The sequence below is a fragment of the Lactiplantibacillus pingfangensis genome, assembly GCF_005404945.1.
GTDB lineage: Bacteria > Bacillota > Bacilli > Lactobacillales > Lactobacillaceae > Lactiplantibacillus > Lactiplantibacillus pingfangensis.
In genome coordinates this window covers 1-57,671 of sequence record NZ_BJDG01000022.1, presented here as the reverse complement: position 1 = coordinate 57,671, position 57,671 = coordinate 1, and the positions used below count along the sequence as shown (strand labels likewise).

Sequence of the window (57,671 nt, the reverse complement as noted above, 5' to 3'; positions counted from 1 at the left end):
CTGGTGCTAAGAATGGCCGCAAATTCGTGACCCGACTCCGAACGGACTTGATGCCTTTAGAAGCAATTTTGTCGGTTGGCACCGTCAATGCATTTGGAACGACATTCAGGTCCACATTTAACATCAAAGTCCCATGTGAAAATGTCTTGCCGTTGCGTGAATACATCGCATTGCCAGAAAACTTCTTGCCATCAACGAGTAAATCATTACGACCACTGACATTGGCTGTCGTGGCACCCATTTCATGCAACACATCAATAATCGGTTGTGTAAATGTCTTAAAGTCGCCAAATTCTTGGCTGTCACTATCGACAACGAAGCTAAAGCATAAGTTACCAAGGTCCTGATAAACCGCACCACCACCGGATAAACGGCGTGTCACGGTAATGTTATGTTCACGCACATAGTCCGCATTGATTTCTTCCAATGTGTTTTGATTGCGTCCAACAATAATGCAAGGTTCCTCATAATAAAATAGGACTAATGGTTCATCAAATTCAACATTGTTCATCAAATATTGTTCAGTTGCTAAATTACGACCAATTTCATGGTCTTTCATTGAAACATAGTACATTTAATATCAGCTCCTCAGCTTTAGGTTACCTTAATCATACTATACGAAATAAAAAAGAGCCCAACATGTGAGCCCTGTTTTGGAAGAATCATAAAATTGAGTGTGGAATTCTTCATCCCTCAAACATCATTGCGTCACAATCCACATCCTTGAGCACTCTGATTGGCGGCTACATGCTCTCCATGGATATTTCGTGCCATCAATAGATGGAAGTTGGTCAGCTGGTTATCCGAAATTAGCGGAAACGCTGCATACTGCACTAGCTATCACTTGACGGGTTTGTTACAACAATTGGGTAACGATATGACTGACCTGAGATTCTTCCGATGAATTCAGTATAGCAGACAATGTAAGCGATTGCAATAAGGTAAAAAAGCAAGTAACTGCTCAGTTTTCTCTACAGGCATGTTAGGTCTTTCATTCAAATTCCAGCTCGTCAATTGATTGATTAGCGAATAGTGGAAAGTTTCCGCCTACCGGGGGCTTCGTTTGGGGCTGGAACGCCATGAACCATTTTTGAGCCAAAGGGCGGTCTCAAAAGCTGGTTTTTGGCTAACCGTGGATAAACCACCACGCTAAGTCAAACGCCACGGCTGAGCCCCAAACGAAGCCCCCTCACGGCTAAAAATGTGCATTATTTTTAATGATCAGTCAGCCAAAAATCTTGACTAGTGCCAACCGAACTAATCGACATTTAAAAGTAATCGTCCTTCAATAGACCATTCATAGTGCTTGAACACCTACTAATTGTTGATACTGGTGTCGATCTAGACGGGCTAATAACGCTGTAATTACCAGGCTGAACAGGATACTTAACATCTTGACTAGCGCTGTAATAAAGTTGTTTGCACTTTTAGCTTTCCTTCAAAATCTACCAAGCCTTGTTCTATGAAAAATTGTTCCTCGCTATTTGATGTGTGGTAACTCAATTAGAGATAAGCGGTCTTCTATGCCAACTAATCTTCCTACTGAGAGAAATTTTACACCAACAAAAACAACCCGGTCAGCTGAGTTGCCAACCAGGTTGCCCTGTCATCATAATAATAGTTGTGGAACTTAAAACGTGTTAGCGTGGCACGTAACGTGTCGCACCAGAATAACTCTTATACTTCAGCCAAGTCCGACCATCCGCCTTAACGGTACCATTATAGTAAACCGTCTCTCCTGAGTTATAGCGCCCGACAACACTGGCACTCATACTTGGGGCATTGCGAATTTCAGTTGTGGCGGTGAAACGAAAGGCGCCTTGCTCGTTAGTGACACTGCTCGTACCAGCATTAGCAGTTCCACTAATGGCCACATAGTGGGTTGCCCCAGAATAGGCTTGGTATTTCAGCCAAGTCTGACCATTTGCAACCACCTTGCCGTTGTAGTGAACTGTCTCACCAGCATTGTAGGTACCAACTGTACTGGCACTCGCATTAGGTGAACTCTTGATGGCCGTTGTCGTTGTAAACCGATAACTACCTTGTGCTGCAATATTTTGATCTGGTGCTGGACTGCTAACATTACCACCAATGGCAACATAGTGTGCGACACCGGAATATGATTGATAACGGAGCCAAGTTTGACCATTAACCGTGACCTTACCGTTGTAATAAACGGTATTACCCGCATAGTAAGTACCAACAGTTTGGGCATTGTTATCGGGCGCACTCTTGATGGCTGTCGTTGCTGTAAACTGATATGACCCGCTGTCAGGAACAACTACGACCGGCTTGGAATCCTGATTATTATTGTTGCTGTCATTAATGGCGACATAGTGCACCGCACCAGAATAGGATTGGTAGCGAAGCCAAGTTTGGCCTTCCGCTGAAACCTTCCCATTGTAATAAACAGTTTCCCCTGCCCGATAAGTCCCGACAGTTTGGGCATTAGTTTGTGGTGCCGTCTTAATCGCAGTATCATAATTAAACCGATATGAACCTGACGTGGCGACAACGTTGCCGTCATTTGGCGTTTCAACCGCATCTCCAGTAGTTGCAACGTAATGTATTGCCCCAGAGTAAGCGACATACTTCAGCCAAGTTAAGCCCTCAGCCGTGACCTTGCCAGTATAATGGACACTTTCACCGGCATTATAAGTTCCGACTGCTTGTGCCGACTTGCTGGCCGCATTACGGATGGTCGTCTTAGCGGTAAACTTAAAATTACCACTTTCATTGGTAGCGTTCGTTTGACCACCATTGTTATTATTGTTGTTGTTGTTTTGATTGCCATTACCGCTAATCGCAACATAATGGGTCTTACCAGAATAAGCTTGGTACTTCAGCCAAGTGTAACCATTGGCTTCAACCTTCGCTGAATAATAAACGCTTTCGCCGGCTCCGTATGACCCGACCACTGCCGAAGATGGATCCGCTTCGGCATGAATGTCAGTTTTTTCTTTAAAGACATAACGACCGGAATTATTATCTGTCGTATTACCATTGTTATTATTGTTGCTATTATCACCTGGAACTGGATCTTTGCCAGGGATGATATTGGCAACTTCTTGATCCCAGCTTTGCAACCCATAGCTGTTAACCATGTTGATCAGCGCAGTCGCATAATTCGGATCCGTCGCATAGCCATCTTGTTGAAGTAGCCGTGCAACCTTTTGATAGTCACGTTCACCAAGCAAGTTACTGTAACGGGAATTTTCATCCAAGAAACGGCCATGATCTTCAACGCTTGCCGACCAATTAGGATACTTTCGAAAGGCAGCGTTAACCGTATAGTAGCCGTTGGGACCCCATTCTTGTGTTGGGAACCAGATTGACTGACCATTGTAGCTCCCTTTAATTCCGAACAAGTTATTACCTTGCGTCGATAACTCTGAACGTCCCCAGCCACTTTCTAGGATTGCTTGTGCCGCAGTAATAGATGGTAAAACGCCATACTTTTGCCAACCTGAAATAGCGCCAGCTTTGATTTCATCGAAGAATTTATCTTGATAACCATATAACGCAGCACTCATCATGACACTATCGTCATAATGGCCTGGACCCATCGCACTATTTGCCTGGACACTAACCTGCTCTGACTCTGTGACCGCCTTTGCTTGGCTTGTCGCTTGTGAGCTCTCACTAGTTGCGGCGCTTGCAGGCGCTTGTGAGCTTTGACTCGTTGCCGAGCTAGCAGGTGTCTGGGAAGTTTGACTAGCTTGTGACGCCTGGCTTGTCACCGCACTAGAACTGGATTGCGCGTCTTGACTCGTTGGCGCACTAAAACGTGCTTTTGGCTCCTGCGCAACGGTTGAACTAGCGTTAGCTTCACTGGTTGCTGAGTTCGCAGTTTTTTGACTGGCTTGACTCACCGCTGACTGCGCTTTCTCTTGAGAATTTTGACTCGCTGCAGCGTCGGAAGCAGCTTGTGAGCCTTGACTTGTGGCCGAGTTCGCGCCACTCACAATCGGTGTCACGGTTGCGGCACTATTTGCGACAACTGTCTTAGTGACCTCATTAACGACGGGATCTTCCCGTAATTGTGACGACCCTCCGGCTACAGCATTTGGGTCAACTTGAGTTTCACTGGCCTGTACATACGTATTCTGCTGATTACTCGTTGCAGTCGTGTCACCGTCTTGTGATTGGCCCGTTTTGGCCGTAGATGGCTTCGTTCCGGTCGTTGCTGAATCTGCCTTACTGACAACTACTGGTAAAAGTGCAGTGCTAAGCATTAGCGAGGCAATTACTTTTGTCATTCCAAGTTTCAATTGAGATTCCCCAAATCTTTCGTTGATTTTTTTGACTTCCCGTTCATTACAAAACTAACTTAATTTACTGAGCTTTGCTGTTACTGCAATAATAGTAGCATCTAGCCGTGTGACATTCAATTCGGATACTGTAATATAAATAATTTAATCTCCTTGGAACCGAGAAGTCCTTGCATTATCTTATGAATAATTTGTTACTTTTATCTTCTGTGTATTGCTGCCTTTTTAAAATAAAAAATCTGACAAGTGTCACGATAGCCTGAAATATAAAGCGATTACTTTTTCGTATTACTATAATTTATCTGATTAACCAAGTTTTTTCAACTAAAAACAAATCTTAATCAAAAATTATCTAAGTTGGAAAATTAGCCACTCTGTCCCCAATAAAAAATTTCAAAATTTGGTAATAATTACGATTTCGATAGAAAATTTTACAATTTGTAACAAAGTCATTTCTCGCACGCAAAGTTCTGGACTTAATGGCTTACAGTTATGAAAATTAATGCTAAAATAAACATATTAATCACGATAGACAAACGGGGGTAACTATTATGTTACAACAATATCAAAACATCTTGGTACCAGTTGACGGGTCCAAGGTCACAGAAGAAGTTCTCAAACGTGGGATTGAAGTCGCCAAGCGTAATCAAACTCACTTAGACATTTTAAATGTTTTGGAAGTTAATCAGTTCAGTGATACGTACGGCGGTGCGGTCAGTGGCGATGTCATTTACAAATTATCTGAAGATGTCCAAAAACGGTTAGAAGAACTCAAACAACAAGCCATTGATGCCGGCGTGACGGACGTTGAGATGCATGTGCGTTTTGGCAATCCTAAAACCGTTATTGCCCGAGAATTTCCAGCGGATCATCATAATGAATTGATCATGATTGGCTCTACTGGGCTATCGGCCGTTGAACGTTTGATGGTTGGTTCCGTCACCACTTATGTGAGCCGCAATGCCATTTGCGACGTTTTAATCGTCAAACCTGACAAATAACAATTATTGACTGAGCGGACGACAAAAGACGCGGTGCTAACAATGCCTAGAAGTACGACTGATTGGCAGTTTCAATTAGTCGCGTTTCTCAGCGTTGTTGTCGCCGCACTTTTTTTGTCCAAAAACAACGATTCGGAAAAACTAAAAATATCATGAAAGTTAGGTAGTTACTCGTGCAATGGACTTATAATTTAACAATTCCACTAATACTTGATAATAAAACCGTTCGTGATTGTTTAAAACACTGGTTAATTCCAAAAAGAATTCAAGGACAATTACGTCAGGGACGCCGTTTGTGGGTCAACACCGTCCCAGCATCCGTTGCCACAACAGTTTACACTGGCGATCAGTTAACCTTGCAATTTCTACCTGCTGATTTTCGTACCCCGCAGTCAAACTATTTACCAGACAAGCATGAATCGGTCGTTATTTTGTATCAGGATCATGAGTTGCTAGTCGTGAATAAACCGGCCGGGATCAAGTCTCATCCCAATCAACCCGGCGAAACTGGCTCAATTCTCAATTATTTGGCCGCTTACCTTGCCCCAACCAAGCAAGCACCTTATATGGTTCATCGACTAGACCAGATGACCTCTGGCGCAATGTTAGTTGCGTTAAATCCCGTTGTCGTGCCTATTTTAGACCGCCTCATTAGCACGAAGCAGATTCACCGCAGCTACTACGCGTGGGTTCGTGGTCACTTTGAACAAGCACAAGGTCAGTTCAACGACGCGATTGGCCGTCACTCAACTGATAAACGCAAGCGTTGGATCAACGTTCCTGATGCTCAGGCGGCCTTAACTGATTATCAAGTCATTCAGACAACGCCGCACCAGAGCCTCGTTAAACTAGCGTTACACACTGGTCGTACGCATCAACTACGCGTCCATTTGGCTGCTAATGGCCATCCGATTATTGGTGATCCTTTGTATGACGAACAGGCTAGCCACGCACCCCGGCTGCTGTTACATGCTAGTCAGTTACATATCCAACGTCCTTTCAGCGCCCAAACCATTGACGTTCAGGCGCCTTTACCAACCATTTTTGAAAACGCGGCGCTTATCGAAACTTTCTAAAAAATAGCCCCCAACTAGCCAAATCAGGCCAGTTGGAGGCTATTCTTATTTCAGAACCATTGTCAGGTAGTCATAACCAATTTTCACCTGACAATTTTTTGCCTCTTTTTAGAATTCAGCATTTCCTGGTGTCCGTGGATAAGGGATCACATCGCGAATGTTTTCCATCCCAGTCACATACATCAAGAGACGTTCGAAACCAATTCCGAAGCCGGAATGGACCGTTTCACCGTACTTCCGCAATTCCAAGTACCATGCATATTCTTCTGGTGGCAACTTGTAATCTTTAATCTTTTGCGCCAGTTGTGCTTGACGTTCTTCACGTTGGCTCCCACCAACCAGTTCCCCAATCTCAGGAACTAGCATATCAACGGCCGCAACCGTCTTGCCATCACCATTATCCCGCATGTAAAATGCTTTGATTTCTTTAGGATAGTCCGTAATGAATGTGGGCCGTTTATAAACTTGTTCGCACAAGTAACGTTCATGTTCAGCTTGTAAATCCAAGCCCCAATAAACAGGAACATCAAATTTAACGGGGGCCTTTTTCAATTCTTCAATCGCTTCAGTATAAGTGATTTGTGCGAATTTTTCGTCAACCGTTTGGTGTAAACGTTCGAGTAAATGTTCATCAACCGCACTGTTCAAGAATTCCAGTTCGTCCTTCGCATGTTTAAGCAAGTAGTTGACGACCGACTTCAATAAGGCTTCTGACGTCACAATAATATCTTGTAAGTCAGCAAAGGCCATTTCAGGTTCGATCATCCAAAATTCAGACGCATGCCGTTGTGTATGCGAATCTTCCGCCCGGAAAGTTGGCCCAAAAGTGTAAACATTCCGTAATGCCAGTGCAAAGGATTCGACTGGCAATTGACCACTAACGGTTAAATTAGTTTCCTTTTTAAAGAAATCTTCATGGTCATCAACCTTACCATCGGCAGTCTTAGGCAAGTTGTTCAAATCCAATGTTGTGACGCGGAACATTTCGCCGGCGCCTTCACTATCGCTACTCGTGATAATCGGGGTGTTCACATACGTGAAGTCGTTTTCTTGTAAATACTGATGAATGGCAAATGCTGCCAGTGAACGAATCCGGAAAACAGCATAGAATGTATCTGTCCGTGGCCGTAAATGTGCAATTGTCCGCAAATATTCATACGTGTGCTTTTTCTTTTGTAAAGGATAGTCATTATCTGACGCACCTTCAACTTCGATTGCAGTGGCATGAATTTCTAACGGTTGCTTGGCCGTTGGCGTATAGACAACTGTCCCTGTAACCTTGATCGTCGTGCTTAATGGTAACTTTTTAAACTCCTCGAAGCCTTCCAAATCACTAGCCATGACAATTTGTGCATGCTTAATCGTTGAGCCATCGCTTAATTCAATAAATCCAACTCGCTTAGACCCACGCGCAGTTTTTACCCAACCGTGCAAGACAACAGTTTCATCTTCAGCAAACTGTTGATCACTAAATAAATCTTTAACTAAAACTTCCGTCATCTTAAATCTCCTCCTATGACAACTAAAAAAAGAGCCATCATCCCTAATCACAAGGGACGAAAACTCTTTCCGCGGTACCACCCAAATTGTTTTTTTAATTCAAAACCAACTTTAATAAACGTCCATATAGACGTTCCGCTTGATAACGTGTCGGTTACGGCTAAGCCTACTCTTAATATTTCAGCCAGCAACAAAAACGGGGTTAACCAAATCGGGCCGTTGACTAAGCTCTCACTATCCTTAGCTCGCTGCGCACTGTTACCGACCTGGCATTGACCGTTTCAATTCTTTTTAGTCTTATTTAACTTTTGTCAGCGTATCACAAAAAGCGGCCAAATACAACTCGCACCCGATTAGTGTCAAGCTTTTCTAACTAGTAAACTAGTTAATAGCCGCCTTCCGGGGTGGTCGTTTGGGGCTGGAACGCCATGAACCATTTTTGAGCCAAAAGGCGGTCTCAAAAGCTGGTTTTTGACTAACCGCGGACAACCACCGCGCTAAGTCAAATGCCACGGCTGAGCCCCAAACGACCACCCCTCACGGCTAGACTAGTCCACTATTTAAAGTTGATTCTGATTACCATTTTACTATGCATCAACGAATCGATGTCTCACATCTGGTCCGACTTTTCCCAAGACTTTCTTGGGCGCTTGAGACAATACATATTGCGTCTGCGTTCACCTGTTCAGCTTTCAATTCACAACCTGAATAGCTAAAAGTTTCATGCACAGTGCGGTTTAAGACATCACAGCGGTGGCGCCGGACATCACTTTAGCTGCAGGTTGCTGTTGATAACATCGGTCGTGATGGTGGCGTTGAATCGGCGTTCCTTGCCGATTTTACACCACGGACGGTTCGGGACACTTGCGATTTTTGCAAGGGTTCCGAGCGAGGTTCAAGACGTTCCTCAGGCTTGGACCGGTCCCACGACCGCATGTTATCAGCAGCAACCGGCTCACAACGAAAACTGCGATTAACTAACAAGTCAGGCTTGTTAGCCAATCGCAGTTTTATTAAGCTCATTTAAGAATCATGTCGCCTATTTCAGGCCTTTCCATTGCCAATCATTAACTTCTGGCAAGTCAGTCCCAGCGTCACGAATGTAAGCATTGTGCTTAGCCAACATGTTATCCATGTCTTGAACAAAGGCTGCACCGGTATCTTCCATTGCTGGTTGCGCCGCAATCGCAGCTTTAGCCAAATCGAAACGATCCATTTGGTTCATGACCCGGACATCGAATGGTGTTGTAATATCACCATTTTCACGGTAACCATGCACGTGCAGATTGTGATTGTGACGATCAAAGAAGATGTCGCGAACCAAGTCTTCATAACCATGGAAGGCAAAGACGACTGGCTTGTTCTTCGTAAAGTAATGGTCAAATTCTTCATCTGATAAGCCACGTGGGTCCTTCTTTGGACTGCGTAACTTCAACAGATCAACCACGTTAATAAACCGAATCTTCATGTCAGGGAAGTTGTCATGCAACAACTGAATCGCAGCTAAAGCTTCCAATGTTGGTTCCGTCCCGGCAGCGGCGAAGACAATATCAGGTTCACTACCTTGGTCAGTACTTGCCCAATCAACAATGCCTAAGCCATTGTCAACTAATTGCTTAGCTTCTTCAATGCTGAACCATTGTTGACGTGGATGCTTCGACGTTACGACATAGTTAATCTTTTCTTGACTCCGGAAAATCACATCACCGACTGCTAACAAGGAGTTGGCGTCAGCTGGTAAATATTCACGAATATATTCTGGTTTCTTTTCAGCCAAATGAGTCAACGCACCAGGATCTTGGTGGGTGTAACCATTATGGTCTTGTTGGAACACAGTGGAAGCCGCAATAATATTCAATGATGGGTACTTTTGACGCCAATCGAGTTCGTTGGCTTTCCGTAACCACTTGAAATGTTGGGTCAACATTGAATCCACGACGCGTAAGAACGCTTCATAACTTGCAAATAAGCCATGACGACCAGTTAGAACGTAGCCTTCAAGCCAGCCTTCAGCCTGATGTTCAGATAACTGAGCATCCAATACTCGGCCAGCTGGCGCTTCAAATTGATCACTGTCTGGATGAATGTCTTCCAACCATTGACGGTTAGTTGCTTCAAAAATGCCATAGAGCCGGTTTGACATCGTTTCATCAGGACCAAACAACCGGAAATTATCTGGGTTCTTCTTGATGACATCGCGAAGATAGTCAGACCAAACAATCATATCTTGCTTAACATCTGCGCCACGTTTAGTCGTATCAACAGCGTAGTCACGGAAGTTAGGCAGGTTCAACGCCTTAGGATCAACCCCACCATTGGTAATTGGGTTGGCGGCCATTCGGCTTTGTCCAGTCGGAATGATTGCCTTAATATCATCTTTCAAGCTACCATCAGCATTGAATAATTCTTCTGGCTTGTATGATTCCAACCAGTCAACCAATGCATCTGAATGTTCCATGTCCAATTGATCGACAGGAATTGGAATTTGATGGGCCCGGAATGAGCCTTCAATCTTATCGCCATCCCAAGTCTTAGGACCGGTCCACCCTTTAGGTGCGCGGAAGACAATCATTGGCCAAGTTGGCAAACTAGGATCATTGTTTTCACGAGCATTCTTTTGAATAGCCTTGATTTTTTCAATGGCTTCATCCATTGCTTTAGCTAATAATGGATGAACCTTTTCAGGATCGTCGCCAGTCACAAAGATTGGTTCCCAATTCATACTTTCAAAGTATTTCGCAAGCTTTTCATCGGAAGTCCGACCAAAGATTGTTGGGTTAGAAATCTTAAACCCGTTCAAGTTTAAGATTGGTAAAACAGCCCCGTCATTGATTGGGTTAATAAACTTGGTTGATTGCCACGACGTTGCTAATGGGCCAGTTTCTGACTCCCCATCACCGACAACGACTGCAGCAATTTCATCAGGATTATCTAAAATTGCACCGGTACCATGCGAGATTGAATAGCCAAGTTCGCCACCTTCGTGGATAGAACCTGGTGTTTCAGGTGCAGCATGTGAAGCCACCCCACCTGGGAATGAGAATTGTTTAAATAACTTCTGCATCCCTTCCTTGTCCTGGGTAATTTCAGGATAAATATCGGTGTAAGTCCCGTCTAAGTACGAGTTTGAAACCATCACTTGACCACCATGACCGGGACCTTCAACGTAGAACATCTTCAAGTTGTATTTATTAATCACCCGGTTTAAATGGGCATAAATAAAGTTTTGACCAGCAATCGTGCCCCAATGGCCGATTGGATGGACTTTAACGTCACTTGCTTTTAATGGTTGTTGTAATAATGGATTAGCTTTTAAATAAAGTTGACCAACTGATAAGTAATTAGCAGCACGCCAATACTTGTCAACTTCTTGCAAATATGCTGGCGATGAGTAATCTGTAGTCATAGTCAAAACACTCCTTAATTTGCTTTTAAATTATTGTCTGTCTGTAACTGACATCGTTTACAATTACTATCTTAACAGCTTAATTTTAAAAATCAACCTTTTTGTTAATTGGAACGGTCCAATTAACAAAAAGAGCTGTATTGACACAAATAAAAACCAGTATCAGCCCTGACGCGATACTGGTTTTACTAGTTTTTCAAAATACGTAAAGATTGAAACCGAAAAAAATCGTCAGCACTGTCATGTGATTAATAGCTACACTCTGTTCGTCAGAATCGTTGTGCATCGCGGGACAATCCCAGCCAAGGGAAGGTCGGGGCCTTCGACACAACGGTTTTGCCTGTCTCCACTTAGTTAGCTGTTGATCAGCTGGAGGCTGTCACCGACAACATCAGTCATGATGGTGGCGTTAATCGGCTGACTTTGCCGATTTTACGCCATGGACGGACCGGGACACTTGCGATTTTTGCAAGGGTTCCGGGCGAAAACCAAGACGTGCCTGGCTTGGTCCGGTCCCACGACCGCATGTTGTCGGTGACAACCGGAAGCGGCAGCTACTAGCCAATGTGACCAGAATTTATCCCAGCGGCTCGGGTGTCTAACGGCAACCAATTCAAAGCGCGCAATAAATAACGATCCCAAAAGTCCCACTCATGATTCCCCGGTCCCGTTTCATAAACATGCTTGATTTGATGTTGTGTCAAAAAAGCATCAAACTCGTCATTAACGCCTTTTAACCCATCATCATTCCCGATGGCCATGTAAATTGCCGGTAACTCGACCTGTTCGGCCAATAACCGCTGCAATAAAACTTGCGGATTTAATTCCGATTGACGCACGGCAGCTAAATCAGGACCATACACGTGCTTTAAGTATGCTGGTGTTTCAGCAAACCAAGCCGGCTTAGTAGCCTTGTCCAACGCTGTTGCCGTCATCAATGCAGCGGATAACATAATAATTGCGCCAAAGGTTTCATGAAAGCGTAAGCCGTTAATTAAGGCGCCGTAACCACCCATGGATAACCCACCGATAAAAGTGTCACGCCGTTTCGTCGACAACGGAAAGCTCCGTCTCGTAAACGCTACCAATTCTTGTCCGATAAATTGACTATATAAGTCGGTTGACCAAGGATGATCCGTGTAGAACCCATTTTCACCGGCTGGCATGACCACCGCAAGATTACGTTCATCAGACCAACGTTGAATTCGCGTGCCAGAGACCCAGTCCACTTCACTACCAAGTAACCCATGTAACAAATATAACGTTTTAAATGGCCCAGTCGGCGTTTGACCAGCTGAATCAACTTTATCGGTTGGCAAACAGACCATTAGCGGGACTGTTCGATGTAGTGATTGCGCCATAAAATTAACCCGAATTAAAGCCATGATTTTAACTTCTTTCTACATCAACCTATTGTTCTGTCGAAACAAAGGTCGTATATTTCATATACTTATAATGCAATCGCATGTTGGAAACTTCAAATGGCGTCCCGTCGTCAAGGAAAAAGATCCCCCCCATCACACCAACGGGTTCCGTTGCTTTTAATGTCAGTAATTTTTGATCCGTGGCGGTCGAGACATCCGCAGAAATGGATAAGAAAGATTTAGTTACCGCTGCCTTCAACGTCTTTTGCACATACGAAAAAATTGACCCACTGACAATTTGTCGATTCAACTCGGGTACCAATTTAATTGGAATATAACCCGTTTCAATCATAAATGGTTGTTCATCTAATAATCGAAGTCGCTTAATTTCATAAACAAATTCATCGGGCGCTAAAAATAAATCCTGTTGCAACTCTTGACTTGCAGGAATGACCTGAAAGTCTAATAATTGAATACTAGGTTGGGCACCTTCTGTATTTAAACTATCGGTAATTCCCAAATTTGTGCCTTCATATTTAAATGAAGATTGATTTTTAAGATATAATGGGTTAATAAACGTTCCAGAACCGCGCTTCTTGAAAATAAGCCCTTGATTGGCTAACACGTTCAAAGCGCGCTTAATAGAGCTGCGGCTCACGTGGTACTGTTCACTGAGGCTCCGTTCATCTGGTAATTTTTTATCAATAAATTCATTGGCCATAATACGTTTATTAAGGTCAGTGATGACTTGTTGATAAACTAAATCTGCCATCATGATTCCTCCTCGTCTTTAATTTGCTACTTAGAGTATAGCAGAAATTTAAGGGCTTGCGTGAATTGCACCGGTCCATTTAAAAAATTGGAACGACTATCTTATATTTGTGAGGATGAAAAACATGTCAAAGAAACGTAAGAACAAAGATGGCTTGGGCAAAACGCTCGTTGAAAAGATTTTGGACAAGGCCAATATCAGTTATCAACAATATGAATTTCCAACGAAAACCGAGGGTGACGTCGAACAATTACAAGTCGATCATCTCGGGGTTGACGAACATCATATTTATAAAACCTTAGCACTAATTGGCAATAAGACCGGCCCGTTGGTTGGCGTCTTGCCGATTGATGAACATTTAAGCTATAAAAAATTAGCTAAATTGTCTGGTAATAAAAAGGTCGGGATGATTCCATTAAAAGACTTGGAACGCACCACTGGTTACGAACATGGCGCCAACACACCAGTAGGCATTTGGGAGACTAAGAAATTTCCAATCTTTCTAAATGACAGTGCCAAAAAACAAGGCCAAATTTTAGTCTCGTCGGGTAAAATCGGCCGCTCAATCGAAATTAACGCTGATGATTTACGCAAACTTGTCCATGGGACCTTTGGTGAAATAACGGAGTGATGATTTGGCACAATTTATTGAGAACCTACTTTTAGTCCTTTTCAGCCTATTAGGACTACCGGCATTATTAGCCTGGCTACTGACCATCGTCAATCGTCATACCAAAGCTAATTTGGTCAATCGCTACGGCATCAACAGCCAAGTTTACCTCGGTTGCTTAGGCATTATCATCCACGAGTTAAGCCATTTGATTTTAGCCGTCTTGTTTCACCACAGTATTCAATCCGTGCGGCTCTTAAAATTGCCCCATTTGAATCAAGATAACGGTGCTGATGAAGATCTGGCGCTCGGCTATGTGAACCATACCTGGCGTCAATCCAGCCTTTATCAAACCGTTGGTAACTTATTCATCGGGGTCGCACCGATCTTTGGGTGTACCGCTAGCTTATTAGGGTTGGATGCCTTACTCTATCCCGGTTTATCGCAAGCTATTTTTCGACTCGCAGATCATCCGTTCAACCCTGATTGGGCTGGCAGTTGGACTGCACTAACGACCAATGTCAGCAGTTGGTGGCAACTGCTATTGTTGCTTTTCCTAACAATTCTAATCGTCATCGGTGGCTTTGACCTCAGCCCAGCTGATTATCAAAATAGTTCATTGGGCTTATCCACAATGTTGATTTTCTTAACGGTTGCCACGATCATTTTTTCAATTTTTGATCAACAGTCAACGGTAATTTTAAAGGCAATCACGTCATTTGGGTTCACCTTAGCCATGATTTTAGGCTACTCGCTGTTAGTCTCACTAGTTGTAATGCTGATTACGCGTCTATTACCACAACGACGCTAAAAATGGTCCGGGAAAAATTTCCCGAACCATTTTTTAGTTGACAACTAGCTTTAGACTCTTAATTTAACTTATCATCTGCAGCCCACTCTGCTTTGAATTGGGCCACAAACTCACGCATGACTTGGGTTCGTTGATGCGCTAATTGTTTGGCCGTTGCCGTATTCATCAAGTCTTCTAGCTTAAAAAGCTTTTCATAAAAATGATTAATGGCCGTTCCAGGTTCCTCACGATATTGTGCCTTAGTCATATTCTCGCGCGGTGCAATTGCTGGGTCATAGATTTTTTCACCCACATGCCCAGAATAATACAGCGCACGGGCAATCCCAATCGCGCCGATTGCATCTAAGCGGTCCGCATCTTGCACGATTTGCCCCGCTAATGACAAGGTCTGCGTGCCAGCTAAGGACTTGCTGAATGACATGTGGTCAATAATATCGAAAATTTCAGTCTGGTCGGCAGGTGTCACGTGTAAGTCTGTCAACTGATCCGCCAAAGCTTGGTGCGCCTTAATGGGGTCCGCCATCAACTTATCATCAATCACATCGTGAAGCCACGCTGCCGCAACGGTTAACGCCAAGTCCGCATGCTCAGCTTGGGCCAGCCGCGTTGCTAATTGCACGACGCGTTGTAAATGGTCACTCCCATGACCACTATGATCTTGAGCCAATCGTTGCAGCGCGTATGCTTTAATGGCCGCTAATTGCGTTTCTGTTACCATCTAATCATCCTATTCCTGAGTTTGATAATACGCCCGTAATTTTTTGATTGTGCCACGGCTAAAGGCTAACCGATCGCCATTAGTCATCGTAATCGCGCCCTTACTAAAGTCAATGGTCACAATTTTATTCAAATTGAGTGCGTAGCTCTGGAAATCGTTGAAAAAGTGCCCAACGCCAAGTTGTGCTTTGATCGTACTTAAATTTTTATGCACTAAATAAGCCTGATTTTCCGTCACAATTCGCGCCGTCCGTAAACCATGCACTTTTTCACAATACACGATATCCTTCAATTTCAATTTTAATAGTAATGTCCCACTGTGTAAATTTAAAGTTGGTTCTGGCGCATCATTCAAAGTTAACAAACGCTTCTTGATGACCTTTAAGACTGCCCGCACCCGAGGGGTAAATTTTTCTTTATCGAATAAATCCATTTTTGAAATAAAGCCCGTTGGGGTAGTCATCGCGCTCAACGTTTCGACCATCATATCATCGCGCACTGACACATAGACAATAAATCCATCCGGATCATAATCGCGAATTTTAGTCGCGAGTTCAATCCCATCGGTCGCTTGTTTCAAAACAATATCCAAAAAATAAATATTCGGTCCGCTAGTCTCTTTCACCGCATGGAGCACGTCATCAGGTTGCCATACCGGTGCCAACTCATAGTTAAAGTTCAACTCATCAAGCTGGCCCGTAATGATGTCGGTTAACCAGAGACGGTGCTCTTGCTGATCGTCACTGATAAACACCTTCATAATCAATCACTCTTTCTCATGGTAAACAAACCTCACTAACATTTAGTGAGGGAACTAAATTACCTGTCTTCTGATTCAATTGTTTGCAATCGACTGTAACACCCTTTAATCATACTAAATCCAAATCATTCCGGCAACAAAAAAAAGACTTTTACCTAAAATTTAGTTATCAGGTAATAAGTCTCTTAGACTGTCATTATTTTTCAATTTGGGTTGGTTGCGTGTGGGCCTGATTCAAGCGCATCAATTCATCCGTTCTTAGCTTATCCACAATTAATTGTGCTGCCGCAGTCGTTAAGCTCCCACTTAAATCCTGATCTGACACGCGAGTAGGCTCATCTAAATGATGTAACCGGTCGACTAACGCTTCAATAAAACTGTCATAGGCCCGCTTCGGATACCCGGTCGCAGTCACTTGATCAATCCCTTGACGAATCATGTCTAACGGATAACTGGGTTTTAGCAAACTAATCACAATAATATCGGCCAGTTGCATAATCTGATATTTTTTCTTTACCGGCGATAAAATCACCTTATGCTTCACATAATTATTAATCATCGCCGCAGTCACTGGATCAGCGCCTAACGGTTGTAAGGTCTCGTTGATGAGCAACAAGACTTGATCCATATACAAATCAAAATTAGGTAATTCCGTCCACTTCGGTAAGATGACTCTGTTCATCCGGTGCCGCCAATCTTCATACGTTTCTGTCGTCGTTGCCATGGGTAATCCCTCCTCAACTCGTTAACATCATTATATACAGATTAACTAGTCATGTAAACTAGATTTCCTTGTAAATAGCATTAATAACGGAATATGTTATTATTTAAAGGTCGATTTAAATTTAAAAGAAAAAGTGGTGCCTGAATAATGTATGAAATGACTAAGAAACACCGTACTGGTGACGACGTCAAGGAATTGATCCCCCAACCAGTTATTGACGGTTTATGGGACCGCCTTAACCAAATGCGCAAAGAAAAATTACTAATTGACGCCTCAATGGCCGTTATGTTTAGTGACGACTTCGAAGATCACAAAATCTTCTTCATGACTTTGCAAAAAGAAGGCGCATTTGCTAATGAATATGAACTCGCCTATGACGGGCCAAAGGATTTTCTTGGCAAAGGAACGATCGTGATCTTTAAAGATCGTCCCAAGACGATTCAAATGAGTATTTCAGCGGCTAACAAAGCAACTACTGACGATTCTGAAAAATAACGTTTCATCAAAAAAGCGACACCATCTGATTTGGTCTTAACCAAAATCAGACGGTGTCGTTTTTACAATCCAAAATGCTTAGTGCCGACGACGACTAACGAAAGCCCCGAGTATCCCGACTAAACTCACACCCAGCCAAACTAACTTCGACTGAGATTGTTCATTAGTTTGTGGCAAACGGGTCGGTGCTGCTTTTGCTGCCGCCAGGGTCAACCCAGCCTTAGCTGACTGCTGATTAGTCCCAGTTATCGGCATAGCCGTCAGTGGTTGCCCACCACCGGTCACATTGGGCTGCCAAGCCAGTTGATTGGTCGTTTCAGTGTTAAGGCTGTCATCTTGAACCTGATTTTCAACGTTGGGCTGAACCCGATAAACCCAGCTAATTGCCGTATCTTGACCAAATGTTCCCACAGTTGCACGTTGTCCTAAGACGTCATAACCTTGAATCGCCGGTGCAGTCGCGGCAAAGTTACTACCATAATCCCCCGTCAGAACCGTGTCCGGCATAATTTTTTGACCGTGTTCATCAACGTGCTGAATCACAACTTTCGAGCTTGTCACTTGATAAGTTACCGGCACCGTCCAGTCCGTCATCTCACCGGTAACCGCGACTGCGGCGACTTGCTGTTGATTAGCGGTATAGCCAACCAGTGTTGGGGTGTCCACCGCCGTAAATTGTGTCTGACCATCAGCCACGACGCGCCAATCGCCATAAGTCACTGCACCCGTCACTTGATCCACTGCCTTTGACCGTTCAAAAGTCACCTGCTGCGTGACTGCCTGCCCCGCTTGACGGCCATCGGCAAATTGATAAGTAATCGTCCGTTTAACCGTCTTAGTGTCAGTGCTCGTCACAACCGCTGGCTTCACTTGAATCATGAAATGGCTCGCCAGTCCCAGCGTTTCACCTTCACTATCATCTGAAACAATCTGGTAACCGGCAGCTCGCAAGCTAGCTTTCAAGCTGCTCGTATCTGCTGAACTGCCGTATTCTCCAGTCAAGTCACTAGTCTGAATCGTCTTGCCAGTACTCTGATCGACGACAGTCACCGTGGCTTGAACTTTGGCAGGGACATAGGTCACCGTCATATCCTCAATCTGACCAGCCGTAATCGTGACTGCCGGCACTGTACTTGTCGAGACATAGCCGGGCACATCCGGTAGTTGATAACTTGGCATTTCCGTCGCCGTGTAGGTTACAGCCCCCGTCACTAGGTCCGTATCTGTCGGGACCTGAACCGTTTGAACGACTGGCGCTAAATCGACACCATTAAAATTGATTTTACGTTGAACGGCCTGAGTCCCAGCAACATGTTTATGTCGTAAAATTACCGTGTAAGTCCCACCACTGCTACCAAATGTGGCGGGCAAATCACTACTACTGAGTTCATAATTATTTGGGACTGTCGGGGCAACGAGTTCACCACCAGTTACCCCGGTTACTTGCTTACTTGTGACCAAGCTATTTTGATTGTCCCCATCCAAATAATTAATGGTGGCGGTTTGCGGATCAGCCGTATAAGTCACATTGCCAACAATATCGTCCAGCGATGTCGCGGTCGTTAAGGTCCCAGCATTGGCATCTTGAGTGGCCGAATAACCAGCAACCGCAGGAATATCATAATCGTCAAACGTCAGCTGATAAGTGGTGACACCAGTCACTAGATCCTTAGTACCTTTTGCCATGATTGACTGTTTAATATCGGGAATTGCCTGTGGCGCACCGTTAAAATGAATTTCTCGGGTAATTGGTTGCGCCGCCACACTATCCTTCCCGTGGTAGAGCGTCCAAGAGATTTGCATGTCCCCATCACCTGCAACAACCTTCTGCGGACCATCATAACCAAACGTGGTGTAGCCTGGTTTCATATGATTAGATTGCCATATTAACGTGCCAATCACGGCACCAATGGCCATCTCCTCAGAAGTCACACTGATGACTTTATTATTATCATCACCATCCAAAACCGTGGTCGTCACGATTCGAGTAGTCGCGACATCGTCCCGCAGCAACGGCGTTGCCGTCGCAGGCGTCCCACTATTTTGCACCGCACTGGTATCGGTTTGGGTTGTCGCTGAGACATTATCAGCCTGTCCCCGAACCACTTGGCTGAACGTCGCTAATGAGAATGCCGCCCCTGTCATGACCATCACATTGACTAACTTTCTACCATCTTTGTACAATTTATAAGATTGGGTTGCGTGCCGCTTAGTTAACTGCTGGTTTTGCCAGTGCATCCTCATCACGTTCCTTTATATTGAATTTATTCTGTAATTACCTTTAACAAAAAAATATGATACACTAGTTTGTTGATTTTGATAAACATACTGAATCATTAAATATGTTTTTGGCAATTTGTTAACTTCACAATAATTATTGAAGCTCACAAAAAATACCACCACGACAATCGTCGTAAGTGGTATTTTAGTGGGTCTATTAGAATTTAAAGACTACTGAATCGTAATCTTGCCGGCATCATCCGCAACCTTTTTCGGCAAAGTCACGGTGAGTAAACCATCATTATAGTGTGCCTGAATCTGATCTTTGAGCACGTTTTTGAAACTAAACCGGCGTGTCAAATCCGCTGCCGGTCGTTCCCGATGCAACATCCGACCGTCGTCACCACGATTGGCGCCGTCAGTCGGTTGCGCGGCCCGAATCGTCAAGCACTCGTCAGCATAGCGTACCGTAATCGCGTCTTTATCATAACCGGGTAATTCAGCGGTCACCGTATAATCATCATCATGTTCAACCACATCAGTCTTCATAACTAAGTGGGCGTTCAAAACAGTCGTCACTTCACGCTGAAACTGTTTGAACATTGCAACTGGAACTAAGTCGTCGAGACGACCAAATAAGTGCTGGCGCATGTCCAAGCCCCCTATAACAAATTAGTTTTAGTAAGCCTCTTGGTGGATTGCAGCTGCCAATAATTCCAAGGCGTGATCACGTGTGCCAACTTGATCCATATTAAAGATAATGGAATCAATGTCGCCACCCTTAAAATCAAACTGTTCGAAATAGATGTATGGATCTTCACCTTCGACCTTCAAGAAAGCGGCTTCAATTTTTTGATCAAACCCTTCGGCCCAATCTTCATCAGCCATCTGCTTAAAGTCTGCGCTCGTCACGTAGCCGTTACTACGGATTAAATCCATCGCCTTTTTGACATCGCTGTCCTGATAAACCAATTTCTTCGAATCCTCATGAATCTTAGTTTTCGTTTCTACTGGCATCACAAAAGATCTCCCTTAACTTGAGTTAACTCTAGTTTAGCACCATTCCATGAAAACGTTAAACATCTTTATCTGATTGCAAATTATGGTGACAATCCTTATAATAATAGCTACTCAGCGTTATACTTTAAGTAACTAATTATATGAAATGAGGAATGTTTCTTTGGACAGTGGCCAGATAATATTAAATTTAGTCATTATTGTCATTACGTTCTGCGTTGCCGCTTTCTTTGTGGCCTGTGAATTTGCCTTAGTTCAGACCCGACCAAGCGCCCTCGAAGAAGAACAAAAAAAGCGTGATAAGCCTTCCAAGCGGATCGCCACTTCACTGCACATGGTACAAAATCTCAATGAATACCTTTCAACGACTCAAGTTGGGGTTTCGTTAGCGGGAATTATTTTAGGTTGGATTGGTGAACAAACGACGGAACACTTCGTCCTCCAATTGTTGGCAGTTTTCAACCTCTCAATCAGCACGTCAATTCTCCGCGGGATTAGTATTGTGCTCGGGGTGTTCATCTTAACTTACTTAGAAGTCGTTTTAACTGAAATCGTGCCGAAGAATATTGCGATTGATATGCCGCTCAAAGTCATGGCGGTCATTACGACACCACTGCGGTGGTTCCACGTTATCTTCTACCCCTTTGTGTGGTTGCTCAATACTTCTTCAACCGGTGTTGTCAAAATGCTTGGGATTCCAGTTGCGAATGAAGATAATGATGTTTACTCACAAGCCGAAATTTTGAACTTATCACGTAATGCCGTTTCCGGCGGTCAGTTAGACCGTGACGATTATTTGTATATGGAACGGGCTTTCGAATTTAACGATAAAATCGCTAAAGATATTATGATTGACCGGACTCAGTTGGTCGTCATTGATATTAACGATACCGTCAAACAAGCCATTCGGGTCTATTTACAAAAACGGTTCAGCCGTCTTCCCGTCGTGGCAAATAATGATAAAGATAAGATTCTAGGTTATGTTTACAATTATGACTTGATTCGTCAAGGCGAAGTTGATGACGAGATTCGTGTTAACAAAGTGTTACGCAATATCATCACGATTCCGGAAACCACGCCAATTCAAGCAATCTTGCAAAAGATGATTGATAAGCAAACACCAATCGTCGTCGTTGTTGACGAGTATGGTGGGACCAGTGGTATTGTGACCGATAAAGATATTTATGAAGAACTCTTCGGAACCGTTAACGATGAAATCGACAATGTTTCCACTGAGTACATCGAAAAACAAGCCAATGGGAACTTTCGGATTAGCGGTAAGATGACCTTGTATGATTTCGAACGCTTCTTCAAGACAGATTTGCAGGAGTTTGAAGATTCCGACGTGGTCACCTTAACCGGCTACATTTTGGATAACTTTCCAAAGATTCAAGCTGGAGATACTGTCCAGATTGCGGACTTCGACTTTAAAGCCTTAGACTTTGAAAATGCGTACATCAATTGGTTCGAAGTAAGTCGCCGAGAAACACCGGTACTTGCTGAAACCGATGATGATCCCGAAGCTTCCGAAAAATAACGATTTAAATTGAGTGCTGGTCATCATTGACTGACACTCAATTTTTATTTAGCCAATAACTTGGACTTATTCAGAGCGCTTACTAATAATTAAAAATATTTGTGAATCGTTTGCAAAACGCCTAGTCACAGCGTAAACTTAACGTACAAGTTAAGACAGAAATGAGGAACCAGTTGTGAGCGAAACCAACATCAATATTATTTATATTTCGATTGAAGGTAACACCCGCTCCTTTGTCACTGGCATGCAAGATTATGCCAAGACACAGCACGCAGCGGATGAAACCAATCCCCTAATCACTTTAAAAGAAATTACGGAACAATCCGACTTTGAAATTGAAACAAAACCCTATTTTGCCTTTGTCCCCACCTATTTAAACGGTGGTAACGGCATTGATAATGGTGTCACCGAGTTGATGACCAATGTGCTTGGCGAATATTTAAATTACGATCAAAACCCCGACTACTGTTTAGGTGTTGTTGGGAGTGGCAATCGGAACTTTAACGACCAATACTGTTTAACGGCGCGTCGTTATGCCGAACAATTAGACACGGACTTCATTGCCGATTACGAATTACGCGGCACTTCCGTTGACACAGAACGAATCTACAACGTCATGAAAGAACGGTTAGCGGCACTAACAGACTAACTCAGCAAGCGAGCGCTTATCGCTCGTTTTTTTTGCCCAATTTTTGAAGTATTGACAGCCTTCAAGCTTTAAATTCAGACAAAAAACGTTTCGAAATTGCCACAATCAACAATCTCAAAACGTTTTTTTAGGCATTTAACTTAAAATCACAAACAGAATCTTAAGTACTATTATGTCAATACCAGCCCATACAGATTAATTAACAGCAGCTACTTCCGGGCGAGCCAAATTAGGCTTAGTGAAGACAGGCAGAACCGTTGTGCCGTGTCAGTAAGATTAGCCGGTGTTCTTGGCCGCCTAATCTTACCGGGCGATTCTAAGACGTGGGTTATCGGCTTGGAATCGAAGTCGCAGACCGTCCTTTGGCTGCGGCTGCCCCGCATGGCACAACGATTCTGACTGACGGAGCGCTCACCACGAGCTTAGTTTCGGAATGACTGTTACTAGTTCTGCTCACGCCTCTTTTTAGTCTTGCAACTTTTAGCCATTTAATAATTTTTCATGCCGCGCACGAATCAACACAATTCCTAACGTGACTAACATCATCACCGTCACGACAATGAATAGCACTGAATAAGAGAACTGCGCAACCATCATCCCACCAAATAGTGGTCCAACCGCGCGCCCCATCGCAAGTGCCATGTTAAAACGCCCTTGGTACTTGCCCCGTTGTTCTGGCGCTGCCATATCATCAACCCACGCTGGCACAATTGGCAGGCCGATAACCTCCCCAATCGTTAAGACCACCATGATAATAATAAAATCAATATACTGACGCGCAAAGACTAGTCCTAAGAACGACAAAGCAAACAAGGTAATTCCGAAGGCCACTTGGGAGCCAATTTTAAATCGCTCGTTGAATAACGTGACCACTGGTTGACTCAAAATAATTAATAAGCCATTAATCGTCCAAACTTCGCTATACCGCCGGAATGGAATACCCAAATTTGTCATATGAACAGATAATAAGCTTTCCCATAAGGCATAACTCAAATAAATGGTAAAAATCATCAAACAAATGAGCCAAATTAATTGGCGCTTTCGCTTTGAAGTCGTGTCAGTCACAACCGTACCAGTGGTTTTTTCTGCCGGCTGACTGCTGGCAAGCCCAACATTGAAAGTGGTCAGGACAATGGCCAATAGTCCAATGTAACAAGCTGTTGTCACCATAAAGACGACACTGATGCCTAAATCAAGCAGATACCCCACCAACAAAGTCCCAATCACGACCCCAACGTTCAAGGCGAGATAAAGCATATTAAAGACATACCGGTTGGATTTGGTAGTCACGGTGGCGGCATAAGCATTAACGACTGTCATACTGATTCCATCACCAAAGCCAACAATGATTAGCCCAGCGGCATATGGGATCAAGCTGTGCCAAAAAATCAGTGCGGCTAAGGTGATCGTTGATATCATCACACCTAAAATAGCGGTCCAATACGGCTGCCAATGATCAAACAACCGGCCACCGACATAATTACCGAGAATCATCGCCAGCGACATACAAAATAAAACAATCCCCGAAAATGTCAAAGTTTGCTTCAAATAATTGTGCATGTAGACCGTTGTTAACGGCCACATAAATGCTGCGCCGGCATTATTGAGCAAATTTGCTAACAATAGCCACCGCAGCCGAACTTCCTTTTGCATTCATTTCACCTAAATTTTTCTAGTCTTGCCGTTCAATGTTCGTCATCTTTAACGGGTCAACCCAATGATCAAAATCAGTCGCAGTCACATAACCACTCTTGAGTGCGGCGACGCGTAACGTGCTCTCATCTTTTTCAGCCAATTGTGCAATTTCAGCCGCATGATGGTAGCCAATATGCGGTGATAGCGCCGTGACCGTCATCAACGATTGATCCACCAGCTCACGCATCCGCGTTTTATTGACCGTCAAGCCAGCCACTAACTTGGTTGACAAACCAGCCACAGTTCCGCTCAACAGCGTGGTTGATTCCAAGAAAGCGTCAATGATAACCGGCTTATAGACATTCATTTCAAAGTTTCCTTGACTAGCGGCAAAACCAATCGTGGTGTCATTTCCCAGCACCCGTGCCGCTGCCATCGTCAAAGCTTCAATCTGGGTTGGATTCACTTTGCCGGGCATAATCGAGGAACCTGGTTCATTCGCCGGAATCGTTAACTCGCCGTAACCGGCACGCGGACCGCTGGCTAAAAATCGAATATCATTCCCAATTTTAACTAAATCCATCGCCAAGGTTTTCAGTGCGCCATGCACGACAGTCAAACCTGAGTGTGCTGCTAAGCCAGCAAAGTTATTTGGGGTTGGCACAAAGTCAAGCTGATAAGTTCCGGCTAACAGTGCAATCGCCTTGTTAGCAAAGTCTGGTTGCGTATTCAAGCCAGTCCCAACTGCCGTCCCACCAAGCGGTAATTCCAGTAAGGTGGGCGCTAATTGCATTAAGTAATCACAGTCATGCTGCAACATGCTGATCCAGCCACTCACCTCTTGGCCAAATGTCAACGGCGTGGCGTCTTGCAAATGAGTGCGCCCAATTTTGACCGTCCGCCAATACTTCTTTTCCTTCACCGTTAACGCGGCGATTAACGCCTGCGTTTCGGTGATCACGGGTTTTAGTGCCAGTGACGCCGCAATCGCCATCGCCGTTGGAAAAGTGTCATTGGAACTTTGCGATTGATTAATATCATCATTCGGCAAGACCGGCGTTTCTGGGGAAATTTTAGCCGCAACATGCGCTAAGACTTCATTAACGTTCATATTTGTTTGCGTCCCCGAACCAGTCTGATAAACATGCAATGGAAAATCAGCCATCAAGTGTTCATCATCCAATGCTAATAATTGCCGAACTGCCTGGCTAATCACAATCGACTTCGCCGGCGACAAGGTTTCAAGCTCTTGATTCACTTCTGCCGCAGCTTGTTTAATTTGCAATAGCGCCCGAATGACCGCCACCGGCATTAAGGGACCGTTGGGAAAATTGTGCCGACTGCGTTCTGTCTGGGCACCCCAGAGCGCCGTTGCTGGAATTTGCACAGCGCCTAATGTATCTGTTTCTTCACGAAATGTTGTCATTATCAAGTTTCTCCCCTTATGGCTTATTTTTTAAGCTAATCTGGTAAACATTATTTCTTAGTATACTCCGACCATCCGCGCCGGCCTAGTAAAGCGGCCAAAATAATACCGACTGATTCATTTCGATTCCCGGTTAAATTAATTAGTAACTGAAGGAAAGCAATTAAAAAATTATCATTTTCATAAACCTAATGTCGACATGCTCGTGTGATGATTGCTATAATAATTTTAAGCGCTGTCAGGCAGTGCTAATTTAATGAATGGCGAGGTGCGCAATGGCAACAACTAGTTTTGGTTTAGCGCCAGGCTTTTTAGTCATTTTGCTGATCTGGATCTTTCAACGGGTTCGGATGCCCAAAATGCGCTCATTAGCCGGCTACATGTCACGGCGAGCAATCAAAAATGATGAAACTTGGCAATACGCCCAACATGTTTATACGCTGTTTGGGATCGAATTGTTCACGATTTTATTAGTTGGCGCTGTTTGGGGTGGCCTGTTCAACGTTCACTGGCTTCAAAGTATCAATTTACAAGCGATGGGATTGGCGGTCGCCCTGATCTTACAAAACGTCGCCACCGAGCGAGAACTCAGACGCCAATTTCCAACGGACAAACCTGCCAAGCATTAAGAGTGCGTTATAATTGACCGCTGTTTGAAATTGCTTAATATTAGTAATAGTAGCTTTTACAATTTTGACTTAAATTCTAACTAAACACCGTATTTTATATTCTAGTAAAGAAGTGAAATTGATGAGTAAAGAAAAAATTGCCTTGTTCACCATTTTTGGTGGTACTGGGGATCTAGCCCAACGTAAGCTCTACCCTTCGTTATTTAAACTTTATCAAAAAGGGTACTTGCAAGATCATTTTGCGGTCATTGGCACTGCAAGACGGCCTTGGACCGATGAACATTATCACGAAATCATTGCGGATTCACTGGCAAGTTTAAAGGCTGATGCCGCAACTGTTAAAGCGTTCGCGAGTCATTTTTATTATCAATCACATGACGTCACGGATGCCCAACACTATGTCACCTTAAAGCGTTTATCAGAAACGCTGGATGCCCAATATGGCTTACAAGGGAATCGGATTTTCTATCTCGCAATGGCGCCAAACTTTTTTGGCACGATTGCTCAACATTTGAAATCAGAAAACATCTTGACCGACAACGGCTTCAATCGCGTCATCATCGAAAAACCTTTTGGTCACGATTACGAAAGTGCCAAGGTACTTAATGATGAGCTTACGGCGACCTTTGATGAAAACCAAGTTTATCGGATTGATCATTATCTGGGCAAAGAAATGATTCAAAATATTTCTGCAATTCGTTTTGGCAATAATATCTGGGAATCGCTGTGGAATAACCGCTATATTTCAAACGTTCAGATTACGCTCAGTGAAAAACTTGGTGTTGAAGAACGCGCGGTTTATTATGACAACAGCGGTGCGTTACGTGATATGGTCCAAAATCACATCTTACAAATTCTCAGCCTATTGACGATGGATCAACCGGTTGAATTTACTGAAAATGATATTAACATCGAAAAGGTGAAAGCTTTACGGAGCTTACGTCCTTACACCCCAGCAGAAGTTGCAGATAATTTTGTTCGTGGCCAATATGCCGCTGATGGTGATGTTAAAGACTACCGTTCAGAAGATAAAATCTCCCCTGAATCCACAACGGATACCTTCGTGGCTGGTAAAGTCATGATTGATAATTTCCGCTGGTCTGGTGTGCCATTTTATGTTCGAACTGGGAAACGTTTAGCCGACAAGTTCACTCGCATTGACGTTGTGTTCAAACGGCCGATCGTAAACATTTTCAATCATGATAACAATGCCTCAGATTCAACCAACGAATTAGCCCCAAATGTTTTAACGATTAACGTTGAACCGACAGAAGGCTTTGAGTTACGCATGAATGCGAAATGCATTGGCCAAGGCTTCGCGACTACGCCAATTCAATTGGATTATGACCACGATTCTGAAGCAACCGCAAATAGTCCGGAAGCCTACGAACGTCTCTTGCACGATGCGTTGAATGGTGATGCCACTAACTTCACACATTGGCAAGAAGTGGCCTACTCATGGAAGTTTGTTGACGTCATCCAGAAGTACTGGGATGAACATACGCCGGACTTCCCTAACTATCGTCCCGGAACAATGGGACCTGCCGCTTCAGACGAGTTATTGAAGCGCGATGGCAATGAATGGGTTTATAAAGATAACTAATCAAGTTAACTAAATGAGCGTGTGCCAAAAGGCGGTTTGCTACCAAGCAAAAACCTTTTGGCACACGCTTTTTGTGGATCTTCTAAAAAGTAAAACAAAAATCGTGGTAGGCGCTCCGTCAGGCTTAATAGCTGATCATATATTATTCAATCCTAACCGGAAGCGACAGCCATTAACTAATCTATAAGGACTGATCATTAACATAGTGAAGCTTGCTCGCAAATTTCAGCTTTCAACTTTTAGCCGCTTTCTAAAAATACAGTTCAAGCAACGTGTCGATGTTGTTTGAACTGTATTCTAATTTATCTGCTAAAGGTTGCAAGTACAAAAAGACTCGTGAACAGGCCTACATCAGCAATAGTCCGGCTTAAACTAGTTCGTTATACGATGCCCAGCCAAACGGTCTACGACTTCGGCACAACACAATGATTCCATCTCCGCTAAGCTTAATCAGCTGAAGGTTGGGACTGATAACATCGGTCGTGATGGTGGCGTAACATCGGCTGGTTTTGGCCGACGTTACGCCACGGACGGACCGGCACACTTGCGCTTTTTTGCAAGGGTTCCGGGCGAGGTCCAAGACGTGCTTGGCTTGGACCGGTCCCACGACCGCATGTTATTAGTCCCAACCGGAAGTGACAGCCAATTGAAAAAGATTCACTAATTATTTTTTTCAATTTGTGCAACAAGTTGTTCACAGGTGGTCACTAACATCGGAATGGCAACCTTCAACGCGGCCAAACTTAACGCTGTAAATCCCAACAAATAGTAATCAGGCGTGGGCATATTTTCCCAGTTGGAGTCTAATGGATAAATCCGAATTGATTGCTGTTGCAACGCCGCCATCAGATCAGCCTGCGGAATTTTCGGGATTCGGATAACTAAATGCAGGCCAGCACCAGTCAAAATCGGTTGAATCGCCGTCGTCTTCGACAATAATTTTGATAATAACTGATACTTCTGGCGATTCAGCGACCGACTACGACTTAAGTGTCGATAATAGGCCCCACTTTCAAAATAATTGACCATCGCTTGCTGAACAAGCCCAGCGACCATGGCCGAACGATATTGGTAGCGTTGATGATAGCGCGCTAATAACTGTTCCGGTAAAACCACATACCCCATTCGTGAGGTTGGATCAATCCCCTTGGCGAAAGTTCCTAAGTAGGCCACCTGGTCTGCGGTCGCCAATGACTGCAACGCCGGCAACGGATGGGCATCATAGCGATACTCACTATCGTAATCATCCTCAATAATGAGGCAGCGTTTTTCGGCGGCCCATTGTAACAAATCTAAGCGCTGTGCGATGGGCAGACCGTAGCCTAATGGGAATTGATGCGCCGGTGTCGTGTAAACCGCTTGCGGCCGTTCTCGCTTTAGCACGGCCAAATCCAAACCGACAGTTGTCACTGGAATCCGAACCGTCTGCTGATCATACCCCGCGGCTAAGGCGGTTAGTCCGCGGTAACCAGGATTCTCAATACCAACCGTCCCTGCCGGTAATAAACTCAATAATAATTCTAAGCCTGATTTGGGCCCATTTGTAATCACAATTTGGTCCGCTCGACACTGTACCCCACGGGTCTGACGCAAAAACGTGACTAGTTGTTGTCGCAATTTGAGCAAGCCTTGCGCATTTGGGTACAACGCGGCTGGCTGTTCCTCCGTTTGGCGCAAAGCTGCCCGCACCGACTTTTTCCAGCCATTCCAACTTGGCGTCAAAAGTTCAGTGACACCATAACGAAAATCATATTTGACTGGTAACACGGGTGATGCCGCAATCATCGCTGGCTTTGCGCGTTGCGGGGACGTTGGCCAATGCTGCAGCTCATTAAAATAATAGCCACTACCGGGAATCGTATAAACATAGCCTTCTGCAATTAGCTGGTCATAAGCTTGTTCCACCGTTGTTTTTGAAACATGCAGATTCTGCGCCTGTTTTCGAATCGACCATAATTTTTGATTAGCAGACTTTTGCGGGTCATAGCTCGCTTTCAAAAGCTGGTACAACTGTAAATAGAGTGGCGTAGTCGCCTGACGATCCAAAGGCACGCTCAACTGTCCTTTCATTTTTGACGAAACTGTCACTTTTAATCAAGTCAATTATTGATTATTATAACTATTAATCATGATGAAAGGAAGTTTTAACATGACTGATACCAATCAAATTATTAAAAAAATTCAAGTTTCCGGGATTCGGCGTTTCGATGAAGCCATCAGCGATATTCCGAATATTATCAAATTAACGGTCGGCGAACCCGATTTACCGACACCGGAACACATCAAAAAGGCTGGTATTCAGGCGATTCAACATGATTTCAGTCATTATTCACCCTTAATGGGCTTTCAAAAACTACAAGTTGCGGCCAGCCAGTACTTCAATCAAAAATACGGCCTAACCTACGCGCCAAGTGAGATTATCGCCACAGTTGGTGCAACCGAGGCTGTGGCAACCGCGTTACTCACACTTTTAAATCCAGGTGACAGCGTCTTATTACCGACACCTAGTTACACCAGCTATGCACCGGTCGTGGCGATGGCCCACGCAACCATTATTCCGATTGACACGACTACCAGTGGTTATAAATTAACGCCAGCGATTTTGCTGGCGACCATTCAAGCGAACGCTGGTCAACGGTTAAAAGCCATCATTTTAAATTATCCAACCAATCCAACTGGTGTCACTTACTCCAAAGCAGAGCTGATGGCGCTAGTGGCCGTCATTCGCCAAGCTGGTTTAATCGTAATCAGTGATGAAATTTACAGTGAAATTACTTATGACCAGCCTCACACCGCACTAGGAACCTTATACCCTGAAAAGACCATCACCATCAATGGCTTTTCAAAATCACATGCGATGACTGGCTGGCGTCTGGGTCTCATTATGGCCCCACAAGAATTGATCAATGAAATGAAAAAGACGCATCAATATCTGGTGACCTCAACGAGTTCAATTAGCCAAGTTGCTGGCATTGAAGCCTTAACTAATGGTTTCGACGATGGCCCCCATATGCGCGCCATTTATCAAAAGCGTCGAGACTATTTAGTCGCCCGCCTGAGTGAAATTGGCATTAATTACGTCTACCCTAGTGGTGCCTTTTATTTATTCGCCCAAGTTCCCGCAAGATTTCAAGGGACGAGCTGGGATTTCGCCACGCAATTAGCCCAAGAGGCTCAAGTTGCCGTCATTCCCGGTTCGGCGTTCGGCTCAACTGGCGAAGGCTGGTTTCGAATCAGTTATGCGGCCAGCCAAACCGCGCTACGCGAAAGTATGAATCGGCTCGCAACTTGGCTCACTGACTTTGAAGAAGCGTAATTTGGAGGTTATTAACATGAAATTTACACAGGCAACAATTATGACGGCAATGGTTACCCCATTTGATAATCAGGGTAACGTCGATAACGACCGTTTGGCAAACTTGATTGATTATTTGCTCGCTCACCATACCGAAGGACTCTTGGTCGGTGGAACCACGGGTGAAGGTCCAACACTGACCGATGATGAAAAAATCGCCTTATTTCAAAAGACCGCCACGTTAGTCAACGGTCGCGTCCCCATCATGGCAAATACGGGCACTAATAATACCGCCGCAACCATCGCCTTCACGCGCCGTGTCAGTCAAATTGTCGGCATCGACGCCGCTTTGATCGTGGTGCCACCTTACAATAAACCCGACCAGACCGGCATGATTGCCCACTTCACCGCAATTGCAAAAAAAGGTGGCCTCCCAATCATGATTTATAACATTCCTGGTCGCGTCGTCGTTAAGATGACTGTGGAGACAGTGTTAACCTTAGCCAAACAGCCAAATATTATCGGCGTGAAGCAATGTACGACCTTGGAAGAATTGGCCGCAATCGTTGAACACGCACCTGCTGACTTCAACGTTTATACCGGCGAAGATTCACAAGCCTTAACGGCCAAAGTGCTAGGTGCCCAAGGCGTGATTTCCGTCGCAAGTCATGTTTTAGGTGACGAGCTTGCCGACATGTATGCCAACCTTGACCACGGTGATTGGCAGACTGCCGGCCAGTTACAACGCCAATTAATGCCAAAGATGGCGGCCTTGTTCAGCGCCCCTTCACCGGCACCAGTAAAAGCTGCCTTGAACCAAAAACAAATTTTAGTTGGCTCACCGCGTTTACCAATCTTGCCATTAACGGCAACACAACAATCACAGCTCATGGCACAACTTGGCTAAATAAAATAACCGTCATAGAACAGCCCCACGACATTGCGTCGTGGGGCTGTTGTTTGCTTTCATAACCGTGGTTGCCAAAAACTGTTAAAATGAACTTAACTTGTTTTTTAGATAAAAAGTAAAATATTTATGTTGATATATTTTACTTTTGGATTATAATCGAGGATATAAATATGACAACTAAGCGTGAATTAAATGCAAAAGCCCATCAACAAGCAATCTTGACCGTAGCCGCACAACTTTTTAAAAAAGATGGTGTTCAAGCGACTAGTATCACCACGATTGCTCAGCAAGCTGCTGTTTCAACCCGAACACTTTATAAATACTACGCTAACAAGAATGAACTTGCTCATGCGGTTTACCTAGCCGATATTGATGATGGAATTGCGACCAATCTCGCAATTTTGCGGGACACTCAATTGGACTTTGAAGCCAAATTAACGAAAATCATGACAACCCAAATTAGCTTGAGCCAGCAACTACATCCTGATTACATTCGTTTTGCCGCCGATGACTTTCAAGGAAAGACTGGTCATCCGGAGACTGGTCCGACCTATCTAAGCAAATTGGATCTTTTTTGGTCAGAGCTTATTGATTTAGGTATTCAAAGCGGTGCCATTAGTCAACAGCATTCACCTGCCGCGATTCGCATTTACATTCAAGCCTTCTTCAACTTAGGTCAAACGACCATTACCGATCAGCACGTTCTGAAAGACTTGACGCACTTGTTCTTTTACGGTTTGAACGGCCAGTTAACGACTTAGTTGTCAATTTAAATCTATGATTTCGAGGTGGTTGGCATGCTAACCATTGATCAGCTTCAAAAAAGCTATCCGAATTTTAAACTAAACTTATCACTCACACTTCCCACAGGAAAAATCAGCGGGATTTTAGGGCCTAATGGTGCTGGAAAATCAACCTTCTTCAAATTGCTTTTAGGACTGATTACACCCGACCAAGGCCAGATAGTGATTGAAGAACAACCGTTCGCGACTTGGCTAGCGGCGCGGCCGGACAACATTAGTGCCACTTTTCCAGATAGCGGCTTCAATGAAACCCTTAGCATTACCGAAATTAGTCAGCTACTAACGGCTTTTTATCCAGCCTTCGTCAGTTCAGATTTCTTAGCTACTTGCCAACAACTTAATTTGCCATTAAATCAAGCAACTAAGACCTTCTCAACTGGCATGCAGGCCGAACTGAAAGTATTAATTGCCCTCGCACATCCGGCCAAGCTACTCATTTTGGACGAACCGACAACTGGACTTGATGTGGGCACACGTCAAATTATTATTCAGTTGATTCAGGATTATCACCAACATTATCCCGAATCAACTATCCTGGTGAGTTCACACATTGCCAGTGATATTGAAGCATTGGCTGAGCAGACGGTGATTATTACCGACGGCCAGTTAAAACTTCAAGCTAGTCTGCGTGATATTCAACAACACTATGGCTTGTTTTCTGTCTCTCAAACGGTCTTTTCACAGTTAGACCGGACTAAGCTCAGCAAGCTTGGACAACAGGCCGATCAAGTGACCTGTTTGACCGCTGATCGCCAAGCGTTTGCAGCGCTGCCGACACTAAAAACGCCGACAATTGATGACTTATTACTCGCATTTACGGCAACGACTAAGGCGGTGATTAACGCATGAAAGGCTTATGGTTACAAGATTATTATCTTTTCAAGCGCCAACGCTTAGCTGCGGTGATCACTTGGCTATTGGCAACCGGTTGTCTGTTCGGCTTTGGGTCTTGGGGCATTGAGATTGGCATGAGTCTCTTTGCCATTATGCTAAGTATGCTGACCCTCACTCTCCTGACTGCCAATCAGCAAAATCACGGCTTAAAGTTTTTACTGACGTTGCCCGTCGCTAAAACAACCTACGTCCAACAAAAATATGAGCTGTTACTAGGTCAAGTAACTTTTTCAATTTTACTGATGACTGGGACCGCTTGGGGACTGGCAACCTTGCTAAACTGGCGGTTAACCCTAACGAGTATCTTCCAACAAGCTTACTTAGTTGGCGTATTAATTCTGGCATTGCTACTAGTCTTAGTGCCTTATCAGCTCAAACACGGTCCCACCGCGACACAAACTTTCATGTCCGTCGTCGGCGCACTCGTCGCTGCAATTATCGGTGGTGGCTACCTCAGTGTTCAACGGACCACCTGGGGGAAAAACTGTTTTAACAATATCGTCACTGCAATCGCCCAACATGGTCCGACAAACTTACTGTTGGTCATCACTGGTCTAGTTGTGTTGCTCCTAGGTTACTCGTATTTTCGGAGTCTCGCAGCAGTCAAGCACCTAAACTTCTAAAATAATCGTTTTATCGTAACAAAAAAGAATTCCTAACCGCTCATCCGGTTAAGAATTCTTTTTTAATTATGCTTCAACAGCGTCTTTAATTGGTGTCTCACCATTAATCAACGCAATCGTTTTACCAATTGTCTGCGCGGTTCCTAAAGCCTTCACCGCAAATGTGGCGACATCATCACGGGTAATTTCACCACCAACGCCAGGATTAACGGTGACCTTGCCAGTACCGGCATCATTCACTAATGTCCCAGGTTGTAAAATCGTATAATCTAACTGAGTCCGCGTCTTGAGCCATTCATCCGCATAATATTTTGCGACATAGTATGGCTTCAATGAATTTGGCCACTTGGCTCGATCAGCGGTAAATTCAGCACTAATGATCTCATAACGCTTAACTTGTGCTAACTCCGCCGCTTGCATCGTTTTAACTGCCCCATCAAGATCAATCATGAGCGTCATATCATACCCAGTTTGACCACCGGAACCAGCAGCAAACACAATCGCATCCATCCCTTTGAACGCCGCTGCCAATTCGGCTGGTTGTTCTAATAAATTAAAGCTGACCGGCTGTGCACCAGCATCTTCAAACGCTTCTGCCTGTTCTGGATGACGAATTCCAGCAAAAACTTGATCACCTTGCGCGACCAATTTAGAAACAATCTTCTTACCAATTTGACCATGCGCACCAATAACAAATACTTTCATCTGCGTCACTCCCAGTGTTTGATAAGTCTTATTATAAAGCTAAACCAAATAGAATTAATACTAATCTGTTTTTCAATTTGTCACAGTTCGCCAACAGTTCTATAATAATTAACATTAATTTATTTTACGAGAGAGGGATTTGTATGACAAAATACGTCCGTCAAGCCACGACAACCGATTTACCCGCAATGATGGCCATTATTGAACAAGGTCGCCAAGCGCTATCGGCCGATCAGATTCCACAATGGCAAGGCCCCTATCCAGCAACCAGCGATATTCAACAAGATATTGACGCCAACCGGGCTTGGTTATTAATCGTTGACGGCAAAATTGCCGGAACAGCAGCGTTATTAACAACAGCAGATCCAAATTATCAGCAGATTTATCAAGGCAACTGGGCAGGCGCAGCTGACGCTAGCTATACGTCAATTCATCGCATCGCCATTGCAAGTGGTTACCATGGGCAACACTTGGCTGATACCTATTTTAGCAATTTAATGACGATCAGTTACCAAGCCGGTTTTCGCCAAATCCGAGTCGATACTCACCGTTTAAATAAACGGATGCAACATATCATCACTAAAGCCGGCTTTGCCTATCGTGGGATTGTCTATATGGCCAACGATGCAACTGATCAACGTAATGCCTATCAAGTGATGCTCTAAAGTTGGTTTTAAGACCGGCTTTCACTGTATGATTAATGTCAAATAAGGCCACCGCGAAAAAACGGTAGCCTTATTTTTTCATATTAGCCAAATGATATGAGCAACCAGTTCCACCCCGGAAGGACCACTACTAGTCATGGTCACTTGTGCCAGATACTTTGGTTACAAACTTTTCGGAACTGGAATTAACGCCTGCTGGGTCAATGAGTACAAATATTGCCCGGCAACTACTTGTGGCGCGTACATTGAACTTAACGCAGCGGCATATAGTTTGACTTGACCGGTGTAACGTTTCAACAACGCTGCTGGTTGCGCCACATGATCTGTCTTGTAATCAAACAAGATTAAACCGGCATCAGTTTCCAAATAACCGTCAATAATCCCATGAATTAAAATTTTGTTAGGATCATCTTTGGAAAAATCATCAAATAACCGCCAAGTTGGCATCAAGAGTGAAAATGGCACTTCGCGATGAACCTTATTAGGTGTTGCCAAAATTTGCTGGCCCAACTCACTGGCATAGAAGGCAACCACTGAATTCACGTCAATTAAGGCCGCAACTGGCTCAGTCAAGATAGTCTTCATGACCAGCGCAGCAATAGTCTGCTCAACCACGGCAGTCGTCACCGGTGCATCTAATGGTAGTTGTTCCAAAACCAGGTGGGTCGCACTCCCAACATCCGCCCCAGTTGGCGCTTGCGCCGTTTGTAGAAATTGTGGCGTCGCCAATTCTTCTGTGACGTAACGACTACTTGGCCGCGATTGCTGGACACTGACCGTTGGATTAGCTTGCATCAACGCCGTGTCTGGGTCTTCAAAGACCCGTTTGACTTCGGAGACGGACTGATAAGCCGTCGTCGCTGTCGCAACTTGATCTGGGTACTTAAAATTCAATAATCGTTGAATTTGCTGTTGTGTGACCTGATCCACGTCAACGTCTAAATCAGCTTCGACCAAGTCAACCGCACTCGATTCCGCCGTATTCGGCGCGTCTGATTGCGGGATGACTGGTGCCACCGAGGTTGCGTCGCCAAGTTCAATCGTCACCCGGGTTTGGTCTTCAGCCAATGAATAAGCGGGTTGCTCACCATCCCAGTAAGCTTTTAAATCTGGATGGCGAATTAAGGTCTGCCCAAGCCAATCCAAGTCACTTTTAGCCATAATCCGTGACTGCGCATCCAACACTAACGTCTTATCTTGCATCACGCGTCGCCATTTTTCGGCCGCCGTGGTCATTGACTCAACCGTGCCGACTAAATAAAGTTGCTGTTCAGCCCGCGTGATGGCTACATATAATTTTCGCATTTCTTCCGCGCGCAACTTTTGACTCACAACTTGTTGGGTCATCAAACGCGGTAAAGTTGGATATTTGACTCGCGTTTTCGGATCTAAATACGTGATACCAATACCCGCTTCACGATCTAACAAGGCCGACTGGCGCGTATCGCTTTGATTAAATTGTTTGTCTAAATCCATGATAAAGACAACTGGATATTCCAGTCCCTTACTCCCATGAATCGTCATCACGCTGACCGCTTCTGTTTCAGTCTCCGACACCGCTTCTGCCAAATCCTGATCCTTTTCTTGCATCCGTTTGATAAAGCGAACGAATTGAAATAGGCCCTTAAAACTCCCCGCTTCGTAAGTATGGGCGCGTTCATACAGCGCATTCAAGTTTGCCTGTCGTTGCTTACCTGCTGGCATCCCACCAACATAATCCAAAAATCCAGTTCGGTCATAGATTCGCCAGATCAACGTGACCAATTGATTTCGTCTGGCTAAATCTCGGAATTCAGTCAGTTGGGACATAAATTGATCAATTTTAGCATAGACCTGATCGCCATAAGCCTCATGTTCTCGGCCTGGGTAAGCGGCATAAAAGTCTCGCAACGCCTGGAAATAATCGCTAGTTTTATTTTGAATGCGTAAATAAACCAACTGATTTTCGTCTAAGCCAACGATTGGTGACCGCAAAACAGCTACTAACGGAATATCTTGATAGGGATTATCAATGATACTCAGCAATGCCATCATGATCCGAATTTCAGTCGTCTGAAAATAATTTTGAGCATCGTTGACAACAATTGGAATCTGCAGCCGCTTAAAAATATCAATTATCGTTAAGTTATGATTTCGAGTAGGCACCAATAAGGCGGCATCGCTATATCGGAAGGGCCGATATGTTCCGGTTCCCCGGTCATAAATCGGACGATCTTGCGCTTTCAAGGCCAAAATTTTCTGCGCCACCATCGTAATGCTGCCTTCAGATGGATCGTCAATTGAAAAGGTTGTCGGTTCTGCATCCTCATCCGTTTCCACGGCGGCTTTACCAGATTGATAGAGCAACAAACTCGTCGTCTGTGCGAGATCAGCTGGATAATCTTTAGGACCATACTTCAACTTGGCCGCATCATCGTAATCAATTTGGCCGACCGGTGCATCCATCAGTTGGCTAAAAATTAAATTGGCTAAGTTATCAACATTTTCAACCGACCGGAAATTTTCGGCCAACACAATCCGATCCCCGTGTGCTGGATTTTGCCCGTAATCATGATATTTATGCAAGAACAATAACGGGTCCGCCAACCGGAATTGATAAATTGACTGTTTAACATCACCCACCATGAACATGTTTCCCGGATTTTGACGGGCTAATAACTGTAAAATCTTTTCTTGTAAGCTGTTAATATCTTGATATTCATCGACCATGATTTCGTCGAATTGCGCACGCAATTGGGCTAAGGCCCCCTGCCCGCTATCGTCTTGGCTGGTCAAAATTTGCAAGGTTAAATGTTCTAAGTCACTGAAATCTAAGACATGTCGCTGACGTTTTTCGGCCGCAAAGGCTTGTTTAAATGCCAACGTCGCGTGAACGAGTTCCGTCACTAAATCCGCTGAACCGGTCATCACCGCCATAACTTGTGCTTCATCGGCCGCAAAATAGTTTTCAGTCAGTTGTTTGAACTGATCCTTCACCGTTTGCACCAATTGTCCAACGTTAGCCGCAGCACTGGTTCGTAATGGCTCATCCTTATAAGTCTTTTTCAGCCGTCCGAATTTAAACGTCGCAATCTGCTCACGCAAGTCATTCCAACTGGCGGTCGGCAATTGCGCAACTAAAGTTTGCACCCCCTGTTGCGCCTCAGTTAACCCCTTTATCGTCTTGTCCTCAAGCTCACCAGTCTGGGCCACGGCGATTGCTTGCGTCAAATTAGCTTGCATCGTCTGCCCAGTTTCTTGCAGTAACGGCAGTAGTTGTTGCTGATAAAAGGCCGATGCGGTCACCGTTGGCGTTTCAATCGTGTAGGCCGCCGGTAACTGTTGCAACCACTCAGTCGGATTAGGGGTGGACTGTGCAAAATCAAACAGCCGCATGATTAAAGCACTGAGACCATCATCACTACGGTCATTCGAAAAATTCGCGGTTAGTTGTGCAAATCGTGAGTCTTGGTCAGCGTATAACTTTTCTCGGACATCGCCCCAGACTTGATCACGAATCAGTAGCCCTTCTGTATTATCTGTCAGCAATCGAAACACCGGATCTAAGTCAATCACGTAGTAATAACGTTGAATTAAGCGTAAGCAAAACGCATCCAACGTACTGATGTTGGCGACACCTAGTAGATTAAGTTGTTGTCGCAAGCGTTTGACGACCGGAGAAGCCGTCGCCGCTCCGGTTGAGTCGTTTAACAAGGTTGATAGCTTGGCGTTGAGCTGATTTTCTAGTTTTTGTTTCATATGCTTGGCGGCCAAATTCGTAAACGTCACAACCAAGAGTTGATCGACATTCGTGCCCGCTTCAATTTTGCGCATAATCCGTTCAATCAAGACCGTGGTCTTACCTGAACCGGCCGAAGCTGAAACTAATAAATTATTATTTTTTTGTGTAATTACTGCTTGCTGACTGGCTGTAAAATTAGTCATTTTGGTTTCCTCCGGCCGCGATTCGTGCTAAAACTTCACTCGGTGTGAGTGGTTGCAAATCGTGATAATTGTTTTCAGGCAACATGGCATCAAACTGCATAATTGCCAAATATGGTGAATATTGCAATGCCGTTGTCTTGTCATTTAACCGCATTGGATTCAGGGCTAACGAGCCCGCAAAAATTGCCGTAGCCGCATCAATAATCAGCTGTTGATTATGTTCAATCAGTTGTGTCAATTGGGCCTCAGTCACGAGTGATGGTGTCCGGCTGCTGACATGATTATATTCACCCGAAGCCTTCCGTCTGAACGGATAAATTTTTGAGACGCCGGATTGCTTTTGCAAATCGGTATCAAGTTTTGCTAACAGCTCGGGATCATCCAACAAAATTCCTTTATACTTGTTAGCCTTCAACATGGCTGCTTCAAAACCAGTCTTGACGTCGCTCGGCTTCAACGTTGGATTTTGGATATGCATATACAACGCCCCCGCCAATTTTACTTTAGCTTGCGGATCCGCCACGATTTCACGTTCATTGCGCAAAACTGCGTCTAAATAAGTCAACATCTGCATCGCAATTCCGTAGTAGGCCTCTTGAAAATCAAAGCGATGCACCGACGATTTGTAATCAACGATTCCTAAATAGCGCTGATCAGCAACCTGAATCTGATCTAAACGGTCAATTTTCCCACGAACATGGACACTGTGTTGCGCATCAACTTGAAAATCTAACGCCTTTAAGCCTTGTTCTTTACCAACATTTCCGAACAACAACTCGGTCTGTTCGGGCTGTGCGGCGGAACGTAAACTTTGATTGCGGATCGCATAGGCAATCTGACTCACTGTATTAATCAGTTGTTGTCGCAAATAGGCCATCCGATTCGAACTCGATAAAATCATAAATTGCGGCTGGGCCAAAACTTCAGTCGTGATTTGACCTAAATAGTGCTCTAATTGGCTATCTGCTAAACTCGCCAATGATAGGTTGTCGGCACGAACGGCCTTAACTAACCCATCTAAGACAGCATGGAAAAACTCGCCGGTACTAGCCGCTGACAGTTCAAAAACATCACGTTCTTGCAATTTTAAGCCATACTTTAAAAAGTACGCATAACGATTGCGATAAAATTCTTCTAATTTCGAAATTGACGTATAAATTTGATTCCCATACAACGCTTTGACCGCTTCTGGTTTTAACGGTACTGGGCGATTCTGGTAGCTGAGTCCAGCTAATAAGTGTTGCGCCTGTTTGCCAAATTCTGGGTCATTGGTCAATTGCCGCCGTAGCCAGACCCAGATCGGCGCTGGCTTTAACGGGGCTCCGACACGATTACGGTCGGTATTTTCAGTTAAGAGCTCACGATAAACTTGAATCACGTGGGTCATTGTTCGACGCTTCGTCCCAATAAATGGGGCAACCTTCGTCGCCGTTGGATCTGGAGTCCCAAAATAAACGGCCATCGGTAACTTGAAGTGTTGCTGAATTTGTTTCACATAATTAGACAAGCCCAGATCAGTTTCCTGATCATCTTTCAATGGTGCACTAAAAATCAATTGTTCCGTCCCATTCATGAAGGCTAAGTAATTCAAGCAACGTTCATCACCAAGCTGAATGACGGCTGAATCACTCAAATAATGATCACCAGGCAATTGATCAATCGACGCTTGCAAGGCTTCCTTATCAACGTCACTCAACAAGTCATTGGTCATAATCCGATCGGGCATCACGAGATCCGTTGCCCCAATCATGAAGACAATTTTTCGCTGTTGACTTTGAACCATCCCGCTTTCTGAAATTAACACTTGATCAAGGGTGGACGGAATTTGAGAATAGCTGGCACCTTCAAATCCGGCTTGTAGCAAGGCTAAGAAGTCGGTCAATTCGAACGGTGCCGTCCCAAGTAGCGTGACATATTCATCCAGCATGTTACAGAAGGCTTGCCAAGTCTGTTCAGGCTCTGCTGCGGCGACAACGTCTTGCTGATCTAGCGCTTGGTCACGCCAAGTCAGCAATTGTTGATCAACGCCATTTTTGGTCAGAAAATCGAACAGGATAGTGGCAGCTGTTCGACCATCCTTCGCCGCCGTCATCTGTTTAAAGAACGGTGGAAAGATCTGCGCCACAAAATGATGAATCAAATTGATTTGGGCCGTGATGGCGGCATTCTCAGCCGTTTCCACGCCGGCATCACCGGATGTAAACTGGAAATATTGCCAATCAGCCTTGTCCAACCACCGTTGTCCGGCATAACCACTTTTCAAAATGAAGTTTTCAGTCAAATCAACCGCCTGACGATACGCCTGGCATGACATCGGGTGACCATCCACCATCGGAATCAAGAGCTCAGTCTTGAGGACTCGCATAACATCACGATATTGGTAATGTTTCGCATCCAACTCAAACAAGGCGCCAATTAATTCCACTAACGGGTGATCCGCCATTGAACGTTGTAAATCAACAAAATACGGTACTTGTTGCGTTTGAAAAATGGGTGCTAACATGGTTTGATAATTTGCTAAATGCCGAGTAATCACTAAAAAGTCTCGATAATGATTCTGACCGCTGGCAACTAGTTGGCGAATTTGACGGGCAACTTGTGCTAATTCAGTTTGGCGACTATCAGTCCGAAAAAGACGGAGGGCATCGTTTTTTGGCTCGTGCCCACTCCCCTGTTGTGGGTGTCCACGCCAATAGTCATCCAGCGCGGCTAGTCCTGGACTAACACGCACTTGGCTTGCTTTGAGATCTAAGCCAACATGAATTTTCCGAACTTGCGCGTACTGAAAAAGCCGATAATATAAGCGTCCAGTTTGGTAGAACAAACTCCCATTTTCTGGTAACTGTTGCGTGACGGCCTTATCCAACATCAAACTAATCGTGACTTGCGCGCCGCGTTCTAACATCGTAGTGATGAGCGCCTGTTGTTGTCCAGGCAATTGGGCAAAACCCGCCAATTCCAAGTAGACGTGCATCTTGCTTAAATCCTGATGCTGTAAATACGTATTCAGTTGTGCCAAGACATCCACTGGCTTCAAATATTTTCCAGCGGTCGCCATCATAAAATCAGCATAGACGATGGCTAAATCATGTAATTTTGCTTTTAAATCACCAGCTGGCGCTTGTTCCGCCAATTGCGTCAGATCTTCTGGCGTCAAGTTGGCCGTCTGCAAGCCGGTGATTTCTTTAGCTAATTGCGTAATAAACCCAGTTTGAGAAACTTCGCCACCGAATAACCGTAACTCATCCTGATGCGTCCGCAAAATCCGATAGAGTAACATATCAATCCCAGCTGCCGAAAGCCGTGGTACTTGATATTCCGCCTCATTTTTCATCAAATACCAGGCTAACCGTGTAAATGAAAAGACTTGCACTTGTGTCTGTGCATACAACTGTTTATTTTGACCGGTCGCTTGGGCCAGTTGGTTTAGCACATCCACTTCGGTATCGAACTTGATATGGTTGGGCACCAGATAGAAAAATTGGTCATCGTTGTGTGCCGTCTGCAATGCGGTCACAAGTTGTTGCACCATTGTTTGGCGATGATCATACTTTGCGGTTCCCAGTACAAATTGTAAACTCACAGTGACTTCCCCCTTTAATCTGAACAAACGTTCTATGTAATTATGTCTCATTATCGCATATTTATGACAACAAACAAAGACTCCTGACACTATCGTAGGTGGTAAGTTTTTCTTGAATTTCACCACTGTTAAGAGTTTCCGTTGGTCAATTGATTAATTAGTGAATAGTGGTGAATTTCCGCCTACCGGGGACTTCGTTTGGGGCTGGAACGCCATGAACCATTTTTGAGCCAAAAAGCGGTCTCAAAAGCTGGTTTTTGACTAACCGCGGCCAAACCACCGCGCTAAGTCAAATGCCACGGCTGAGCCCCAAACGAAGCCCCCTCACGGCTGTATCTGTCCACTCTTTTAAAGTTGGCCCATATCCCAATAAACTCCGACAACGTGATTACCATTGACATAAAAAAATCAGTCGAGCCTCACTTGAAAATTTTCTTCAAGTAATGTTCGACTGATTTTTTTGACCTACGCAAAGTTATGGTAACTAGTGGTTAAATTTCTTAATACGTTTAAGCTCATCAAATGGTGCTGATAGACGGAATCCGCCACAATCTAAACGTGTGCTCCGTCAATTAGAATCGTTGCACGATGAACAACAGCCAAAGTGTGTTTTGCCCCACAGCACTTTGGTTCACTGGCCTCCACTAAGTTTAATTAGCTGGAGGTTGGGACTGATGCCATCGGTCGTGATGGTGGCGTTACATCGGCTGTTTTTTGCCGACGTTACGCCACGGACGGTCCGGGACACTTGCGTTTTTGGCAAGGGTTCCGGGCGAGGGTCAAGACGTACTTGGCTTGGCCCGGTCCCACGACCGCATGGCATTAGTCCCAACCGGAAGCAGTCCGCTTTAATTAAATCCACATGTGCTGATTATTGACACAGCGGGAGTTATTAGCAAATTGTCAAGTTAATGCTGGGCACCCCAACTAGCCGGATCTTGGCGCCAAGCGTGCAATGACGCTAATTCATCGGCCGTAATCTGATCGGCTTGCCGTGCTACTTCGATCAAGCTAGTGTAGTTTGTCAAACTGAATAACGGTAACTTAACCGCGGCAAAGTTCGTTGTCGCCGCAGCCAGCTGATAGCTAAAGATTGACCCGACGGCTTGAATATCGCCACCAGCCGCCTGAACTGCTTTTGCCGCTTGCAACACACTGCCACCGGTCGAAATCAGATCATCCAGCATGACAACTTTTTCACCCGGTTTCAAAACGCCTTCAATTTGACGGCCAGCACCATGATCTTTAGGCTTGGACCGCACATAAATCAACGGTAATGACAGAATCTGAGCCACCCAGGCAGCGTGTGGAATTCCCGCCGTTGCAACACCGGCGATGACTGCCGTATCAGGATATTGTTCGCGAATAATCGCGGCAATGCCTTCCGCGATATGTGTGCGAACGTCTGGATATGAAATCGTCAACCGGTTATCCGTGTATATCGGACTATGCATGCCACTGGCCCAAGTAAATGGGTCATTTGGCCGCAATGTCACGGCCTGAATCCGTAAAAGGTCACTTGCGATTGTTGCTGCAATTTTAGTCATTAGCTGCACTCCATTCTGTCAAAATCTGTTGATAAGCTTGCACTGAATCCGTTGCTTGCGTAATTGGCCGACCGACCACTAAGCCATTACTGCCCGCTTTAGCCGCGGCAGTTGGCGTCATGACCCGTTGTTGATCATCAGCTGCCGCAGTGGCTGGGCGAATGCCAGGCGTGATCCCAATAAAGTCTGGCCCAACCGCCGCATGAATGGCGGCGACTTCTTGAGCCGAACAGATCACACCGTCACAACCACTGGCCTGCGCAAGTTCAGCATAGTGAACCACACTAGCTTGCACACTACCGGCAATTTGTTGATCGGTATTTAACATGGCCTGATTGGTCGACGTTAATTGCGTGATTGCGAGTAACTTGGGCGCTGATAGTCCGCGTTCAGTCGCACCCGCAACTAATCCCTGCTTGGCCGCCGCGAGCATCACGTGACCCCCGGCTGCATGCACAGTCGTGTAACGCACCCCTAATCGCCCAATGACGCGCATCGCGGCTTCGACAGTGTTCGGAATATCATGTAATTTCAAATCAAGAAAAACGGCATGACCGCGCGCTTCAATCGCTTGGACGATTTGAGGACCTGCCGCATAAAATAATTCCATCCCAATTTTAACGGTTAAGTTAATCCCAGTTGGGAATTGGTCTAAAAAGGTTAAGGCTTGATCTGCAGTTGGAAAATCCAAGGCAATAATGACTGGTCGACTCATCCTTGTACCTCCGCGATTAACTCGCTTAAACTCGACATGCCGTACTTATCCATTGCGGCGGGTAAACCAGTAATAATATCGGTACAAGCAGTTGGGTGACCATACGTCGCCGCCCCTACTTGAACCGCATTGGCGCCGGCCAAATAGAATTCCAAAACATCTTCCGGCGTGAAGACACCGCCGACTCCAATAATTGGTAACTTGGTTTGTTGACGGACATCATGAATCATCCGAACAGCCATTGGATGCAAGGCTTTGCCAGATAAACCACCCGTACCGTGCGCCAGAATCGGCTTGCGAGTCTTCAAATCAATCCCCATCCCAGTTAAGGTATTGATCATCGTTAACCCGGCTGCCCCACCAGCTTCAGCAGCGGCAGCAATTGGGATGATATCCGTCACATTAGGCGTTAACTTCATAAACACCGGCTTGTTCACAACGGCCACGATGGCTTGTGTCAAATCTTTAACTAATACTGGATCTGTGCCAAAGGCTAAGCCACCATGGTCCACATTTGGACACGAGATATTAATTTCTAACAATTTCACATTTGGGGCCGTCGTCATTTTTTTAGCCACCGCAACGTATTCATCAAAGGTACTCCCCGCAACACTGCCGACAATTGGCAGTGTTGGATAATGTTCGGCTAACCAAGGAAGTTTTTCAGCCAGCACATTGTCAATACCAGGGTTCTTCAACCCAATCGCGTTCAACCAGCCAGCTGTCGTTGGGGCTGTTGTTGGTCGTTGATTCCCTTCGCGTGGTTGCGCGGTGGTGGACTTGATCACCAAGCCACCTAAAGCGCCTAAATCTAATTGCGTCGCCATTGTTTGACCATAAGCGGCAGTCCCGCTGGCGGGCATCACCGGATTCTTTAACGTGACACCTGCTAAATTCACTGCTAATCGTTCCATGTCGATCCCCTTTTCATGTCTATAAGGCTTGTGTGACAAATGATTGTGACTCTAAGACTTGCAAAATTGCAGCCACGGTATCCAGTGCCGTAAATAACGGAATATTATGCGCAATCGAACTGTTTCGAATCAGCGCGCCATCATCTGCGGCTTGACCTTCATCGGAGACCGTATTGATAACCAATTGGACTTGGCCAGCTTCCATTTGATGGAGTAAATCATTTTCACCACTGTCAATCTTGTCAACAACTTGTACCGGCAAGCCCTGTTTCGTCAAATAGCTCGCCGTCCCATGAGTGGCTAATAATTGATAGCCCAAGTTATGGAAACGTTGTGCCAATTTCAAGGCTTCCGGTTTATCGTCGTCACGCACCGTAATCAGAACATTACCATGATTAGGAACGTGCAGTTTGGCGGCTTCAAAGGCTTTGTAGAGCGCCTTAGCCATCGTCGTGTCGCTACCCATGACTTCTCCAGTTGATTTCATTTCAGGTCCGAGTAAACTATCCACCCGATTCAATTTTGAAAATGAGAAGACTGGTGCTTTAACATGCACTAACTTACCGATTGGCGCTAGTCCCGTTTGATAACCTTGACTCGTTAGCGACTGTCCTAAGATCACGCGAGTTGCCACTTGCGCCATCGGAATCCCAGTAACCTTGCTTAAAAACGGTACCGTCCGACTAGCCCGCGGATTAACTTCGATCACATAGACTTGTTCATCGTGAATCACGAATTGAATATTCATCATCCCGATACAATTTAAACTAATCGCTAATTGCTCAGTATACGTCACAATTTGTGCCTGGACTGCGGCGGATAAGGATTGTGGTGGATACACGGCCATTGAGTCACCGGAATGCACACCGGCCCGTTCAATATGCTCCATAATTCCAGGAATTAGGACCGTTTTCCCATCACAAATCGCGTCAACCTCACACTCTTTACCAACCAAATAACTGTCAATTAACACCGGATGGTCATGTGACACTTTGACCGCATTGTGCATGTAATAATCCAAGTCAGCCGGCTTTTTGACAATTTCCATCGCCCGGCCGCCTAAGACGTAACTTGGGCGAACTAATACCGGATAACCAATTTTGTCGGCAATCGTCATGGCGGTGGCTTCATCACTCGCAGTATCACCAGCGGGTTGCGGAATTTTCAGTGATTTAATCACCTTATCAAATTCATCTCGATCTTCAGCACGATTGACATCCGTCACACTAGTCCCAAGAATTTTAACGCCATGCGCTTCTAACGGTGCCGCTAAGTTGATCGCGGTTTGACCGCCAAATTGCACAATCACGCCAGTTGGTTGTTCGAGGTCGATCACATTCATGACATCCTCAATCGTCAAGGGTTCAAAATACAACTTATCTGAAATTGAGAAGTCGGTGGACACGGTTTCGGGATTACTATTCATAATAATCGCTTCAAAGCCGGCCTTTTGAATCGCCTTCACGGAATGCACCGTGGCATAGTCGAATTCGACCCCTTGACCAATTCGGATTGGACCTGAACCAAGGACTAGCACGGATGGCTTTTTCGTGACCAAACTTTCATTTTCAAATTCATACGTCCCGTAATAATAAGGGGTTGTGGAGGCAAATTCGCCGGCACAAGTATCAACCATTTTATAAACTGGCATCAGTTTATTAGCCTTACGGAATTGACGAACGTCATCCGCCGATTCGTCCCAGAAACTAGCAACCGTTTCATCGGCAAAGCCGTGACGCTTGGCGGTTGTCAGCGTGGCAAGATCATCTTTGTGTGTTTGCAAGTCACGTTCAATTTCAATCAGATGGAGCAGTTTATCCAAGAAGAAAATATTGATCTTAGTAATTTCAGCCAGTTCTTCAATCGTGTAGCCGCGACGAATCGCTTCCGCCAAATAGAACAAGCGATCGTCCTGCGCATGAATCAGCTTGTCGCTTAACACATCGTCATCGACTTTGGCTAGTGCGGGTTCATCAATATAAGTGACGCCAATTTCAAGCGACCGAACCGCCTTCAAAGTAGCCTCTTCAATATCACGACCGATTGCCATGACTTCCCCGGTTGCCTTCATTTGGGTGCCTAAGCGGCGATCCGCATGGGTAAACTTGTCAAATGGCCAGCGTGGAATCTTGCAAACGACGTAATCCAAGGCTGGTTCAAATTCGGCATAAGTCGTCCCGGTTACCGGGTTCTTGATTTCGTCTAAATGGAGGCCAACCGCGATCTTGGCGGCCATCTTCGCAATCGGATAGCCGGTTGCTTTGGAAGCTAATGCTGAAGATCGGCTGACCCGTGGATTAACTTCAATAATGTAATAGTTAAAACTATTTGGATCAAGCGCTAACTGAACGTTACAGCCGCCTTCGATCTTCAACGCCCGAATAATTTTCAAGGACGCGTCCCGCAACATTTGAACTTCACGATCTGCCAACGTTTGAACTGGCGCGTAGACGATCGAATCCCCCGTATGAATCCCCACTGGGTCCAAGTTTTCCATGTTGCAGACAACCATCGCGTTGTCCGCAGCGTCGCGCATTACTTCAAATTCAATTTCTTTGTAACCGGCGATACTTTGTTCGATTAACACTTGTGTGACTGGCGATAACGACAGCCCATTTTCAGAAATCGTCCGCAGTTCAGCTTCGTTTTCGGCGATCCCACCACCGGTACCACCCATCGTGAAGGCCGGGCGCACAATGACTGGATAACCGGTCTTAGTCGCAAAATCAACCGCTTCGTCCACCGTATAAGCAATCCCGGAAGCCGGCACGGGTTCGCCCAGCTTTTCCATCAAGTCTTTGAATTGTTCACGGTCTTCCGCTTGATCAATGGCACTCAGTTTAGTTCCTAGTAATTCAATTTTGAGTTCTTTTAAGATGCCAGATTTGGCTAATTCCATCGCCATGTTGAGGCCTTGTTGCCCACCCAACGTTGGCAAAATGGCATCGGGATGTTCTTTACGCAAAATTTGTGAGACAAACTCCAAGGTGATGGGTTCCAGATAAACTTGGTCAGCAATCTCTTTATCGGTCATGATGGTCGCTGGATTAGAGTTCACCAACACCACTTCATAGCCTAATTCCTTCAAGGCTAAACAAGCTTGTGTCCCGGAATAATCGAATTCAGCGGCTTGACCAATAATAATTGGGCCAGAACCGATGACCATAATTTTATGGATATCTGTGCGTTTAGGCATTGAAATTGCTTCCTTTCCGGGCCGCTTGATGCGCCGCCATTAAATCAATAAATTCATCAAAAATGTGATCGGCATCATGAGGACCCGGCGCAGCATCGGGATGATACTGGACGGAAAATGCCGGATAGTTACGATGCCGCACGCCTTCAACGGTGCCGTCATTAATTTCTTCATGCGTAATCATTAAATCGGTTTTCGCCAAGGAGTCCCGGTCAACCGCGTAACCGTGGTTCTGTGAAGTAAAATCAATTCGTCCCGTCGCAATTTCACGCACCGGATGGTTGAAACCACGATGACCAAATTTCATCTTAAAGGTGTCCGCACCATTCGCTAAACAGAAGAGCTGATGACCTAAACAAATTCCGAATAAGGGCACCTGTTGTTCAACTTCGCGAATCATGGCTTGTGCGCCGGGGACATCTTTGGGATCACCAGGGCCATTCGTCAGCATGACACCATCTGGATTAAGTTCCAGAATCTCGCCGGCGGTCGCATTATATGGCAACACCGTTAAGTTACACTGCCGCTTAGCCAATTCACGTAAGATTGAATGCTTCAGTCCAAAGTCAACCACGACGACGTTCGGTCCGGTTGCCGGATTTGGATAAGCATTATTGGTCGAGCTTTCGGCAACCACCGCTGGATTCAAAACCGTTGCTTTCAGTTGTGGCACGGTTTCATGAGTCACTTCATCGACAATGGTCGCTTTCATCGCACCCTTTTCTCGGATGTGCTTGGTCACTGCACGGGTATCAATGTCGGCGATACCCGGAATATCATTTAATTTTAAGTAGTCATCTAAAGACATTTCACTGCGCCAATTGCTCGCGCGCCGGGCCAATTCATGCACGACAACACCTTTGCAACTCGGCTTAATTGATTCGTGATCATCACGATTGATGCCGTAATTCCCAATCAAGGGATAAGTAAACATGAGGATTTCGCCATTATAAGATTGATCGGTGATCGATTCTTGATAGCCGCTCATGCCGGTATTGAAGACGAGTTCGCCCACGGTTGCGGTGGTCGCACCGAAGCCGGTCCCCGGGTACACGGTCCCGTCTGCTAAGACTAAATATCGTTTCATGCTTGCTGGTCCTTTCCATACACAACTTGGCCGTCCACTAACGTCATCAAAACGTTGCCGTAGACTTGCCAGCCAATAAACGGTGAATTATGGCCTTTCGAATACATCTCATTGGCCTTAATTTCAAACTTGTGATCTAAGTCGATAATCGCTAAATCTGCCGGTTGGCCTGGCTGTAATTGCCCGGCTTTGGTTAATCCGAATAACTTGGCTGGCGCCGTGCTCATCAAGTTGACCAATTGGCCGAGAGTGAGCAACTTAGTTCTAACCAACGCGGTGTAGAGCGTCGCAAAAGCCGTTTCAAGTCCAGTAATGCCAAACGCTGCAGTCTTCATTGAACCTTGCTTTTGAGCATCCGTATGTGGAGCATGATCAGTCGCAATCATGTCGATAGTGCCGTCTAGCAGCCCCGCAATTAACGCGGCCCGATCTTTTGGTGACCGTAATGGTGGATTCATTTTTAACATTGGATTGTCCATGGTAATATCGGCGTCCGTCAACAATAAATGATGTGGCGAAACTTCACAGGTGACGTTGATGCCAGCGCGCTTAGCGTCACGGATTACGCGAACGCTCTCTGCGGTCGAAACGTGGCAGACGTGATAGTGTACCCCGCTAGCTTCCGCCAACAAGACATCACGAGCAATTTGGGATGATTCAGAAATACCCATAATTCCTGGTAGCCCAAGCTTGTCGGCAACCGGACCAGCATTCATCACCCCACCCATGGTCAAAGAATCATCTTCAACATGCGCTGCCAACGTGAGTCCGGCTTTAGCGGCACCGCACATGGCTTGATACATTGTCCCCGCCGTTTGCACACCAGAACCATCGTTGCTGACGGCAAAGGCTCCGGCGCGTTTGACCCCGGAAAAGTCGACTAGTTCATCTCCGCTGCGATTAGTCGTAATGCTGGCATATTGGGCCACATGAACGTTCGCCTTGGTCTGATTTTCCGCAACCATCAACGCAATCTTTTCAGGCGTATCTGGGACAGGCTCGACATTTGGCATCGCGCCAATCGTGGTGAAGCCGCCGTGTGCCGCGGCCATCGTCCCCGTTTCAATCGTTTCTTTTTCAGTTAAGCCGGGATCTCGTAAATGGACATGCACATCAACTAGCCCTGGCGTGACAAAGCGGTCAGCAGCACAAATCACGTGATCGGCTGGGCCATACTGTTGATTCAAATCATGCCCGATTGCCTTGATCAGTCCATCTTCGATTAAAATATCTTGCGTCGTCAGTTGTTCAGCCTGTAAAACCTTGGCGTTTTTAATTAAAGTTGACATTTGCCGCATCCTCCAATGTTTTCGCGTCTAGTAAGCCTCGTTGGACTAAAATATGTGAAACCATGGCCATCCGCATATACATGCCATTCGTCATTTGTTGGAAAATTCGTGATTGTGGTGACTCAACTAACTCACTCGCAATTTCAACGCCGCGATTGACGGGTGCTGGATGCATAATAATTGATGTCGCCGGCATGGCCGCGGCCCGCTTCTCGGTCAGGCCGTACTTCTGATGATAAGTCGTGGCATCAAACGTTTCATTATTCGTTTGTGTGAGTCGTTCGTGTTGGACGCGTAACAACATCATGACATCAACTTGGCTGACCAAGTCGTCAATTGGCAAATACTCGCCATACTCGGCAAAATCCGCGTTGAACCAAGTCTTAGGACCGCTGAAGTAAACTTTGGCACCTAATTGTGTGAGTAATACCATATTTGACCGTGCGACCCGTGAATGTTGCAAATCCCCAACAATTGCCACTTTCAATCCATCAAGATGGCCAAATTCTTCATAAATGGTCAACATATCCAATAGCGATTGTGACGGATGTTGCCCGCTCCCATCACCCGCGTTGATCAAACTAATCGGTAACTTTGCGTCTAATACGGGCTGATAATAAGCGTCTTGCGGATGGCGAATCACTGCGAGATCCACACCAATTGCTTGTATCGTTCGTAAGGTGTCTAATAAGCTTTCGCCCTTAGTGACCGAACTCGTTTTCGGGTCAAAAGGAATCACTTGTAATCCTAAGCGCCGTTCGGCCATTTCGAAACTGGTATGCGTCCGCGTGCTATTTTCAAAAAATAAGTTCATGGCAAATGCCGGTCGTTTGAGTTGCACCGTCAAGCCCTGCTTAAACGCCTCTGCCAAATGAATAAAATGCATGACATCTTGATTTGAGAATTGGTCTACACTCACAATATAATTAGTTGCTTGCATCTTTTTTGCCGTCTCCTTAGGTTTTAAAAAAAGTCTAACCACCCTGCAAAATTGTTTTGCAAAGAGGTTAGACTCCGATTGAGTGGTCACGCATGACCAAACCGTTTCGTTCCTCTCTGGAAACAATTAAATGGTTAATTATTTAATTTTTCAATTGCGATACCATCATGGCCGTCATGTTCTTCTAAAGCAACACTGACTTGTTCATCTAAAGCTGTTGGAATATTTTTGCCAACAAAATCAGGGCGAATTGGTAATTCGCGATGGCCCCGATCAACTAACACAGCCAAAGAAATCTTCGCGGGACGGCCTTGGTCCATTAAGGCATCCAAAGCGGCCCGGACAGTCCGGCCGGTAAACAGCACATCATCAACTAAAATAATGTGTTTGCCATTAATATCAACCGGAATCTCTGCACCTTTCAATTCAGCTTGACCTTGCACATCAATCGCATGATGGTCATCACGGTACAACGTAATATCTAACGACCCGACTGGCACGTCCACGCCTTCCAACTGCTTCAAGCGCTGGGCCAAACGTTGGGCCAAATAAATGCCTCTTGTCTTGATCCCAATAAAGACCAAGTTTCCGACTCCTTTATTTTGCTCGATAATTTCATACGTAATCCGCGTTAACGCGCGGCGCATCGTCATTGCATCAACGACTTCTCGTGCCATGTTAGTCAGCTCCATTTCTATTTGATGTTCACCGAGAGGAGGAAAAAAGAGTCCCCCGTTTTTTCCTGCGAAAAAGCTGGGAGACTCCTAGTTACCGTTCCCCTTATTAGCCTCACAGGACTAATTTAAAGGTGCTGTTTAATTGAAATAAGTGTAACCAAATGTCGCATGACTGTCAAGGAAAAATCCGTAAAAGTCAGCGTTTTTGATCATAGTTATACCATCGTATCAACTGCATTGTCGCCTCCGGGTGTCGCTGATTACATGTGGACAGTCCGTGATTGATATTTTGTTTATAAACCTGGTCAAACTGGGATTGATAGTCATTGTTCACCAGTTAAACTCAGTTACAAGCATAAAAAGAAACGTGAACAGGCCCATATCAGCAACAGTCGTTCCTAAAATGAACTCGTGGTGAGTGATACTGCAGTCAAACTTAATAACTGAAGGTTGGGACTGATCACATCGGCCGATTTTTGCCGACGTTACACCACGGGCAGACCGGGACACTTGCGATTTTTGCAAGGGTTCCGGTCGAGGTTCAAGACGTGCCTGGCTTGGACCGGCCCCACGACCGCATGTGATCAATCCCAACCGGAAGTGACCAATCTGCTTACGCCGCCATTAACCCCATGATAGTTACTCACGAGTATCATCGTTCAATCATTAGATTTGAATTAATAAGTAAATACATTGTTCAATTAATATATTTTTAACCGTTTTATCATTTAATTATAGTCAAACTACCAAATTATCGGTATACTACTTGTGAAGGATAACTAATTTTAGGGGGAACGTGCCATGCGTCTACAAACATTATTAAATACACCATCAATGCGTCAGATGCAGGTAATCGCGGGGAAGCGGGGTCTTGATCGGGAAATCAATAACATTGGGATGATTGAATCACCAGATATCGCGGATTATTTGAAAGCGCATCAATTTTTGATCACTAATGGCTATCCCTTTATTAATACGACCACTGACCCAATGGCCTTAATTACCGCCATGCAGAACGCAAACTGCGCTGGGCTAGGGTTTAAAGACCAACGCTATTTAGATCACATGCCAAAAGCGGTCCTTGAACTGGCTAATCAACTCAACTTTCCGATCATCGTCACACCGGCTGATGAACTGATTTCTGAAACCATGCGGAAGATGCTGACCATTATTTTAAAGTCACAAACCGATGAACTGAGTCGCATTGTCCAAGTTAATCAAACACTAGCGGATTTCTTATTAAAAGATCCCACTCACGCAACGGTGCTTAATAAATGTAGTGAACTCATTGACCACCCACTTTTTCTCATGGATAGCCATTTTCGCGTTGTGAGCGCCTCACCTAGCTTACCGATGACTCACGATAGTCTCACGGACTACTTACGCAACCAGACCCACATTGACTATTTCAATCTACATACACGCCTGAATTTGACGTACAATGACCAAACACTCACAATTATTCCATTATTTTCAGCCTATAAAGAAAATAAAGCCTTCATTGGTGTGCTCAATCTTGATGCTGACAACTCGACCGATCAGATGCTGACTCAAGTGGTCATCAATACCTTAAGTTTCGTTAACAGTCGGGTCGACATGTTGAACGAATCGGCCTTCCGCAATCAAAGTGGCTTCTATTTAAATGTGATGGATGGCGGGATTTCGAACGATTTAATTAATAAGACCCTCAAAACCCGTCAAATTGACCCAACGACCAAATTTCACTGTGCCACCATTTTAGTGACGACGACCCATCAAACGATCCTCAGCAACCATTTGCTTGAACAGGTTCAACAGCTGACGCTCTGGTTTATCAAAGAATTTCAAGCACCAGTAATTGCCTTTTCACTAAAACAACAATTGGTCTTGCTCATTAATGACGAGCAAAACGCACAACACTTTTTGACAGCGCTCGTGGATTTTATCCAGCCAAAATTGGACAAACAGACTCGCTTAATCGCGGGCTACAGCTATTCGACCTTGCCTTTAACTGAACTGGCAACCATCTATAACGAAGCCGCCGAAGCCTTGGCGCTGAGTCGTAATAGCCCCCATGCCGTCACCATTTATCGGCCAAAATATGTCAAAGAACTGATCTCGTTAATTCCAGAAAACGAGGCCACTTCCTTTGTGGAACGTGTTCTTGGTGGGCTAGTCGGTGGCGTCAGTGCCAATGAACAATTAAATTTATTGGACACTCTTTACGGTTATTTTTATTATCATCAAAATATTGCTGAAGTTGCCGGTCATTTGTCGATTCATCGTAATACGGTTATTTACCGATTGAAAAAGATTGAAAAGATGCTGACACTGAACCTCGATGACCCAGAGCAAACACAAACATTGGAGATGGCAGTGTTGCTCTGGCACAATCAATTCAAGCAAAAGTGAACGTTTACATTCAGAAGTTCAGTCAAATTATCCATTTTACGAACATTAATTTGTTCGATTCTAATTGTCTTCGGTTTTCATCTATGTTAAGATTGTCCCATTCAAATACGAATTATTGCCTATATAATGTCATGATATGGATGACGAGTTTCTACCCAGCGCCGTAAACGCTGGACTATAAGCAGACGAGGACATCCCGTTTGCCGGGGTGTCCTCTTTTTTAGGCAATTTCGCAGAGTTGAGGAGGAAGATTTTTGAAAGAAGCAACGACTACCCCTAAAATCTCCAACGTCAAGGCAGCGATTTTAGGGTTTCAACATTTGTTAGCGATGTACTCGGGTGACGTGCTAGTGCCTTTACTCATTGGGGCCGCGTTACACTTTACCACTGAACAGATGACTTACTTAGTTTCTATCGATATTTTCATGTGTGGGATTGCGACATTTTTGCAATTGAAGCGAACCCCGATGACCGGGATTGGGCTACCAGTCGTCTTAGGCTGTGCCGTCCAAGCGGTCAATCCACTAATTCAAATCGGTCAAACATATGGTTTAGGGACGATGTACGGGTCAATTATTGGTGCCGGTATTTTCATTTTTCTCATTGCTGGGCTCTTTTCCAAAATCAAAAGTCTCTTTCCACCCGTTGTCACTGGATCACTGATCACAATTATCGGTTTTACCTTGATTCCAGTTGCTTTTGAAAACTTAGGGGGCGGTGATGCGACTGCCAAAAACTTTGGCAACCTGCCTGCTTTAGGCATTGGCTTTTTAACGATTGCAATTATTTTATTGATCAGTGTCTTTGCCAAAGGTTTCATGAAATCCGTTGCCATCTTAGTGGGGATTCTCGCGGGTACCCTTCTAGCTGGCATGTTCGGGATGGTTTCACTCAAACCAGTTGCCGAAGCCAGCTGGTTCCATTTACCGACCCTTTTCTACTTTGGCACACCGAAGTTCGAATGGTCGTCAATCTTAACCATGATGCTCGTTTCCTTAACAACCATGGTCGAATCAACCGGCGTCTTCTTCGCTCTCGGCGACATTACTGGTCGCAAGATTGAAAGTGCCGATTTGAAACGTGGGTATCGTTCCGAAGGGATTGCCGTTATTTTAGGTGGTTTGTTCAACACCTTTCCTTACTCAACTTTCTCAGAAAATGTCGGGGTCTTACAACTCTCCGGCGTTAAAACCCGAAAACCAATTTACTTCTCTGAAGTGAACCCTTAAAATTGGACAAATTGTTAAGCTGCTTTTTGAACGGCGAGTTCTCGGTATTTTACCGGGGGCT

42 protein-coding genes, 1 pseudogene and 1 riboswitch (1 of these 44 running past the window's edge) are annotated in these 57,671 nt (G+C 45.0%); of the genes and pseudogenes, 17 read left to right on the top strand and 26 right to left on the bottom strand.

All coding sequences use genetic code 11. The features are described from left to right. Together FFM74_RS10410 and FFM74_RS10405 are read right to left on the bottom strand one after the other, a co-directional pair. Positions 1 to 574, bottom strand: the 5' portion of a protein-coding gene (locus FFM74_RS10410; protein ID WP_137626572.1) for a lipoate--protein ligase. The gene continues 440 nt to the left of window position 1, outside the view; 574 of the gene's 1,014 nt are visible here — the first part of the coding sequence; the start codon lies at positions 572 to 574; the stop codon falls past the left edge of the window. 1,066 nt (positions 575 to 1,640) lie between these two features. Next, complete coding sequence (locus tag FFM74_RS10405) at positions 1,641 to 4,259, bottom strand: SH3 domain-containing protein (protein ID WP_223877218.1); 2,619 nt, start codon at positions 4,257 to 4,259, stop codon at positions 1,641 to 1,643. Between the two features lie 563 nt (positions 4,260 to 4,822). On the opposite strand from FFM74_RS10405, the gene FFM74_RS10400 reads away from it, so the two are divergent. After that, a complete protein-coding gene (locus FFM74_RS10400) occupies positions 4,823 to 5,272 on the top strand; it encodes a universal stress protein (RefSeq protein WP_137626571.1) in 450 nt (149 codons plus the stop codon). 173 nt (positions 5,273 to 5,445) lie between these two features. Further along, complete coding sequence (locus tag FFM74_RS10395) at positions 5,446 to 6,348, top strand: RluA family pseudouridine synthase (RefSeq protein ID WP_137626570.1); 903 nt, start codon at positions 5,446 to 5,448, stop codon at positions 6,346 to 6,348. Between the two features lie 108 nt (positions 6,349 to 6,456). Here the strand turns inward: FFM74_RS10395 and asnS are convergent, their stop codons facing one another. The 4 genes from asnS to FFM74_RS10375 form a co-directional block, all read right to left on the bottom strand. Further along, a complete protein-coding gene (gene asnS / locus FFM74_RS10390; RefSeq protein WP_137626569.1) occupies positions 6,457 to 7,848 on the bottom strand; it encodes an asparagine--tRNA ligase in 1,392 nt (463 codons plus the stop codon). 1,039 nt (positions 7,849 to 8,887) lie between these two features. Continuing rightward, the gene (locus FFM74_RS10385) at positions 8,888 to 11,254 is read right to left on the bottom strand and encodes a phosphoketolase family protein (RefSeq protein ID WP_137626568.1); all 2,367 of its coding nucleotides are present in this window, start codon (positions 11,252 to 11,254) and stop codon (positions 8,888 to 8,890) included. Between the two features lie 557 nt (positions 11,255 to 11,811). After that, positions 11,812 to 12,639: an alpha/beta hydrolase gene (locus FFM74_RS10380; RefSeq protein WP_137626567.1), complete on the bottom strand. Its 828-nt coding sequence runs from the start codon at positions 12,637 to 12,639 to the stop codon at positions 11,812 to 11,814. 25 nt (positions 12,640 to 12,664) lie between these two features. Further along, complete coding sequence (locus FFM74_RS10375; protein ID WP_137626566.1) at positions 12,665 to 13,390, bottom strand: GntR family transcriptional regulator; 726 nt, start codon at positions 13,388 to 13,390, stop codon at positions 12,665 to 12,667. A 124-nt stretch (positions 13,391 to 13,514) separates the two neighbouring features. Between FFM74_RS10375 and ybaK the strand changes: the two genes are divergently transcribed. Beyond that, positions 13,515 to 14,021, top strand: a complete 507-nt coding sequence (gene ybaK, locus FFM74_RS10370; RefSeq protein WP_137626565.1) for a Cys-tRNA(Pro) deacylase — start codon at positions 13,515 to 13,517, stop codon at positions 14,019 to 14,021. A 4-nt stretch (positions 14,022 to 14,025) separates the two neighbouring features. Continuing rightward, the gene (locus tag FFM74_RS10365; protein WP_137626564.1) at positions 14,026 to 14,811 is read left to right on the top strand and encodes a hypothetical protein; all 786 of its coding nucleotides are present in this window, start codon (positions 14,026 to 14,028) and stop codon (positions 14,809 to 14,811) included. A gap of 58 nt (positions 14,812 to 14,869) precedes the next feature. Here the strand turns inward: FFM74_RS10365 and FFM74_RS10360 are convergent, their stop codons facing one another. The 3 genes from FFM74_RS10360 to FFM74_RS10350 form a co-directional block, all read right to left on the bottom strand. After that, positions 14,870 to 15,529 (bottom strand): HD domain-containing protein, encoded by a 660-nt coding sequence (locus FFM74_RS10360; RefSeq protein ID WP_137626563.1) that lies wholly within the window; start codon positions 15,527 to 15,529, stop codon positions 14,870 to 14,872. Between the two features lie 9 nt (positions 15,530 to 15,538). Next, a complete protein-coding gene (locus tag FFM74_RS10355; protein WP_137626562.1) occupies positions 15,539 to 16,288 on the bottom strand; it encodes a LytR/AlgR family response regulator transcription factor in 750 nt (249 codons plus the stop codon). Positions 16,289 to 16,484: 196 nt separating this feature from the next. Next, positions 16,485 to 17,012 (bottom strand): DUF1836 domain-containing protein, encoded by a 528-nt coding sequence (locus FFM74_RS10350; RefSeq protein ID WP_137626561.1) that lies wholly within the window; start codon positions 17,010 to 17,012, stop codon positions 16,485 to 16,487. Between the two features lie 147 nt (positions 17,013 to 17,159). On the opposite strand from FFM74_RS10350, the gene FFM74_RS10345 reads away from it, so the two are divergent. Further along, the gene (locus tag FFM74_RS10345; RefSeq protein WP_137626560.1) at positions 17,160 to 17,507 is read left to right on the top strand and encodes a hypothetical protein; all 348 of its coding nucleotides are present in this window, start codon (positions 17,160 to 17,162) and stop codon (positions 17,505 to 17,507) included. Positions 17,508 to 17,585: 78 nt separating this feature from the next. On the opposite strand, the gene FFM74_RS10340 is transcribed toward FFM74_RS10345, so the two are convergent. The 3 genes from FFM74_RS10340 to FFM74_RS10330 form a co-directional block, all read right to left on the bottom strand. Next, a complete protein-coding gene (locus tag FFM74_RS10340; RefSeq protein ID WP_171000718.1) occupies positions 17,586 to 19,745 on the bottom strand; it encodes a mucin-binding protein in 2,160 nt (719 codons plus the stop codon). 213 nt (positions 19,746 to 19,958) lie between these two features. Continuing rightward, positions 19,959 to 20,378: an Hsp20/alpha crystallin family protein gene (locus FFM74_RS10335; RefSeq protein ID WP_137626558.1), complete on the bottom strand. Its 420-nt coding sequence runs from the start codon at positions 20,376 to 20,378 to the stop codon at positions 19,959 to 19,961. Between the two features lie 27 nt (positions 20,379 to 20,405). After that, on the bottom strand, positions 20,406 to 20,747 hold the full coding sequence (locus FFM74_RS10330) for a hypothetical protein (protein ID WP_137626557.1): 342 nt from the start codon (positions 20,745 to 20,747) through the stop codon (positions 20,406 to 20,408). Positions 20,748 to 20,907: 160 nt separating this feature from the next. Here FFM74_RS10330 and FFM74_RS10325 point away from each other — a divergent pair, with 160 nt between their 5' ends. Next, positions 20,908 to 22,281 (top strand): hemolysin family protein, encoded by a 1,374-nt coding sequence (locus tag FFM74_RS10325; RefSeq protein ID WP_137626575.1) that lies wholly within the window; start codon positions 20,908 to 20,910, stop codon positions 22,279 to 22,281. 175 nt (positions 22,282 to 22,456) lie between these two features. Beyond that, positions 22,457 to 22,930: a class Ib ribonucleoside-diphosphate reductase assembly flavoprotein NrdI gene (gene nrdI / locus FFM74_RS10320; protein WP_137626556.1), complete on the top strand. Its 474-nt coding sequence runs from the start codon at positions 22,457 to 22,459 to the stop codon at positions 22,928 to 22,930. Positions 22,931 to 23,410: 480 nt separating this feature from the next. On the opposite strand, the gene FFM74_RS10315 is transcribed toward nrdI, so the two are convergent. Next, on the bottom strand, positions 23,411 to 24,583 hold the full coding sequence (locus FFM74_RS10315; RefSeq protein WP_137626555.1) for an MDR family MFS transporter: 1,173 nt from the start codon (positions 24,581 to 24,583) through the stop codon (positions 23,411 to 23,413). Between the two features lie 19 nt (positions 24,584 to 24,602). Continuing rightward, the gene (locus tag FFM74_RS10310; RefSeq protein WP_137626554.1) at positions 24,603 to 25,991 is read right to left on the bottom strand and encodes a class II fumarate hydratase; all 1,389 of its coding nucleotides are present in this window, start codon (positions 25,989 to 25,991) and stop codon (positions 24,603 to 24,605) included. Positions 25,992 to 26,266: 275 nt separating this feature from the next. Between FFM74_RS10310 and FFM74_RS10305 the strand changes: the two genes are divergently transcribed. Next, entirely contained in the window at positions 26,267 to 26,620 is a 354-nt protein-coding gene (locus tag FFM74_RS10305; protein ID WP_137626553.1) for a hypothetical protein, read from the top strand. Between the two features lie 121 nt (positions 26,621 to 26,741). After that, positions 26,742 to 28,223: a glucose-6-phosphate dehydrogenase gene (gene zwf / locus FFM74_RS10300; protein ID WP_137626552.1), complete on the top strand. Its 1,482-nt coding sequence runs from the start codon at positions 26,742 to 26,744 to the stop codon at positions 28,221 to 28,223. A 660-nt stretch (positions 28,224 to 28,883) separates the two neighbouring features. On the opposite strand, the gene pdxR is transcribed toward zwf, so the two are convergent. Continuing rightward, on the bottom strand, positions 28,884 to 30,293 hold the full coding sequence (pdxR, locus tag FFM74_RS10295) for a MocR-like pyridoxine biosynthesis transcription factor PdxR (protein WP_137626551.1): 1,410 nt from the start codon (positions 30,291 to 30,293) through the stop codon (positions 28,884 to 28,886). A 79-nt stretch (positions 30,294 to 30,372) separates the two neighbouring features. On the opposite strand from pdxR, the gene FFM74_RS10290 reads away from it, so the two are divergent. The 5 genes from FFM74_RS10290 to FFM74_RS10270 all read left to right on the top strand — a co-directional run bounded on the left by FFM74_RS10290 (position 30,373) and on the right by FFM74_RS10270 (position 34,748). After that, on the top strand, positions 30,373 to 31,539 hold the full coding sequence (locus FFM74_RS10290) for an aminotransferase class I/II-fold pyridoxal phosphate-dependent enzyme (protein WP_137626550.1): 1,167 nt from the start codon (positions 30,373 to 30,375) through the stop codon (positions 31,537 to 31,539). A 16-nt stretch (positions 31,540 to 31,555) separates the two neighbouring features. After that, positions 31,556 to 32,425 (top strand): 4-hydroxy-tetrahydrodipicolinate synthase, encoded by an 870-nt coding sequence (gene dapA, locus FFM74_RS10285; protein WP_137626549.1) that lies wholly within the window; start codon positions 31,556 to 31,558, stop codon positions 32,423 to 32,425. A gap of 173 nt (positions 32,426 to 32,598) precedes the next feature. Then, positions 32,599 to 33,189 (top strand): TetR/AcrR family transcriptional regulator, encoded by a 591-nt coding sequence (locus FFM74_RS10280; protein WP_137626548.1) that lies wholly within the window; start codon positions 32,599 to 32,601, stop codon positions 33,187 to 33,189. Positions 33,190 to 33,225: 36 nt separating this feature from the next. Next, the gene (locus FFM74_RS10275; RefSeq protein ID WP_137626547.1) at positions 33,226 to 34,080 is read left to right on the top strand and encodes an ATP-binding cassette domain-containing protein; all 855 of its coding nucleotides are present in this window, start codon (positions 33,226 to 33,228) and stop codon (positions 34,078 to 34,080) included. Continuing rightward, on the top strand, positions 34,077 to 34,748 hold the full coding sequence (locus FFM74_RS10270; protein ID WP_137626546.1) for an ABC-2 transporter permease: 672 nt from the start codon (positions 34,077 to 34,079) through the stop codon (positions 34,746 to 34,748). Before FFM74_RS10275 ends, FFM74_RS10270 begins: the two co-directional genes overlap by 4 nt. Before the next feature lie 66 nt (positions 34,749 to 34,814). Here the strand turns inward: FFM74_RS10270 and FFM74_RS10265 are convergent, their stop codons facing one another. Further along, the gene (locus FFM74_RS10265; RefSeq protein WP_137626545.1) at positions 34,815 to 35,453 is read right to left on the bottom strand and encodes an SDR family oxidoreductase; all 639 of its coding nucleotides are present in this window, start codon (positions 35,451 to 35,453) and stop codon (positions 34,815 to 34,817) included. Between the two features lie 143 nt (positions 35,454 to 35,596). Between FFM74_RS10265 and FFM74_RS10260 the strand changes: the two genes are divergently transcribed. Beyond that, positions 35,597 to 36,118 carry a GNAT family N-acetyltransferase gene (locus tag FFM74_RS10260; protein WP_137626544.1) on the top strand — a complete coding sequence of 174 codons (522 nt, stop codon included), beginning with the start codon at positions 35,597 to 35,599 and terminating at the stop codon, positions 36,116 to 36,118. A 162-nt stretch (positions 36,119 to 36,280) separates the two neighbouring features. On the opposite strand, the gene addA is transcribed toward FFM74_RS10260, so the two are convergent. The 10 genes from addA to pyrR form a co-directional block, all read right to left on the bottom strand. After that, positions 36,281 to 40,042 carry a helicase-exonuclease AddAB subunit AddA gene (gene addA / locus FFM74_RS10255; protein ID WP_137626543.1) on the bottom strand — a complete coding sequence of 1,254 codons (3,762 nt, stop codon included), beginning with the start codon at positions 40,040 to 40,042 and terminating at the stop codon, positions 36,281 to 36,283. After that, on the bottom strand, positions 40,035 to 43,625 hold the full coding sequence (locus tag FFM74_RS10250; protein ID WP_137626542.1) for a PD-(D/E)XK nuclease family protein: 3,591 nt from the start codon (positions 43,623 to 43,625) through the stop codon (positions 40,035 to 40,037). The genes addA and FFM74_RS10250 overlap by 8 nt, the downstream gene beginning before the upstream one ends. 908 nt (positions 43,626 to 44,533) lie before the next feature. Next, on the bottom strand, positions 44,534 to 45,172 hold the full coding sequence (gene pyrE, locus FFM74_RS10245) for an orotate phosphoribosyltransferase (RefSeq protein ID WP_137626541.1): 639 nt from the start codon (positions 45,170 to 45,172) through the stop codon (positions 44,534 to 44,536). Continuing rightward, positions 45,165 to 45,887, bottom strand: a complete 723-nt coding sequence (gene pyrF, locus FFM74_RS10240) for an orotidine-5'-phosphate decarboxylase (protein ID WP_137626540.1) — start codon at positions 45,885 to 45,887, stop codon at positions 45,165 to 45,167. Before pyrF ends, pyrE begins: the two co-directional genes overlap by 8 nt. Then, a complete protein-coding gene (locus tag FFM74_RS10235; RefSeq protein ID WP_137626539.1) occupies positions 45,884 to 46,801 on the bottom strand; it encodes a dihydroorotate dehydrogenase in 918 nt (305 codons plus the stop codon). The genes pyrF and FFM74_RS10235 overlap by 4 nt, the downstream gene beginning before the upstream one ends. A 19-nt stretch (positions 46,802 to 46,820) precedes the next feature. Beyond that, positions 46,821 to 49,997 (bottom strand): carbamoyl-phosphate synthase large subunit, encoded by a 3,177-nt coding sequence (gene carB, locus FFM74_RS10230; protein WP_137626538.1) that lies wholly within the window; start codon positions 49,995 to 49,997, stop codon positions 46,821 to 46,823. Continuing rightward, positions 49,990 to 51,084: a carbamoyl phosphate synthase small subunit gene (locus FFM74_RS10225; RefSeq protein WP_137626537.1), complete on the bottom strand. Its 1,095-nt coding sequence runs from the start codon at positions 51,082 to 51,084 to the stop codon at positions 49,990 to 49,992. Before FFM74_RS10225 ends, carB begins: the two co-directional genes overlap by 8 nt. Beyond that, on the bottom strand, positions 51,081 to 52,373 hold the full coding sequence (locus FFM74_RS10220; RefSeq protein ID WP_137626536.1) for a dihydroorotase: 1,293 nt from the start codon (positions 52,371 to 52,373) through the stop codon (positions 51,081 to 51,083). The genes FFM74_RS10225 and FFM74_RS10220 overlap by 4 nt, the downstream gene beginning before the upstream one ends. Continuing rightward, positions 52,357 to 53,313: an aspartate carbamoyltransferase catalytic subunit gene (locus FFM74_RS10215; RefSeq protein WP_137626535.1), complete on the bottom strand. Its 957-nt coding sequence runs from the start codon at positions 53,311 to 53,313 to the stop codon at positions 52,357 to 52,359. Before FFM74_RS10215 ends, FFM74_RS10220 begins: the two co-directional genes overlap by 17 nt. A 134-nt stretch (positions 53,314 to 53,447) precedes the next feature. Beyond that, complete coding sequence (gene pyrR / locus FFM74_RS10210; RefSeq protein WP_137626534.1) at positions 53,448 to 53,990, bottom strand: bifunctional pyr operon transcriptional regulator/uracil phosphoribosyltransferase PyrR; 543 nt, start codon at positions 53,988 to 53,990, stop codon at positions 53,448 to 53,450. A gap of 801 nt (positions 53,991 to 54,791) precedes the next feature. Here pyrR and FFM74_RS10205 point away from each other — a divergent pair. Both FFM74_RS10205 and FFM74_RS10200 read left to right on the top strand, forming a co-directional pair. Beyond that, entirely contained in the window at positions 54,792 to 56,381 is a 1,590-nt protein-coding gene (locus FFM74_RS10205; protein WP_137626533.1) for a PucR family transcriptional regulator, read from the top strand. A 99-nt stretch (positions 56,382 to 56,480) separates the two neighbouring features. Beyond that, positions 56,481 to 56,579: riboswitch (purine riboswitch) on the top strand. 56 nt (positions 56,580 to 56,635) lie between these two features. After that, positions 56,636 to 57,595, top strand: a pseudogene (locus FFM74_RS10200) (nucleobase:cation symporter-2 family protein); the annotation flags it as partial. Positions 57,596 to 57,671: the final 76 nt, after the last annotated feature.

Bases quoted from the DNA above. Each gene is read 5' to 3' on its own strand.
- FFM74_RS10405 (WP_223877218.1), bottom strand. From the start codon at position 4,259: ATGACAAAAGTAATTGCCTCGCTAATGCTTAGCACTGCACTTTTACCA.
- FFM74_RS10400 (WP_137626571.1), top strand. From the start codon at position 4,823: ATGTTACAACAATATCAAAACATCTTGGTACCAGTTGACGGGTCCAAG.
- asnS (WP_137626569.1), bottom strand. From the start codon at position 7,848: ATGACGGAAGTTTTAGTTAAAGATTTATTTAGTGATCAACAGTTTGCT.
- FFM74_RS10385 (WP_137626568.1), bottom strand. From the start codon at position 11,254: ATGACTACAGATTACTCATCGCCAGCATATTTGCAAGAAGTTGACAAG.
- FFM74_RS10380 (WP_137626567.1), bottom strand. From the start codon at position 12,639: ATGGCTTTAATTCGGGTTAATTTTATGGCGCAATCACTACATCGAACA.
- FFM74_RS10375 (WP_137626566.1), bottom strand. From the start codon at position 13,390: ATGGCAGATTTAGTTTATCAACAAGTCATCACTGACCTTAATAAACGT.
- ybaK (WP_137626565.1), top strand. From the start codon at position 13,515: ATGTCAAAGAAACGTAAGAACAAAGATGGCTTGGGCAAAACGCTCGTT.
- FFM74_RS10360 (WP_137626563.1), bottom strand. From the start codon at position 15,529: ATGGTAACAGAAACGCAATTAGCGGCCATTAAAGCATACGCGCTGCAA.
- FFM74_RS10355 (WP_137626562.1), bottom strand. From the start codon at position 16,288: ATGAAGGTGTTTATCAGTGACGATCAGCAAGAGCACCGTCTCTGGTTA.
- FFM74_RS10350 (WP_137626561.1), bottom strand. From the start codon at position 17,012: ATGGCAACGACGACAGAAACGTATGAAGATTGGCGGCACCGGATGAAC.
- FFM74_RS10345 (WP_137626560.1), top strand. From the start codon at position 17,160: ATGTATGAAATGACTAAGAAACACCGTACTGGTGACGACGTCAAGGAA.
- FFM74_RS10340 (WP_171000718.1), bottom strand. From the start codon at position 19,745: ATGCACTGGCAAAACCAGCAGTTAACTAAGCGGCACGCAACCCAATCT.
- FFM74_RS10335 (WP_137626558.1), bottom strand. From the start codon at position 20,378: ATGCGCCAGCACTTATTTGGTCGTCTCGACGACTTAGTTCCAGTTGCA.
- FFM74_RS10315 (WP_137626555.1), bottom strand. From the start codon at position 24,583: ATGCAAAAGGAAGTTCGGCTGCGGTGGCTATTGTTAGCAAATTTGCTC.
- FFM74_RS10310 (WP_137626554.1), bottom strand. From the start codon at position 25,991: ATGACAACATTTCGTGAAGAAACAGATACATTAGGCGCTGTGCAAATT.
- FFM74_RS10305 (WP_137626553.1), top strand. From the start codon at position 26,267: ATGGCAACAACTAGTTTTGGTTTAGCGCCAGGCTTTTTAGTCATTTTG.
- zwf (WP_137626552.1), top strand. From the start codon at position 26,742: ATGAGTAAAGAAAAAATTGCCTTGTTCACCATTTTTGGTGGTACTGGG.
- pdxR (WP_137626551.1), bottom strand. From the start codon at position 30,293: ATGAAAGGACAGTTGAGCGTGCCTTTGGATCGTCAGGCGACTACGCCA.
- FFM74_RS10290 (WP_137626550.1), top strand. From the start codon at position 30,373: ATGACTGATACCAATCAAATTATTAAAAAAATTCAAGTTTCCGGGATT.
- dapA (WP_137626549.1), top strand. From the start codon at position 31,556: ATGAAATTTACACAGGCAACAATTATGACGGCAATGGTTACCCCATTT.
- FFM74_RS10280 (WP_137626548.1), top strand. From the start codon at position 32,599: ATGACAACTAAGCGTGAATTAAATGCAAAAGCCCATCAACAAGCAATC.
- FFM74_RS10275 (WP_137626547.1), top strand. From the start codon at position 33,226: ATGCTAACCATTGATCAGCTTCAAAAAAGCTATCCGAATTTTAAACTA.
- FFM74_RS10270 (WP_137626546.1), top strand. From the start codon at position 34,077: ATGAAAGGCTTATGGTTACAAGATTATTATCTTTTCAAGCGCCAACGC.
- FFM74_RS10265 (WP_137626545.1), bottom strand. From the start codon at position 35,453: ATGAAAGTATTTGTTATTGGTGCGCATGGTCAAATTGGTAAGAAGATT.
- FFM74_RS10260 (WP_137626544.1), top strand. From the start codon at position 35,597: ATGACAAAATACGTCCGTCAAGCCACGACAACCGATTTACCCGCAATG.
- addA (WP_137626543.1), bottom strand. From the start codon at position 40,042: ATGACTAATTTTACAGCCAGTCAGCAAGCAGTAATTACACAAAAAAAT.
- pyrE (WP_137626541.1), bottom strand. From the start codon at position 45,172: ATGACTAAAATTGCAGCAACAATCGCAAGTGACCTTTTACGGATTCAG.
- pyrF (WP_137626540.1), bottom strand. From the start codon at position 45,887: ATGAGTCGACCAGTCATTATTGCCTTGGATTTTCCAACTGCAGATCAA.
- FFM74_RS10235 (WP_137626539.1), bottom strand. From the start codon at position 46,801: ATGGAACGATTAGCAGTGAATTTAGCAGGTGTCACGTTAAAGAATCCG.
- carB (WP_137626538.1), bottom strand. From the start codon at position 49,997: ATGCCTAAACGCACAGATATCCATAAAATTATGGTCATCGGTTCTGGC.
- FFM74_RS10225 (WP_137626537.1), bottom strand. From the start codon at position 51,084: ATGAAACGATATTTAGTCTTAGCAGACGGGACCGTGTACCCGGGGACC.
- FFM74_RS10220 (WP_137626536.1), bottom strand. From the start codon at position 52,373: ATGTCAACTTTAATTAAAAACGCCAAGGTTTTACAGGCTGAACAACTG.
- FFM74_RS10215 (WP_137626535.1), bottom strand. From the start codon at position 53,313: ATGCAAGCAACTAATTATATTGTGAGTGTAGACCAATTCTCAAATCAA.
- pyrR (WP_137626534.1), bottom strand. From the start codon at position 53,990: ATGGCACGAGAAGTCGTTGATGCAATGACGATGCGCCGCGCGTTAACG.
- FFM74_RS10205 (WP_137626533.1), top strand. From the start codon at position 54,792: ATGCGTCTACAAACATTATTAAATACACCATCAATGCGTCAGATGCAG.